Here is a 45,224-nt window from a genome sequence, read left to right on the forward strand (position 1 = left end):
TGACCCACTCGGCGGTTTGGGGCGAGATGGCCTTGCTCCCGGCGACGTGTCGCACGGTGACCTGCTGGCGGCAGGGCGTCCTGACGGGGTCGGGTGGCGCGGCCGGGGAGGAAGCGCCCCGACCGTTCGGCTCACGGTTTCGACCGTCCGGCGCGTGGTGGGTTTGGGCGCGGAGTGCGGTGGGGGCATGTAGGGGTGACGTTTCTCGGCCTCTTCCGGGGAGGAAGCAGCATGCTTTCCGCACTCGATCGTCGGCACACCGTCGCGCCGCCGGGGTACAGCCGTTGGCTGATTCCGCCGGCGGCGTTGGCGATCCATCTCTGCATCGGGCAGGTCTACGCGACGAGCGTGTACAAGACCTCGCTGATCGCTCATTTCGGGGCGAGCCAGACGGCGGTCGGGGTCATCTTCAGCATCGCGATCGTGATGCTGGGGTTGTCGGCGGCGGTGGCGGGCACGTGGGTGGAGGCGAGCGGGCCGCGGAAGGCGATGTTCGTGTCGGCGTGTTTCTGGGCGGCCGGGTTCCTGGTCGGTGCGTTGGGCATCGCGACGCGGCAGTTGTGGCTGCTGTATCTCGGGTACGGGGTGCTGGGTGGGATCGGTCTGGGGATCGGGTACATCTCCCCCGTCTCCACGTTGATCAAGTGGTTTCCGGACCGGCCGGGCCTGGCGACGGGGTTGGCGATCATGGGGTTCGGTGGTGGGGCGATGGTGGCCTCTCCCCTGTCCCGGCAGTTGCTGTCGTTCTACGACGCGGGGTACGACCCGGCGAACGCGGCCTCGACGGCGTCGGGGGCGGCGCTGGTGTGGTTGTTCGTGACGTTGGGCGTCGGCTACTTCGTGATCATGATGTTCGGGGTGTTCAACGTGCGGGTGCCGGCGGCGGGCTGGCGGCCGGCGGGGTTCGATCCGGCGCGGGTGGCGGCGAAGCCGCTGGTGACCACGGCGAGCGTGTCGGCGGCGAATGCGGTGAGGACCCGGTCGTTCTGGTTGCTGTGGGTGGTGTTGTTCTGCAACGTGACCGCTGGTATCGGGATCCTGGAGCAGGCCAGCCCGATGATCCAGGACTTCTTCCGCGACGGTGGGACGTCGTCGGTGTCGGTGGCGGCGGCCGGCGGGTTCGTGGGGCTGCTGTCGCTGTTCAACATGGGCGGCCGGTTCGTGTGGTCGTCGACGTCGGACGTGATCGGCCGTAAGCCGATCTATCTGGTGTATCTGGGTGTCGGGATGGTGCTGTATGTGCTGCTGGCCGTGGTCGGGCACGCGGCGACGGCGTTGTTCGTGCTGCTGGCGTGCGTGATCCTGTCGTTCTACGGGGGTGGGTTCGCGACGGTGCCGGCGTATCTGCGGGATCTGTTCGGCACGTTCCAGGTGGGGGCGATCCATGGCCGGCTGTTGACGGCGTGGTCGGCGGCGGGGGTCGCCGGGCCGCTGATCGTGAACGGGTTCCTGGACGCCCAGGGCAAGCCGGGGACGTTGACGGCGGCGGCGTATCGGCCGGCGTTGTTCACGATGGTCGGGGTGCTGGCGGTGGGGTTCGTGGCGAACCTGTTGATCCGGCCGGTGCCGGAGCGGTTCCACGAGCCGGCGGCGGGCCGGGACGTGGTCGAGGATGTGGTGGCGGAGAGGAGCGGTACGCGATGAGCGAGGGCAACCCGCGGGGGCAGCAGGCCCGGTTGGTGGTCTCCTGGCTGGTGGTGTCGGTGCTGCTGGGCTACGGGGTGGTGCAGACGGTGATCACCGCGGCGAAGCTGTTCACCAGCTGAGGCCTTAGGACGGGCGGCCCCGGGCAGCACGCCCCGGGCCGCGGGCGCGTGGGGTCAGAGGCCGCCGGCGATGCGCAGGACGGCGCCGGTGGTGTAGGAGGCGTCGGGGCCGAGGAGGAAGGCGATGGCGCCGGCGATCTCGTCGGGTTCGCCGGCGCGGCCGAGCGGGATGCGGCCGGCGGCGGTGTCGGGGCGGTCGGGTACGCCGGACAGGGCGTGGATGTCGGTGCGGATGATGCCGGGGGCGACGGCGTTGACCCGGATGCCGTGCGGGGCGAGTTCCTTGGCCAGGCCGACGGTGAGGGTGTCGGTGGCGGCCTTGACGGCGGCGTAGTGGATGTATTCGCCGGGGCTGCCGAGGGTGGCGGCGGCGGAGGAGACGTTGACGATGGCGCTGCCGCGGGTCATCCGGCGGGCGGCCTGCTGCGCGCACAGCACGTATCCGATGAGGTTGACGTCGACGACCCGGCGCAGGTCGTCGAGGCGCAGCTCGGTGAACGGGCCGATCGGGCTGGTGACGCCGGCGTTGTTGACCAGGCCGGTGAGGGGGCCGAGGTCGGCGGCGGCGTCGAAGAGGGCGGCGACCTGGTCGGGGTCGGTGGTGTCGGCGGGCACGGCGACGCCTTGGCGGCCTGCGGCGTGGATGTCGGCGAGGACAGCCGCGGCGGCGTCGTGGTCGCGGCGGTAGCCGATGGCGACGTGGTGCCCGGCGGCGGCGAGGCGGCGGGCGGTGGCGGCGCCGATGCCGCGGCTGCCGCCGGTGACGACGGTGACCGGATCCACTGTTGCCCCTCCCCTGCTGTGGCTGCTGGGCCGACGTTACCGTGGCCGGCCCTGGCCTGCGGCGGGGAAGATCACACGGGGGGCTGATCTTCCCCGTGTCGCAGCCGGCTGGTATCAAGGCTGCAATCAAACGTGTGTACGGAAGAGGGCGTGTGATGGCGGGCCAGGGTTTGTCCACTGACGAGGTGCAGGGGATTCGGGAGGCGTTGGCCGCGGGCCGTAAACCGAAGGTGGTGTTCACGGCGGCGGCGGGTCAGATGGCGGGTCAGGTCGGCCAGGTGGTGGAGCTGACCGATCCGGAGGTGTCCGAGGAGTTCGTGGTGGTGCGGTTCGGCCGCGACGAGCTGCCCTTCTCCCCCGCCGACGTGGCGATGGCGCCGCGCGGCGCGGGCCGCAAGCCGGCGGAGCCGAAGCCGGAGGTCGAGGAGCCGCCGGCGCCGGCGGAGCCGGAGTTCGTGCTGGACACGCCGCGGGTGCCGGCGCCGCGCCGGGAGGAGCCGAAGGTGGAGCAGCAGGTGGAGGCCAAGCCGGCGCGTCGGGCGGTGAAGGCGGCGAAGCCGAAGAGCCCGGCCGGGCTGACGGTCACCCTGGCGTACGCCGAGGGTGAGTGGACGGTGGCGGCGCAGCAGGGCGCGAAGGCCCTCGCCAAGCCGTACGTGGTGAAGCCGGCGGAGGCGTTGCGGATGGTGGCGCTGGTGGACGTGCCGGGGGTGCAGGAGGCGGTGGAGCAGATCCTGGCGGCGGAGCGGGCGGAGGCGGAGCAGCAGGCGGAGAAGCTGCGTGCGGAGCTGGCGGAGATCGAGGCCCGGCTGGCGGAGCTGCGCGAGGCGCACTAGGGGCCTCAGAGCGCGGCGGTCAGCCGTTCGACCACGGTGGCGGCTGGGCCGGTGCCGGCGTGCCGGTAGCCGGTGCCGGCCCATAGGTGCACCCGGTCGGGGTGGCCGGCGTCGGCGGCCGCCGCGCGCATGCCCCGGGTCAGGTGGTGCAGCTCGGGGTAGCCGAGCGGGGCGGTCGGCTCGTACCGGTCGATGAAGGTGTTGCGCAGGCCCCGCGCGGGTCGGCCGGTGAAGGCGCGGGTGAGCACGGTGCTGGTGCGGGCCGGGTCGGCCAGGGCGTCGCGGTGGGTGCGGCTGGCTCCGCTCTCGTCGGTGCGCAGCAGCAGCGTGCCGACGGCCACGGCGGCCGCGCCGGCGGCGAGTAGGTCGCGTACGTCGGTGGGGCCGGCGACGCCGCCGGCGGCCACCACGGGCAGCCCGGTGGCGGCGGCGACGTCGCGGACGAGTGCTCGGGTGGAGGTGGGCGGGGCGGGCCGGCGTGGGGTGTGGGTGCCGCTGTGCCCGCCCGCCTCGGTGCCCTGGGCGACCAGCCCGTCGACGCCGAGGTCGCGGGCGGCGAGGGCCTCGGCGACCGAGGTGACGGTGACCAGCACCCGGGAGCCGGCGCGGCGCAGCGCCGCGAGGGCCGCCGGGTCGGGCAGCCCGAAGGTGAAGCTGACCAGCGGCACCGGGTGCCGCACCAGCAGGTCGATCTTGTCGGGCCAGTGGTCGTCGTCGTGGACCAGCGGCGCGTCGGCCAGGTCGAGGTCGTACGGTTCGCCCTCGGCGGCGATCTGCCGGGCGTACCGGCGGAAGGTGGTGTCGTCGATCTCGGCGGGGCCGGGCACGAACAGGTTCACCCCGCACGGGGTGCCGGTGGCGGCCAGGTCGGCCAGGTCGGCGGCGACCGCGTCGGGGGTCTTGTAGCCGGCCGGGAGGAAGCCGAAGCCGCCGGCTGCGGTGACGGCGCGTACCAGGGCCGGGGTGGTGGCGCCGCCGCCCATCGGGGCGCCGACGAGCGGGGTCGCGCTGCCGGACAGGCGGGTCCACGGTGCGTCGGTCACTCGGCTCACTGTAGTGCGCGGGGCCGGGGTGACGGGTCGTCCCGGCCCCGCGTGCGGGCTCAGTGTTGTGGGATGTTGGCCACGCCGATGCGCTTGCGGAACACCCAGTACGTCCAGCCCTGGTAGGCCAGCACGATCGGGGTGAACACCACCGCCACCCAGGTCATGATCTTCAGGGTGTAGGGGGTGGAGGCGGCGTTGCTGGCGGTCAGGGTGCCGGTGGCGTCCAGGGTGGACGGCAGCACGTTGGGGAACAGTGCGGCGAACAGGGTCGCCACGGCCAGGCCGATCGCCACGGCGGTGCCGGTGAAGGCCCAGCCCTCCCGGCGTACCCGGGCGGCGGCGACACCGCCGAGCAGGGCGAGGGCGGCGCCGGCGGCGAGCACGACGGCGGCCGCGCTGGAGCGGATGGACAGGGTCCAGGCCAGGAAGGCCACCGCCACCAGGGCGGTGCCGGCGCCGAGTTTGACGGCGAGGGTGCCGGCGCGGGCGCGGATGTCGCCGGTGGTCTTCAGGGCGAGGAACATCGCGCCGTGGGTGAGGAACAGGCCCAGGGTGGTCACCCCGCCGAGCAGGGCGTACGGGTGCAGCAGGTCGAGCAGGCCGCCGACGTACTCGTGGTCGGCGGAAAGTGGCACGCCGCGCAGGATGTTGGCGAAGGCGACGCCCCAGAGGATCGCCGGCAGCAGCGAGCCGAAGAAGATGGCCTGGTCCCAGCGGCGCTTCCAGGACGCCTCGGGGCGCTTGTGCCGGTATTCGAAGGCGACCCCGCGGGCGATCAGGGCGAGCAGGATCAGCAGCAGCGGCAGGTAGAAGCCGGAGAAGAGGGTGGCGTACCACTCGGGGAAGGCGGCGAACATGGCGCCGCCGGCGGTGATCAGCCAGACCTCGTTGCCGTCCCAGACCGGGCCGATGGTGTTGATCAGGACGCGGCGTTCCCGGTCGTCGCGGCCGAGGACGGGCAGCAGCATGCCAACGCCGAAGTCGAAGCCTTCGAGGATGAAGTAGCCGGTGAAGAGCACGGCGACGAGGAGAAACCAGACGGTGGTCAGTTCCACGATGGGCTCCGGGGTCAGTAGGCGAACGCCAGCGGGCGCTCGGCGTCGTCGGTGTCGTCGTCGGCGGGTTGCGGGGTGAGGTCGGGTACGCCGGCCTTGGCGTAGCGGACCAGCAGCTTGAACTCGACCACGGCGAGGGTGGCGTAGATGAGGGTGAACGCGGTGAACGAGGTGAGCACCTCGGTCAGCGAGACGCTGCGGGACACGCCGTTGCGGGTGAGCATCTCGCCGAAGACGATCCACGGTTGGCGGCCCATCTCGGTGAAGATCCAGCCGAAGGAGTTGGCCAGCAGCGGCAGCAGCGGCATGACGAGGCCGGCGCGCAGCAGCCACCGGCTGGTCGGGGTGCGGCCCTTGCGTTGGGTCCAGAGCACGATCAGGGCGATCGCGGCGGCGGCCAGGCCGAGGGCGATCATGAAGCGGAAGCTCCAGTAGGTGACCGGGATGATCGGGGTGTAGCTGCCGGCGCCGTACTGGGCGGCGTACTGGGCCTGCAGGTCGTTGATGCCCTGCACGGTGCCGTTGGGGTCGCCGGTGCCGAGGAACGACAGCAGGTACGGGATCTTGAGGGCGAAGACCTCGCGGCTGCCGTCGAGGCTGCCGACGGTGAGTACGGAGAACGAGGCGGGGCTCTCGGTGGTGTAGAGGCCTTCGGCGGCGGCCATCTTCATCGGCTGCACCTCGGTCATGATCTTGCCTTGGATGTCGCCGGTGAACAGCACCGCCGCGGAGGCGACGAGCACCACCCAGGAGCCGAATTTGGTGGCGAAGCGGTAGGCGTCGGTGTCGGCGCTGCCGCGGTTGCGGATGAGGTGCCACAGGCCGACGGCGACGATCAGCGACCCGGCGACCAGGAACGCCCCGGCCAGGGTGTGCGGGAAGGTGATCAGGGCGACCTTGTTGGTGAGCACCGCGAAGAAGTCGGTCAGTTCGGCGCGGCCGGTGCTCGGGTTGACCCGGTATCCGACGGGGTTCTGCATGAAGGAGTTCGCGGCGAGGATGAAGTACGCGGACAGGTTGGTGCCGATCGCGGCGGCCCAGATGGCGGCCAGGTGCAGCCGCTTGGGCAGCCGGTCCCAGCCGAAGATCCACAGCCCGATGAAGGTCGACTCGAGGAAGAACGCGACGAGGGCCTCGATGGCCAGCGGCGCGCCGAAGATGTCGCCGACGAAGCGGGAGTAGTCCGACCAGTTCATGCCGAACTGGAACTCCTGCACGATGCCGGTGACCACGCCCATCGCGAAGTTGATGAGGAAGAGCTTGCCGTAGAACTTGGTGAGCTTGAGGTACCGCTCCTTGCCGGTGCGGTGCCACATGGTCTGGAGGATCGCCACCAGCACGGACAGGCCGATGGTCAACGGCACGAAGAGAAAGTGGTAGACGGTGGTGACACCGAACTGCCAGCGGGCGACGTCCAACGCGTCCACTGAAACCCCCAGCTGTGCGTACTACGGGACGTAGTAAATACTACTCGGCGTCGTAGACGAATCGGCAGGGCCGGCGGTCCCGAACCGGCCCGGGACCAATGACCTTGATCACCTGTGCCGCACGGCCCGGGATCGGGTCTCGCGCCCACCCCGACGCGTGCGACCATCCAGCACTGATGGAGACCCCGACCACCCCTTGGCGGGCGCCGCTGCTGTGGCGCGCCGCGCAGCTGCTCGCCCGCGTCGTCGTCGGCCTGCTCGGCCGCCTCGAGGTCACCGGCGAGGTGCCGGCCGGCCTGCGCCACGGGCCGCTGATCCTGGCCGCCAACCACATCAACCCCTTCGACCCCGTGGTCCTCGCCGCCGCCTGCCGGGCCCGGGGCGTCGCCCCGCGGATCATGGCCACCGGCGGGCTGTTCCGCGCCCCGGTGCTCGGCCCGCTGATGCGCCGCGCCGGGCACATCCGGGTCGACCGGGGCACCAGCGCCGTGCACCAGTCCCTGGAGGCCGCCGCGGCGGCCGTGGCCGGCGGTTCGGTGGTGCTGCTCTACCCGGAGGGGCGCATCGGGCTGGACCCCGGGATGTGGCCCGAACGCGGCAAGACCGGCGCCGCCCGGCTCGCGTTCGCCAGCGGCGCCCCCGTCGTGCCGGTCGCCCAGTGGGGCTCCCACGAGGTGCTGCCGTACCGGGCGCCCAAGGGCCTGCTGCGCGCCGTCGCCCGGGCGGTCGTGCGGCGACCGGTGATCCGGGTGCACTTCGGCACCCCGGTGGTCCTGAGCCACCTGAATCCCGGCACGCCCGGAGCCGCCCGGCGGGCCACCGACCGGATCATCGACGCGATCACCGACAACCTGGCGCGGCTGCGCCCCGACGAGCCGTACTGGCCCCGCCACGTGGACCCCGGCCGCCCGGCCGACACGGCTCGCGCCCACCGTCGCCGCCGGCCGGGCCGGTGACCGCGCGCGTGAGCGCCCGGGGCCGCAGGGGTCAGGTGGCGGCGGCCAGCCGGGCGTCGAGCGCGGCCAGGTCGGGCAGGAACCAGACGTGGTCGTGGCGGTTGGACTCGGCCACCAGCGCCCGCAGTGCCGCGCTGGCCGCGAGGTGCCGGGTGATGTCCCCGACCACGACCAGCCGCAGCCGGTAGTTCACGAACTTCTGCATGATCTCCCCGGCGAAGCGGGTGCCGAGGGAGAAGAAGCGCGGGTCGAGCCGGTCCGCCGGCACGGCCACCACCTCGGCGCCGCCGAAGGCCGCACCGCCGATCAGGTCGAGGGCCTCCTGCGTGGTGGTCACCGGCGGGCCCGCCGGGTCGCACACCAGCACCGCCACCCCGGCCCGTTCCTGCAGCACGTCAGGCATCCCGGACCTCCCCCGCGAGCAGGCCGTTGCCGCCCTGCAGGACCGCGTCGAGCAGGCGCAGCAGCTCGGCGGTGGCAGCGGCGTCGCCCAGCACAATGATCTTCATACGGTGGCGCTCCTCGTCGTGGACGGTCTGGACGCGCAGCGGGCGCGTCGGGTCGTGGCCGGTGTTGACGCCGGCGAGCACGAGCGTGGCGAGCCGGTCGGCGGCGGCCCGGTCGACGCCGTCGACCTGCACGATGCTCGACACCTCCAGCGCCGGCGTACCGGTGGGCGGCGCCGGCGCGGGCCGCCCGGTCAGCGCGTCGAGGTCGGCGCGGGAGATCCGGTACTGCTTGCCGATCCGCGCCGCACGCAGCCGGCCGGCGCGGATGTAGCCGCGCACGGTGCGTACGTGCAGCCCGAGCAGCTCGGCCACCTGCTCGACCGAGTACATGTCATTACTCATCGTGCCCCATCTTAGGCATGATGGGGAAGGATAGGGAAGTTCGTTGGGGCGACGTCGGCCGGTCACCGGGACGCCACCGAGGCCCGGCATACTTCCGGCGTGCAGCCCCGTCACGGCTACCTGGACGCCCCCGCACCGCTGGCCTTCGCCCACCGCGGCGGCGCGGCCGACGGCGACGAGAACACCGCCGCCGCGTTCGCCCGGGCCGTCGCCCTCGGCTACCGGTACGTGGAGACCGACGTGCACGCCACCGCCGACGGCGTGGCGGTGATCTTCCACGACCCCACCCTGCGCCGGGTCACCGGCGAACGGGGCCGCATCGCCGACCTGCGCTGGGCCGACCTCGCCTCGATACGCGTCGGCGGCGCCGCCCTCGTGCCCCGCCTCGACGAGGTGCTCGCCGCCTGGCCGGAGGTCCGGTTCAACATCGACGTCAAGGCCGACGGCGGCGTCGCACCGACCGTCGACACGGTCACCCGGGCCGGCGCCGGCGGCCGGGTGCTGCTCGCCTCGTTCAGCGACGCCCGGCTGACCCGGCTGCGTGCCCTCGCCGGGGCGAAGGTCGCCACCAGCCTCGGCATGCGCGGGGTGGCCCGGCTGCGGATGGCCTCCCTGCACGGGCGGTCGCTGCGGCTGCCCCCGTCCGTGGTCGCCGCCCAGGTGCCCGTCCGGTACGGGCGCATCCCCGTGGTCGACCGGCGGTTCCTCGCGTACTGCCACCGGATCGGGTTGCAGGTGCACGTCTGGACGATCGACGAACCTGCCGACATGCACGACTTACTTGATCTTGGTGTGGATGGCATCATGACCGATCACGTCGGCGTGCTGCGCGACGTCTACCGCAGCCGCGGCCACTGGGCCGCCTGAGACGAAGGACCCCGATGGCCGAAACGGTCACCCCCGCCGTCGCCGAGCCCGCCCAGCCGGGCAGCACCCGCCGCGAGCGCACCGGCTGGTACTTCTACGACTGGGCGAACTCCGCCTTCCAGACCACCGTGATCACGGTGTTCCTCGGGCCGTTCCTCACCACCGTCACCGAGCTGGCCGCCGGCTGCGAGCTGGGCGCCGACAGCTGCCACGGGTACGTGCACCCGCTGGGCATCCGGGTCGCCGCCGGCTCCTACTACCCGTACCTGATCTCGCTGTCGGTGTTCCTCACCGTGTTCGTGCTGCCGGTGATCGGGGCGATCGCCGACCGGTCGGCGCACAAGAAGCAGCTGCTGGCCGCCGCGGCGTTCACCGGAGCCGGGGCGACCATCGCGTTCGCCTTCGTCACCGGCGAGCGGTACCTGCTCGGCGGGGCGCTGTTCCTGATCGCCAACATCTCCTTCGGCGCGGCCGTCGTCGTCTACAACTCGTTCCTGCCGCAGCTCGGCGGCCCCGACGACCGCGACGCCATCTCCAGCCGCGGCTGGGCCATCGGCTACCTCGGCGGCGGGCTGCTGCTCGCGCTGAACCTGGTCGCGGTCAGCATGCTCAGCGAGGAGGGCAACCCGCAGCGCACCCTGGACCTGGCCCGCTGGTCGATCGTCTCGGCCGGCGTGTGGTGGGCCGCGTTCACCCTGCTGCCGCTGCGCTGGCTGCGCGAACACCCCACCGCCGCGGCGCTGCACGCCGGCGGCAACGTGCTGACCGACGGGTTCAAGCAGCTCGGCCGCACCCTGCGGGAGATCAAGGCGTACCCGCTGACGCTGTTCTTCCTGCTCGCCTTCCTGGTCTACAACGACGGCATCCAGACCGTCATCACCCTGGCCAGCCAGTACGGCACCGAGGAGTTGAAGCTGGAGCAGGGCACCCTGATCGTGACGATCCTGCTGGTGCAGTTCCTCGCCTTCGGCGGCGCGCTCGCCCTCGGCGCCCTCGCGCGGCGCATCGGCGCCTGGAAGACCGTGCTGCTGTCCCTGGTGCTGTGGACCGCCGTGATCATCGCCGCGTTCCGGCTGCCCGCCGAGGCGCCGCTGCCGTTCATGGTGCTCGGCGGCTGCATCGGGTTGGTGCTCGGCGGCAGCCAGGCGCTGAGCCGGTCGCTGTTCAGCCAGCTCATCCCCGCCGGCAAGGAAGGCGAGTACTACGGCTTCTACGAGATCAGCGACAAGGGCACCAGCTGGCTCGGGCCGCTCGCCTTCGGGCTGGTGTTCCAGCTCACCGCCTCGTACCGGGTGGGCCTGGTCTCCCTGCTGATCTTCTTCGTGCTCGGGTTCGCGCTGCTCGCCGCGGTGCCGATCCGCCGGGCCATCGTCGCCGCCGGCAACACCCCGCCCCGGGTGCTGTAGCCCGGGCCGGACGCGCGGGCCGGGCACGACATCCCGGCCCGCGCACCAGCAAGATCCTCTCGCGTCGATGGACTAGGCTGCCCCGACGTGACCGACAACGCCGCCGCCCCGATCTGCCTGGCCCGGCCCCTCTCCGGCCCCGGCACCGACCGTGCCGGTGGCTGCGCCGCCGCCCGTGGCGGCGACGGGCGGCCGCTGCACGCCGCCGCGCTGAAGTTCTTCTGGGGGCCGATGGACTGCGGCAAGTCCACGATGGCCCTGCAGATGAACTACAACCACGCCCGGCAGGGCCGCCGCGGCCTGGTCACCACCCGCATCGACCGGTCACTCGGCCCGCAGGTCACCACCCGCATCGGCCTGGCGCACGCCGCCATCGAGGTCACCGACGAGCTCGACCTGCGCGATCTGGTCCGCGACGCGCTCGCCGACGGGGTACGCGTCGACTACCTGATCTGCGACGAGGCCTCCTTCTACAACCTGGAGCATGTCGAGCAGATGGCCGAGCTGGTCGACGAGTACGACGTCGACGTGTACGCGTTCGGCCTGGCCACCGACTTCCGCTCCTGCCTCTTCCCGGCCGCGCAGCGGCTGTTCGAACTCGCCGACGAGGTGGCCCGGATCCAGGTCGAGGTGCTCTGCTGGTGCGGCCGGGAAGGGCTGCTCAACGCCCGGGTCGTGCACGGGCGGGTGGTCCGCGAGGGCGAGCAGGTCGTCATCGGCGACACCGTGGACGACGCCGACGTGCGCTACCAGGTGCTCTGCCGCCGGCACTACCGCTCCGGGGACCTCGGCCCGCGCGCCTGAGCGCTCGGCCGTCACTCCGTCGGCACGTCCACGCCCGACACGGCGTCGACGAGGTAGACCTGCTGTCCCGCCCGCGGGTCGCGAGCGTGGAGGGTGTGGCACATCGGCGAGAACGGGCCGCCGAGGTCGACGACCGACGCGCCGGCGCCCGTGACGGCCCGCTCCAGCCGCGGCGGGGCGGTGAGGTCGATGCGGGTGACCACGCCGGGTGTGACCCACACCGGAATGCCGTCCAACGACCCGGACAGCTGCAGGTGGTAGTGCCCGCAGAGAACTGCCCGCACGTCGCCACCGGCAACGGCCGCGGCGAACTGCTCGGCGTTGCGCAGGTTGACCGAGCCCATCAGCGGCGACGAGTGCAGCGCGATCGGCGGGTGGTGCAGCACGACGACCGTGCCCGCCTCGGCGGGCCGGGCCAGCACTGACCGCAGCCAGCGCAATTGCTCGGCACCGACCACGCCGTGCACCGCCCCGGGCACCAGGCTGTCCAGCGTGATCACCCGCAGCCCGCGGATCACGCTCACGGCCGCCCGCTCGTCGGACCCCAGGTCGGCTGGCTCACCCATGTCGGTGCCGTCCGCGGCCAGGTGACCGGTGCCCAGCACCTTCGCGAACGACTCGCGGGTGTCGTGGTTGCCGGGGCAGTAGACGTGCGGGATCCCCCTGTCCCGTGCGAAGTGGCCGACCCTCGCCCGCACGGCGGCACAGCCGGCGACGGACCCGTCGTCGGCGATGTCCCCGCTCACGACCACCAGGTCGATGCCTGGCACGAAACGCGCGTCGTGGAGGATGCGATCGAGGGCGGCCAGGGCATCCACGCCGTCCTCGTCGACGCCGCTCGCCGTGACGTGGGTGTCAGACAGGTGCAGGATCCGATGACGACCGGCCGAGGCGATGGGCATGTGCTTCCTCATCTCGTTGATGAGGGCACCCAGGCGGTCGACGCCCCCGATCCGCACTCCCCGGTGGTGACCCACCTTCGCCAGTCGTGGTGCCGACACCATAGGGCACCGCCGCCCACCGTGTCGTCCCCGGCTGCGGCGTCAGAACGGGTCCCCGCACACCCGCCACTTGCCGTCCTCCTGCACCACCCGCAGGCTGCGCTCCTCGCTGGCGCCGCCGTCGCGGGTCAGCCGCGCCTTCACCGTGGCGCGCGGGATGCCGCGTTCGGTGGCCACCGACACGTCGGTGATCTCGTAGCCGCTGATCTGCGGCGGGGTGCGCACCCAGCTGCCGAAGCCGACCGCGCTCCACCGGCTACGCGCGTCCCGGCACAGCTTCTGGTAAGCCTTGTCGGTGTCTCCCGACGCCACCTCCCGCAGGAACGCGTCGGCGGTGTCCCGGACCGGGCCGTTGGCCTGCAGCATCATCTGCACGTTCCAGACGCCCAGACCGGCCACGCCGATCAGGCACAGGCCCAGTCCGAGGCCGGCCAGCACCAGACCGCTGCGGACCGGCCGGCGGGGCCGGGCCGGCCGGCTCCACGCCTGCTCCTTGCCCATCGGGATCGACCGTATGTGCCCGTTACGTCACCGCGCAGCCACATTGACCCTGTCGCGTCGGTGGCGGCATCGTCTACCGTCGGCCCACACCCCTCGAAGGAGTGAGCATGACCCGCTACGTGCAGCCGGCACCGACCCCCGACGACCCGTACAGCGGGGACCCGCTGCTGCGGTCCTGGCTGGAGCGGCACCTCGGCCCGGCCGGGCACGCCGCCGCGAAGGGCCGGCTGGCCGACCTGGCCGCCGACGTTGTTGGGCCGCTGCGGGCCGCGCACGCCGACGCCGAGGCGCACCCGCCCACCCTGGTCCGGTACGACCCCTGGGGCGCCCGCGTCGACCGGATCGACACCTCGACCGGCTGGCAGGCCCAGCGCGCCGCCGCCGCCCGGCACGCCGTGGTCGCGCTGCCCTATCTGGAGTCCGCGCGGGGCACCTGGGGGGCCGCCGCCCGCGTCGTCCAGCACGCCCTGCTGCACCTGTACGCCCCGGAGTCGGCCACCTTCTCCTGCCCGGTCGCCATGGCCGACGGCGCCGCCGCGCTGCTCAGCCTCCCCGAGGTCGACGGGGCTGTGCGGGAGGCCTGGCTGCCCCGGCTCATCTCCACCGACCCGGACACCGCGATCGTCAGCGGGCAGTGGATGACCGAGTCGCAGGGCGGCTCCGACCTGTCCCGGTCCAGCACCATCGGCCGGCCCGCCGCGGACGGGTCGTGGCGACTGACCGGGGAGAAATGGTTCTGCTCCGCCGCCGACTCGCCGATGGCGGTGGCTCTGGCCCGGCCCGACGGCGCCGGCCGGGGCAGCCGGGTCCTCGCGCCGTTCCTGGTGCCCCGCTACGCCGCCGACTCGCCGCTGGCCGGCGCCTCCGCCGCCCCCGACGCGCCGGCGCCCGGGGTGGCCGTGCACCGGCTCAAGGACAAGCTCGGCACCTGGGCGCTGCCCACCGCCGAGATCGGGCTGCGCGACGCGTACGCGCTGCCCCTCGGCGACCCGGCCGTGCCCGGGCTGGTCCGGGCGATGACCCTGGTCGTGGTGACCCGGGTGCACAACGCCTCCGCCGCCGCCTCCGGCATGCGCCGCGGCCTGGCGTACGCCCGGGCGTACGCCGAGGGCCGGCAGGTGACCGGCGGACGGCTCATCGAGTCGCCGCTGCACCGGGCCACCCTCGGCGCCCTCGCCGTGGACGCGGCCGGCGCGTTCGTCCTCGCCGGGCACGCGTTCGCGCTGCTCGGGCGGGTCGAGGTCGGCGGCGACCCGGACGCGGCCGCCGAGCTGCGGGTGGTCGCGCCGCTGGCCAAGCTCGCCACCGGGCGGCTCGCCGTGGCCTCCGCCAGCGAGTACGTCGAGGCGTTCGGCGGGGCCGGCTACGTCGAGGACACCGGGGTGCCGCGGCTGCTGCGCGACGCGCAGGTGCTGCCGATCTGGGAGGGCACCACCAACGTGCTCGCCCTGGACGTGCTGCGCGCGGTCGCCCGGGAGGACGCCGGCGCGCCGCTGCTGCGCCGGCTGGCCGCCGCCGTCGACCTGGCCCGCCCGCTCTCCCCCGCCCTGGCCGACACCCTGGCGGCGGTCACCGAGGAGCTGCGTACCCGGCTCGCCGAGGTGACCGCCGACCCGGCCGCCGTCGAGGTGGTCGCCGGGGCGCGCGGGCTGGCGCTGCGCACCGCGTACGCGCTCACCGCCGCGCTGCTGGTCGAGCACGCCGCGTGGGGCGACGAGCAGGCCGAGACGGCGGCCTGGCTCTGGGCCCGGCGCCGGCTGCGGCACGAGGACATCGCCGCCGACGCCCACCGGCACCTGGAGCTGCTCTGCTGAAAGAGTCGACCGGTACCTGCCAGAGGATGTCAGGATCTGCCGACAGGATGGCCGGCATGACAGTGCACGCCGACCTCGCGATGGTCAACCTCGACAGCTCCGACCCGGCCGCCCACGCCGGGTTCTACTCCCGCGTCCTGGGCTGGGAGGTCACCCACAGCCAGGCCGAATACGCCATGATCAGCAAGGATGGGACGTCGATCGGCTTCGGCCTGGTCGACGGATACACGCCGCCGGCCTGGCCGGACGAAACCGCCGGCAAGCGCTACCACCTGGACGTGTACGTCGACGACCTGACCGTCGCCGAGAAGGAGTTCGTGGCGGCCGGCGCGACCAGGCCGGAGTTCCAGCCGGGCGGCGAGCGGTGGACCGTGCTGATCGACCCGATCGGCCAGCCGTTCTGCATCTGCCCGCGCCCGCAGGGCTGAGCCGTGGGCCGGCCGGCTCGTCGGGCGACCACCGCCCGGCGAGCCGGTGGGCCGGTCACCGGAAGGCGGCCACGTGTCGCGCCGCCCAGTCGGCGAAGGTACGCGGCGCCCGGCCGAGCAACCGCTCGACGTCGGGGCTGACCCGCTGCTCGGCCGGCGTGGGGGCGCCCAGGATGCCCAGCGTGGCGGTCACGGCCGGCTCGGGCATGAACTGCAGCATCTGCGCGCGGGCCTGCGCCGGGCTCAGCTCGGCGAACCGCACCGGCTCACCAAGCGCGTCGCCGATCGCCGCCGCCTGCCGGCGGGGCGTGACCAGCTCCGGGCCGGTCAGCTCGTACGTGGCCCCGCCGTGGCCGTCGTGCCGCAGGGTCACCGCGGCGACCTCGGCGACGTCGGCCGGGTCCACGAACGGCAGACCGACGTCACCGAAGGGCGCGGTGACGGCCCGGGTGCCGCGCACCGTCTCCGCCCAGGCAAAGGCGTTGGTGTGGTAGCCGCTGGGCCGCAGCACCGTCCACTCCAGGCCGGACGCCGTCACCGCCTCCTCGATCTGCGGCGGGTAGCGGTGGCTGCCCACCCCCTGGGAGGAGAGCAGGACCACCCGGCGTGCCCCGGCGTCGCGGGCGGCGGCGAGGATCTCGCTCGGGTCGGCCGCCAGCAACTCCCCGGTGAGCAGCAGAAACAGCGCCTCCGCGCCGTGCAGCGCCGGCTTCAGGTCGGCCGGCGTGGCCAGGTCAGCGGGCACGGCCCGTACGCCGGCCGGCAGGTCGGCCGCCGTGACCTGCCGCGACACCGCCGTCACCGGCTCCCCGGCCGCGGCCAACGCCTGCACCAGCGGCCGCCCGACGTTCCCCGTCGCTCCCGTCACCACGATCATGACTGCTTCCTTTCGGTGTGCTCTCTGGACACCTCAGGACGCTAGTTGCCTGGATATAGTAGGTACCTAGAGGAAAGTAATGGCCGGGGAGGCGATTGTGAGCAGCAGCACCACGCCGGTGTCCCCGGTGGCGCTCGACCCCGAGCAGGCCTGCCCGATCGCGCCGGTGGTCGACATCGTGTTCAGCCGCTGGACCACCCCGATCCTCTGGGCGCTGCACGAGTACGGGCGGCAACGGTTTGTGGAACTGGAACGCCGCCTGACCACCATCACCCCGAAGGTGCTCACCCAGCGGTTGCGGCAGTTAGAGCGCGACGGCCTGGTCGTACGCACCTACCACCCCGAGGTCCCGCCGCGCGTCGAATACGAGATCAGTGAGCTGGGGCGCAGCCTCGCGCCGCTGTTCGCCACCCTCGCCGAGTGGTCGGCCGTCAACCTCGACCAGGTCGACCAGGCCCGCCGCGACTACGACGCCCGGCAGCGAGGCACCGGCCGGCGCTGACCGCCGGGCGCACAGGTCGCGCCCGCCCGTTCCCGGGTGCGCCGGGGCGCTCTGGACGGGTACGTCGACGGTTCCCGTCCGGCGGCCGCCGCGAGGTGCGTCATCGGCCCACCATCTGCAGGTAGTGCTCGTTGTACATGACGCCGAAGATGTTGCCGAACGGGTCGACCACAGAGGCGGTGACGAAGCCGGGACCGCGCTGGACCGGCTTCTCGTACGCCGTGGCGCCCAGCGACAGCAGCCGCTCGAATGCGGTCTCGACGTCGTCCACGTGCCAGTAGATCACCGCGCCGCTGGCCTCCTGCGGGCGCGGGCGAGGGGCGAAACGGCGGTCGATGATGCCGAGCTCGTGCTGCTGGTCGCCGATGCGGAACTCGACGTAGCCGGGCGCTCCCTGGACCGGACGGGTGAAGTACGGCTCGAGGTCCGCCTGACGGACATCGCCCGACACCTCGCCGGCTGGGGCACGCTGATCGAAGTCATCGCGCCTCGCTCCGTCCAGGACGAACTCGCCCGCATCGGCGCCGAGCTCGTCAGCCGATACCCGGGCGGGCACACCGAGCGCACGGCCGCCGCGATCGGGACCGGACCCTGCGGTGCCGAGCACGGGAGGCCAGCTGGCGGGGGGTGACCTGGCCTTTAGGCGGTGGTGTCACTCACCGCGGGCCGCCGGGTTGGCCACCCCCACTACGCCGGGGACATCACCTCGTAGAGGTTGCCGGAGTCGTCGCGGAAGAACAGCCCTCGGGCGCACAGTGGATGGTCGGTCCGTCCGTTGTCGGGTGCGCCGGGCTCGCTGCCGTACGGCACCCCGCCGTCGCGTAGCCGGGCCAGGATCGCGTCGAAGGTGTCCGGGTCCACGTCGAACGCCAGGTGGTGGCCCTCCGGCGCGGGCACGCTCAGGAAGTCCAGGGTGAGCTGATCGTTGACCCGTACCGGGGCGAAGTGGCCGTTGCGCCCGGCCGGCGCAAGCACCGGCAGCCCCATGATGTCGGCGAAGAACCGGGCCGCCGCCCGGTGGTCCCGAGCCGGGACGATCGTGTGGTTGAGGGTGACGCTCATCGGTCCTTCTCCGCTTCGGCCGGCGCCAGCGCGCCGTGCAGGAACAGGTCGACCAGTTCGGCCGGGGTCGGCGTTGCGCCGGCCAGCGGGGTGCGGCTGGGCACCAGGACGGCCAGGAACAGCGCGGCGAGTTGGTCGGCGGGCAGCCGCAGCCGGTCCCCCTCGGGCGCGAGCAGCGCGGCGACGGCGGCCCGGACCGCGTCGGCCGACTCCTCCCGGGCCGATGCGCGGTCGCGGACCGGCGGAACGTCGCGCTGCCCGCGGCCTGGGCGGCCGGCGGCGTGGGCGGCGACGAGCACCGCGCCGATCCGGTCGAGGTGCGCGCGCAGGGCCGTGGCGGCGGCGGTGAGCCGGTCGCTGAGAGGCTGATCGAGCGGGATCGCGGCCACCTCGCTGAGGGCCGTGTCGGGGCGCAGCGCCTCGGCGACGCAGGCGTCGAGCAGGGCGTCCTTGTCGGGGAAGGCGCGGAAGACGGTCGCCTCGCCGATGCCGGCGGCGCGGGCGACCTGGGCGGTGGTGACCGTGGCGCCGTGCGTGGCGAGCAGCGGCAACGCGGCCCGCACGATCATGGCACGACGCTGGTCGGGGCTCAGTCCCGGCGCGCGGCGCCGGGGTGTCTCAGGGTCCGTCATGGCACTCAGCATGCGGAGTGAGTACTCACTCCGTCAACGGTTTATCCCCGCCGTCGGGACCGGGCGGCCCAGATGACGTACGCGGGATCCCGGTCCAGGTTGTGCCGGTCCCGGTCGTAGCGGCGGGTGGTGCGCGGGTCGGCGTGCCCCATGGCGTCCTGCACGTCCTCCAGCGGCACCCCCTCCGCGCGGGCGGTGGTGGCGAACGCGTGCCGCAGCGAGTGCGGGGACAGCTTCGCCCAGGCGGGGATCCCGGCGGCCCGGGCGAGCCGGCGCACCAGCCGGAACACCGAGTGCCGGTCCAGCCGGGCGCCGCTGGCGGTGACCAGCAGCGGCCCGGTCAGCTCGGGCACGGTCACCCCCTGCGCCGCGGCCCGGGCGGACAGGTAGGCGTCCACCGCGTACGCGGTGCCGGGGGTGAGCGCGCGGCGGCGGACCTTGCCGCCCTTGCCGACGAACCGGAGGCTGCGGTGCCCGCGCTCCGCGCCCAGGTCGGTCAGGTCCAGCGAGATCAGCTCACCGACTCGCAGGCCCAGGTCGGCCAGCAGGGCGATGGCGGCCCGGTTGCGAGCGGCGGTCGGGCCGGTGTCCGCCTCGGCGGCCGTGAGCAGCGCGTCGACCTCCTCCGGGGTCAGGCCGACCGTGGCGGAGTGGTCCCGGTCGACCCGGGGGCGGTCGGCGGCGGCGACCGGGTTGGCGTCGACCGCGCGCAGCTTGACCAGGAAGTCGTACCAGCTGGACAGCGCGGACAGGCGGCGGGCGACGGTGGCCGGGGTGAGCGGCCGGCCGCTGCGCACGCCCAGCGTGGCCTCCAACTCCCGGCCGTAGGCGTTGACGTCGAGGAAGCTGGCCCGCAGCGGGTCGAGGCCCCGGCCGGCGCACCAGCTCAGCCAGCCGGCCACGTCGCGCCGGTACGCGTCCCGGGTGTGCTCCGACAGGCGCCGGTTTCGCAGCCACGCCTCGGTGAAGTCGGCCGGCCCGCCGGTCAGGGCGGGCAGCACCGACCCGCGGGGCAGCACCTCGGGACGCAGCATGCGAGAAAGGTTCTCAGTCGGCGGGCGGAATCGCGACGAGGCGCGCCCGACCGGAATCCGACGAAGATCACACCGTTCCGCCACCTGCCGGCCGCCTGGGCGGGCCACCAGCGGTTTTCCGGTCCGGGATACCGTCACCGGGTGCGTGCCAGCCGCCTGGTGTCCCTGCTGCTGCTCCTGCAGACCCGCGGGCGGATGACCGCCCAGGAGCTCGCCGACGCCCTGGAGGTCTCCGTCCGGACCGTCTACCGCGACGTCGAGTCGCTCGGCGCCGCCGGCGTCCCGGTGTACGCCGACCGCGGCCCGGCCGGCGGGTACCGGCTGCTGGAGGGCTACCGGACCCGGCTGACCGGGCTGACCGCGCCGGAGGCGGAGGCGCTGTTCCTGGCCGGGATGCCCGGCCCGGCCGCCGAGCTGGGCCTCGGTCAAGTGGTGGCCGCGGCCGAGCTGAAAGTGCTCGCCGCGCTCCCCGACGAGCTGGCCGACCGGAGCGGTCAGGTGCGGCAGCGGTTCCACCTGGACGCGCCGGGCTGGTTCCGCCAGCCCGAGCCCACCCCGCATTTGGCCACGCTGGCCCGGGCGGTGTGGGAGGACCGGCTGGTGGAGATCCGTTACCGGCGCTGGCGGGCCCCGCGCGAGGTGACCCGGGTGGTGGCCCCGCTGGGCGTGGTGCTCAAGGCGGGCCGCTGGTATCTGGTGGCCCGGTGCGGCGAGCAGCTGCGCACCTACCGGGTCGGCGCGGTGCTCGACCTGGTGGTGCGCGACGAGCGGTACGCGCGGCCGGCCGACTTCGACCTGGCCGGGTACTGGCAGGAGTGGACCAGGCGGTACGAACGGGACGTCTACCGCGGGCAGGCCCGGGTGCGGATGACGGTGGCCGCGCTGGAGTTCGCGCAGTACGTCTTCCCGCCCGAGATGAGCCGGGCGGCCCGGGCGGCGGCCGGCGAGCCGGACGAGCACGGCTGGCTGGAGACCAGCGTGCCGATCGAGTCGGTGAAGCACGGCCACACCGAACTGCTCAAGCTGGGCGCGGAGGTGGAGGTGCTGGCGCCGGCCGAGCTGCGGGAGCGGCTGGCCGCCACCGCCCACGCCCTGGCCCGGCTCTATCCGTCGGCGACGGCAGCGGGGGCGCCCGGGACGGACACCCCCGCGATCGAGCGCTGATCCTGGCGGCGCCGTCAGGCGCTGATCTGCCTGCGACCGTTTCCGCTGGCGGTCGCGGTGATGCTGATCCGCCGCGGCTTGGCCCGCTCGGCGACCGGGATGCGCAGGGTCAGCACCCCGTTCTCGTAGCCGGCCTCCAGCTTGTCGGCGTCGAGGCTGTCGCCGAGGAAGAGCTGCCGCGTGAAGGTCCCCATCGGTCGCTCGGCCGCGACGAGCTCGACATTGTCCCCGGTGGCCCGGCGCCGCTCGGCGCGGACCGTCAGCACGTTGCGCTCGACTGTGCAGTCGATGCTGTCCGGGTCGACGCCGGGCAGGTCGAATGCGGCGTAGAAGAAGTCGCCGTCGCGGTACGCGTCGAGGTGCATGACCGCCGGCCGGGCGGTGGTGCCGAAGAACTGCTCGGCGAGCCGGTCGATCTCACGGAACGGGTCGGTACGCATCAACATGGCCGTGCCTCCTCGGTTCTCCTGGCCGAAGATGTTTAAGTTGAGCCGAGTTGGCTCAAGTCCTCGATTTCTTGTTTAGCGTGGAGCGGCGGCCTCGTCAACCCGGGCAGCAGCTTCTCGAACCAGTGCTGGGCGTACGGGCCGTCGTTGAACGCGGGGATCTCGCGGTAGCCGTGGCGGGCGTACAGGGCGCGGGCCTCGACCAGGTCGGCGCGGGTGTCCAGCCGGAGCCGGTCCGCCCCGCTCGACCGGGCGTACGCCTCGACGGCGGCCAGCAGGGCGGCCCCGCCGCCGGTGCCGCGGTGCGCGGGGCGGACGTAGACCCGGGTGAGTTCCGCCCAGCGGGGACGCCAGCGCAGGCCGGCGCAGCCGGCGAGCTGCCCGTCGTGGCGGGCCAGCACGAGCAGCCCGGTGGGCGGCGCGAGGTCGTCGCTGGGCATCTCGGCCAGCGCCTCGGTCACCTCCGCCGGCCGTTCCGGCCGGCGGTGCCAGCGGCGGACCATCTCCGCCATGTACTCGCGCAGCAGGATCGCCGCTTCGGGGGCGTGGGGTGGGGTGGGACTGGTCGTCCAGGTCGTCACCGCTTGATCCTCACCGCACCGTCAAACGGCTTTCGCCCGCCGGTCAGGGGTGAGCCGGCGGGTGCTCGGCGGCGAGGGCGACCCGGCGCAGCAGGTCCGACAGCAGCCGCCGCTCCTGCGGGGTGAGCGCGCCGAGTACCCGGTGCTCCTCGTCGCCGACCACCCCGAGCGCGCGGCGCCAGGCCGTCCGGCCGGCCTCGGTCAGTTCGACGTCGATGCGCCGCCGGTCCACCGGCGAGGGGATCCGCCGGACGAACCCGCGGCGGACCAGCGCGTCCACCCGGGCGGTGATCGAGGCGGGCGCCATGCGTAGGTCACCGGCGATCTCCGAGGGGGCGGCCCGGCCACCGCGTCCGGCCAGGGCGTGCAGGGTGCCGTACTCCTTCTCCTGGAGGTCCAGGTCGGCGAGGGCCCGGTCCTTCACCTCGCGCAGGTGCCGGGTGAGGACCGACATCCGGGTGACCGCGCCCTCCACGTCGGGGTCGATGTCGGGCAGGACGGGCAGCCAGCGCGCCACGTGCTGGTCGGTGCGGTCGCGGTCGGTCACCCGTCCCACGGTACGCCGTCGCCGAAATATTCGTTGTCGAAATGTTCGACGCCGAAGTATCCTGCCGGGGTGACACACCCCCTCCGGCTCCGCGCCTTCCGCCTGCTCTTCCTCGGCCGTACCGTCTCCGCCCTCGGCGACGCCGTCGTCCCCACCGCCCTCGCCCTGGCCGTGCTCCGCGCCACCGGCTCGACCAGCGCCCTCGCGGTGGTGCTGGGCTGCGCCATGGTGCCGCGGCTGCTGCTGCTCCCCCTCGGCGGCGTGGTCGCCGACCGGTTCGACGCCCGCCGGGTGGCCCTCGTGACCGACCTGGTGCGCTGCGCCGCCCAACTGGTCGTCGGTGTCGAACTGCTCGGCGACGCCCCCGCGCTGCTCCACCTCGCGGTCGCCTCCGCCGTCGGCGGCGCGGCCTCGGCCTTCGCCATGCCCACCGCGTCCCCGCTCGTCGCCGGCACCGTCGACGCCGACGGGCGGCAGCGGGCCAACGCGCTGATGGGCGTCACCGCCAACGCCAGCCGGCTCGCCGGCCCCGCCCTGGCCGGCCTGCTGGTCTGGACCGCCGGCCCGGGCTGGGCGTTCGTGCTGGACGCCGCCTCGTTCGCGGTCAGCGCCGCCCTGCTGTCGGTCATCCGGGTCCGGCACGTCGCCGTCCCACACCGGTCGCTCCGCGCCGACCTGGCGCTCGGCTGGCGGGAGGTCCGCGCCCGCGACTGGTACTGGAGCAGCCTGCTCGCGCACGGCGTGTGGAACGGCGCCGCGGCGGTGCTGCTCACCGTCGGCCCGGTGGTCGCCGTGGACCGCCTCGGCGGGGAGGGTGTCTGGGTGCTGCTGCAGCAGGGCGGCGCGGTCGGCCTGCTGCTCGGGTCGCTGCTCGCCGCCCGGGTACGCCCCGCCCGGCCGGTGCTGCTCGGCAACCTGGCCCTGGCCACGTACGCGGCGCCGCTGCTCCTGCTCGCCGTCGCCGCGCCCGCCCCGGTGAGCATCGCCGCGTACTGCCTCGCGCTGGTCGCGCTCGGCTTCCTCAACCCGGTCTGGGAGACCGTGGTGCAGGGCCAGTTCCGGCCCGACGTGCTGGCCCGGGTCACCTCGTACGACTGGCTGATGTCGCTGGGCGCCATGCCGATCGGATACGCCCTCGCCCCGCTCGCCGCCCGCGCCTGGGGGCCGTCGACGCCCCTCGCCGTGGCCGGCGTGCTGGTGCTGCTCGCCTGCGCCGGCACCGCCGCCGTCCCCGGCGTACGCCGGATGCGCTGGCCGGTCGACGCCCCGCCCGCGCCCGTGGCGCAGGTGCCGGCGGGGCGCTGACCGGACCGGTCAGAGCCGATGCCCCGTGGTCGCGTCCACGTGGTCGGGCACCTCGCCGTGCCGGTCCCCCACGCTGGACGTCCCGGACGGCTCGAACATGAGGATCGACGCGCCGTCCGGCGCGGACGGCCGGTGCTCCACCCCGCGCGGCACCACGAACACCGCGCCACGCGGCAGCACCACCTCCCGCTCGGCGCCGTCCCGGCCGTCGCGCAGGGCGATCCGCAACTCCCCGTCGAGCACCAGGAAGAACTCGTCGGTGTGCTCGTGGGAATGCCAGACGTGCTCGCCGGCCACCTTCGCGATCCGGACGTCGTAGTCGTTGACGGTGGTCACGATGCGCGGACTCCACAGCTGGTCGAAGCGCCCCAGGGCGGCTGCCAGCTCGATCGGCTCAGCTTCCATCCACCCATCGTCGCCCACGATCACAGGGGACGGTGCATCACGTGCAACCCGACCCGGCCCAGGGTCGGATGCGCGAACGCCTCCGGCACCGTGCCGATCACCGTGAAGCCGAGCCGCCGGTACAGCTCAACGGCCGGCACGTTGCTCTCCACCACGGCGTTGAACTGCATCGCGGCGTAGCCCCGGTGGCGGGCCCAGGCCAGGGCGTACTCGGTCAGGGCCCGGCCGACGCCACGGCCCCGGGCGTGCGCGGCCACCATGAAACTGGCGGTGGCCACGTGCGCGCCGGGGCCGGGCCGGTTGGTGCCCATCTTCGCGGTGCCCAGCACCGTGCCGTCCACCTCGGCGACCACCGTGTGACCGGGCGGCCGCTCCACCCACACGTCGTAGGCGACCTCTGCGGGCCACGCCGGGTCGTACGGGAAGGTCTCCCCGGCGGTGATGACGTCCTCGACGATCGGCCAGACCTGCGCCCAGTCGGGCTCGGTGAACTCCCGGATCCGCATCCCGGGCACCCTAGTCAGCCGGCCCGCCGCGGAGCGAACCGGTTTCCGGCCTCCGTACCCGAACCGTGACCTGCCGGCCGTGGCACGGGACCCCGCGCGGGGCGGGCCTCGCCCATCATGGGACGCATGGTCGAACCCGCCACCGACCTGGACAGTCGCGAGGCGCCGCCCGAGGTGGCCGCACCACCGCCGGCCGGTCCCCGCACCGTCGGGCCGTGGCTGGTCGGCGGTGCGGTCAGTGCCGTGCTGCTGCTGCTCGCCGGCCGGTACGGCTACCACCGCGACGAGCTGTACTTCCTGCTCTGCGGCCGGCACCTCGACTGGGGGTACGTCGACCAGGGTCCGCTGGTGCCGGCCCTGGCCCGGCTGCTGGACACCCTCGCGCCCGGCAACCTGGTGGTGCTGCGTACGCCGTCGGCGCTGATCGCCGGCGCGGCGGTCGTGGTGGTCGCGGCGATCGCCCGGGAGTTCGGCGGCGGCCGGGGCGGGCAGCTGTTCGCCGCGTTCCTCGCCGCGGTGGCGGGCATCGTGCTCGCCCCCGGGCATCTGCTCAGCACCACCACCGTCGACCTGCTGGTCTGGCTCGTCGCCGCCTGGTGCGCGGTGCGGATGCTGCGCACCGGCGACACCCGCTGGGCCCTCTGCCTCGGCCTGGCGCTCGGCGTCGGCATGCTGAACAAGCTGCTGCCCGCCCTGCTCGCCGTGGGCCTGCTGGCCGGGGTGGCGATCGGCGGGCCACGCCGGCTGCTGCGCGACCGATGGGTGTACGCCGCCGCCGGCATCGTCGCCGTGCTCGCCGCGCCCTACCTGCTCTGGCAGGCCGCGCACGGCTTCCCCCAGCTGTCCGTGGCCTCCTCGATCGCCGGCGGCGACAGCTCCTACAGCGGCCGGCTGGACGCGCTGCAGCTGCAACTGGTCATCATCAGCCCGTACGCGGTGCCGATCTGGGTCGCCGGGCTGGTGGCGCTGCTGCGCCGGCCGGCCTGGCGGGCGTACCGGGCGATCGGCTGGGCCTGGCTGGTGGTGTTCGCGATCGTGCTGCTCGCCGGTGGCAAGGGCTACTATGACGCCCCGCTGCTGTTGGTGGTCACCGCCGCCGGCGCGGTCGTCACCGCCGAGTGGGCCGGTCGGGGCGCGGTGCTCGCCCGGCGGGCGCTGCTCGCCGCCGGCGCGGCCGTGGCGGTGGCCGGCAGCGCCGTCCTGCTGCTGCCCACCCTGCCGGCCGACCGGCTGCCCGGCTTCGTGGTCGACGTCAACTACGACGCCGGCGAGACCATCGGCTGGCCGGCGTTCGCCGACTCGCTCGCCGCCGTGCACCGCGGCCTGCCGCCGGAGCAGCGGACCCGCGCGGTGATCCTCACCGGCAACTACGGCGAGGCGGGCGCGGTGGCCCGCTACGGGCCGCAACGGGGCCTGCCGCGGGCGTACTCCGGGCACAACAGCATGGCCGGATTCGGCCGCCCGCCCGAGGACGCCGACGTGGTGATCGCGGTCGGCTGGGCCGGCCCCGACCAGCTGCGGGGCTGGTTCACCGAGGTCACCGAGGCCGGCCGGATCAACCAGCGGGTCGACGTCGACAACGACGAGAACGGCCTGCCCGTCTACGTCTGCCGGGGGCTGCGGCGACCGTGGTCGCAGCTCTGGGACACCGAGGTACGCCACGCCGGCTGAGCATGCCCGGGCACCGTGAATACTTGTCGGCATGCTCTGGGGCGTCAGTGGTCCGATCTTCCTCCTCGACTACGTCGCGGGGGTGGCCGGGGCCCTCGCGATAGCCCTGTCCGTGCGGGCGCTGGTCGGATGGCGGACGCGGGGCGAGCCGCTGTCGACCGTCGAGCTGGCGTACCTCACCGATCGGGCCGGACTGGCCTGCCAGGTGGGTATGGCCGCGCTGCGCCGGGCCGGGGTGGTGCAGCTCGGTGAGCTGGCCACCCTGTCGGTGGACGGGCCACCGCCGCCCGGGTCCGCCCCACTGGTGCGCGCCCTGCACGCCGCGCTGCGCCGGCCGCAGACCTGGGCCGCCGTGCTCGCCGATCCCGGTGTGGGCCGCGCGCTGCGCCGGCTGGTGGGCCGGCTGGTCCGCGACGGCTGGCTGCTCACCCCGGGCCAGCGGCGCCGCCTGGCCTTGGGCACCCTGCCGCTGTTCGCGGTCGCCGCGGTCGGGGTGACCCGGCTGGTGGACAGCGCGGTCGAGGGACGCACGGCCGGCGGCCCGGCGTCCGTGGTGGGGCTGCTGCTGTGCTGCCTGGCCACCGTGCTCGGCGGCTGGTGGCTGTGCGAGGTGCCGGAGACCGGTGCGGCCGCTCGGCGGCTGCTGCGCCGGCAGCGCCGCACGTACGCGGAGCTGGCGCCGGAGCGGCGGCCCGCGTGGAGCGAGCGGGGCACCGACGAGCTGCTGACCGCGATGGCGGTGTTCGGGCCGCGCCCGCTGCTCGCCGTCGACCCGCGCTTCGCCGAGCTGGTCGGGGTCGACGCCGAGCGCACCCGGCCGCGGGCGTACGCGAAGACCGCGCGTTGACCCTGACCGCGGCAGGACGCGCGTGGCGCGCCTTCCGGCTCGCCCGCGCGGCAGTATGATCCGAGTATGACGAAGCGGGTGACGGTCAGCCTGCCAGACGACGTAGCGGCCTACCTGGAGCGGGAGGAGAACGCCTCGGCGGCGGTCGCCGACGCGCTGCGCGCCCGCATGGACCGGGCCGCCGCGACAGCCGCGATGCTGCGTGCCGTCGGCATCGACGTGACGGACGACGGCGTGGCCCGGGTACGCGGCAAACTGCCTCCCCTCACCGCCGAGCAGCGGGCGGAGAACGCGCGACGCCGCGACATGCTCCGGGACGGCACCTGGCCGGAGGCCGGCTCCGCGGCTGCTGCCTGATGCCCACCGACGACATCGAGATCCGGGCGATCCTGGACGCCTCCGCCATACTGTCCTATTCCCGCGGCCACGTGCACGTCGGTGAGCTGCTGGTCGACATCGCCGACGAGGGTGCCTACCTGGGCCTGCCCACCGTCGCGCTGCTCGAGGCGTACGCGCAGACCAGTGACCGACCGGCGGCCGCCCGGCTCGGCGTGCTGGCCACCCTGCCCGGCGTGGCGGTGCTGCCGCTGTCCGCTCCCGATGCGGCCCAGGCCAGCCACCACGGTGCGCCTGACCAAGGGCGACCTGGCCCGTGCCCACGCCGTGTGGGCGGCACTGCGGCACGACGCATACCTCCTGACCTGCGAGCCGCACCTGGTTCCGGCGGTGATCGCTCCCGAACTGATCCATCACATCCCCGTGGACGACGCCTGACCGTGGCGGGCACGGGGATGTGATGGGGGATCAGCGGATCTTCTCAGCGAGCCGGATCACCCGCGCCAACTCATCCACCTCCGGGTCCTCGCTGGCGGCGGCCGCCCGCTCCGCGATCGTCGCCAGGTCGCCCAGGCGCACCTCCCGGCCGTAGGGGCCGCCCTGCAGCGACTGCGCGAAATAGGCCGCCGCGTAGCAGGTCCGCAGCTGTGGCGACGCTTTGCCGAACGCCCGGTTCAGGTCGCTGACGGTCACCGACTCGTACGCCTCGGCGGGCGCCCGGTTCGTCGGGTCGGTCCAGCGCACCTGCACGCGGGCGACCCGGGCCGACGGGGGCGGCCCGTCGGCCAGCCGGACGGCGTAGAGCGCCGTGACGCTGTGCCCGGGACCGACCTCGCCGCCGTCGACGCGGTCGTCGCGGAAGTCCTCGTCGCTGATCGCCCGGTTGTCGTACCCGATGAGCCGGTAGGACCGCACGGCGGCCGGTTCGAAGCTGACCTGCACCTTGGCGTCGAGCGCCCGGACGCTCAACGTCGCCGGCAACTGCCGGACGAACACCTTCCGGGCCTGGTCGCGCTCACTGGCGTACACCACGAAGCCGTCGCCCTTGTCGGCGAGTTGCTCCATCAACTCGTCGCCGTACTCGCTGCCGACCCCCACGCCGAGCAGGGCGATCTCCTTCTCGGCCTCGTCGCGTACCCGGCGCAGGATCGGCTCCGCCTCGGTCCGGCCGACGTTAGCGAGCCCGTCGGAGAGCACGATCACCCGGTTCGTCGCGCCGGGTCGGAATCCGTCACGGGCCACCCGGTAGCCGAGCACCAGGCCGGCTTCGAGGTTCGTGCTGTCCTGGGTACGCAGCGATCCGATGGCGTCGTGCAGTTCGTCGGCGTCGGACAGCCGGGTCATCTCCCGCACCACCCGGGCCTCGTCGCTGAACGCCACGACGGCGATCGAGTCGGTACGGCGCAACTGGTCCACCAGGGTGTGCAGCGCGTCCTTCACCAGATCGAGCCGACCGGGCTCGCGCATCGATCCGGAGACGTCGACGACGAAGGTGAGGGCGGCGTCGGGACGGCTCTCCGCGTCCTCCGCGCGGGTCTGCAGGCCGACCCGCATCAACCGGACCTCCCCGGCCGCCTCGTGGGACTCCGGCAGCCGCGCGCCGTCGACGTGTACGGCGAAGCCGTCGCCGGCCGGCTCGGGGTAGTCCTGCCGGAACGAGTTCACGAACTCCTCAGGCCGCACCGCGGTCCGCTCGGGCAGCTGCCCGTCCATGATGAGCCGGCGGGCGTAGCCGTACGAGGCGGTGTCGACGTCGACGCCGAAGGTGGAGCGCGGGTCGTCCTCCGTCGCTGTTTCGGCCCCACCCGACCGGGGTGTGCCGTCGTGCTGGCGGACCGGCCCGTGCGCCGCGTCGCTGCGCTGTGCGCCACCGGCGGAGCAGGCGGTGACCGTCATGGTGAGGGCGAGCGCCGTCAGCAGCAGCGACCATCGTATGTGGACCATCGGTTCCTCCCGGGCAGGCTGGGGCGGGCGATCCGGCGCAGCGCGTCGGATCCGTCCCGGTCATTGACGCAGCTGGACAGTCCGGCGGATCCCGCCGTAGCCGAGCCGATACGCAAGCGTGAACGTCGTGACCGTCCCGTATGCAAGACGTGACCTGCCGCGGCCAACCGCGCCCGATGCCGACGGGCGGGACGGCGCAGGGCCGGGGTACGCCAAGCTCGGCGTCGACTCCCGCACCGCGGCGGTGCACGCCGCCGTGGAGCGGAAGCTGATCCGGCTGTGAAACGCTGCGCCCTGCTCACCCTCACCGTGGCCGCCGGCGGTTGCCCGCGGCCCGACCCGATCCGACCCTGGGAGGACCCCATGAGCACCCCCGCCGACAAGGCTCTGCTCGCTGCGGCGAGCGCCGGCGACGCGGCCGGCGTACGCGCCGCGCTGGCGGCCGGCGCGGACCGCGAGGCCCGCGACGCGCGGCAGCGTACGGCGCTGCTGCTGGCCGCCGCGAACGACCACGTCGAAGCCGCCCGCGTGCTCGTCGACGCGGGCGCGGACCCGAACGCGCTCGACGACCAGCACGACACCCCGTGGCTGGTGACGGGCGTGACCGGCAGCGTGCCGATGCTCGAGGTCCTGCTGCCCGCGGGGCCGGACTTCACGATCGTGAACCGGTACGGCGGCATCTCGATCATCCCGGCGAGCGAGCGTGGCCACGTCGACTACGTCCGCCGCGTCGTCGATACCGGCATCAACGTCAACCACGTCAACAACCTCGGGTGGACCGCCCTGCTGGAATGCGTCCTCCTCGGCGACGGGACGAAGCCCTACCAGCAGATCGCGGAGATCCTCGTGGCCGCTGGCGCGGACGTCCACCTGCCCGACAAGGACGGCGTCGACGCGCTGCGGCACGCCCGCGACTGCGGGTACGACCGGATCGTCGCCGTCCTGTCACGCTGAGCATCGTGCGGGCGGCCGCCACCACGACGACCGCCCGCTGCGGTCCGGCGGCGCATGCGGCACAGTGACACCGGCGGCCGGCGTGCGGCTGGAGCCAGAAGGGCGGTGGCCGGTGGAGGGCCCGACCGGGGTGGTGTTCCCCCAGAACGACGGCACCCGCAGCACCACGGCGCTCGGCCGCGCGGTCGTCGCCGACGCGCTGCGCGCGGTCGACCCGGTCGGCGCGCGTTCGGCCGAACACGAGACCAACTGGCGGCACGGCTATCTGGTCCACTTCCGCCGGCTCGTCGAGGCCGGCCTGCTCTCCCGCGACGCCGCGGTCACCATCGCCCGCGACGGCCTGGCCGCCCTGCACGCCCGGATGCGGGTCGTCGCGGAGGGCGGCACGGAATTCCCGCTGGACGAGGTGTTCGCCGCCGGCGCCGGGCAGCCGCCGCTGGCCACCGCCACGGTCACCGGCACCGGCGAGCCCGAGCGGGAACTGTCGCTGCCGTACCGCGGGCAGCGGCTGCGCGGCGATCAGCTGCACCGCCGGCTCGACGCCTGGGTCGCCGCCGGCGTGATCGAGCCGTCCTGCGCCGAGGCGGTCCGCGTGGTCATCGCCAACCCGGACTGGCTCGACCTGCGCGACCAGCGGATCGTGGTGCTCGGCGCCGGCGCCGAGATGGGTCCCCTGCCGTCGGTGCTGCGCTGGGGCGGCGACGTCGTCGCGGTCGACCTGCCGCGGCCGGACATCTGGCGGCGGCTGCTGCGCACCGCCCACCGGTACGGCGGCCGGCTGCACCTGCCGGTGCGCCCCGGCACCGGCGACGACGACGAGGCCCTCGCCGCGGCCGCCGGCGCGGACCTGCTGCATCGGCTGCCGCAGGCCGCGCAGTGGCTGCTCGGCGTGGACGGCCCGCTCGTTCTCGGCAACTACGTCTACGCCGACGGCGCCACCAACGTGCGGGTCGCCATGGCCGTCGACGCGCTCACCCGGCACCTGCAGCAGCGCCGCGACGACCTGGCGCTGGCCTTCCTCGCCACCCCCACCGACGTGTACGCCGTCCCCGCCGAGGCGGTCGCGCACGCCGAGCGGGGGTACGCGGCCCGCGGCCTGGCCCGCCGGTCACTGCGGGTGCTCTCCGGCGGGCGACTGCTGCACCGCAACTACCCGCCCGACGCCGACCCGGGCATCAACGACAGCCTCGTGCCGCAGCAGGGCCCGAACTACGCCCTCGCGAAGCGGCTGCAACGGTGGCGGGCGGCGGTGGCACGCGACGCCGGGGCGACGGTGTCGTTCACGGTGGCGCCGCCGACGCGTACCCGCTCGGTGCTGCGCAACCGGGCGCTCGCCGCCGCGTACGCGGGCGCGCACCGGTTCGGCATCGAGGTGTTCGACCCGGCCACCAGCAACACCCTGATGGCCGCGCTGCTCGTGCACGACCTGCGCACCGGCGGCGGCCCGGCCCAGGACCACCCGTGGCGGGACGAGGCGTACGGGGCGGCGCACGGCGGGCTCTGGCGGGTGCCGTACGCCCCGCGCAGCGCCCTCGGGCTGGCCGTCCTGCTCGGCCTCGGCGCCGCCCGGGGCTGAGCCGGGGCTGGCCGGCGGCTACCTGGCCAGGACGTCGACGGCGAGTTCCTTCACCACCGACTCGTCGACGTCCACGCCGAGCCCCGGCCCGGTCGGCACCTGGGCGACGCCGTCGCGCACCTGCACGGTCGCCCCGGTGGCGTACGACGACTCCAGGAACTGCCGCCCGTTGAGGTCCACCGGCGTGTCGATGCCGTACGCCGCGAACAGGTGCACCGAGGCGGCCAGGCCCAGGTCGGAGTCGGTGAGCCCGGAGCCCATCAGCCGCACACCGGAGTCCTCGGCCAGGGCGCACAGCCGCCGCGACAGCGTCAACCCGCCGCTGCGCTGCACCTTGGCGATGGCCACGTCCACCGCGTCGAGCTTCACGAAGGTGGCCAGGTCGCTGGGGTGGCGCAGGCTCTCGTCGAGCGCCACCGGCACCGGCGAGGCCTCCCGCAGCCGGCGCAGCCCGGCGACGTCGTTGGCCGGCAGCGGCTGCTCGAACGCGGTGACGTCGAGGTCGGCCAGCCGGCGGGCCATCCGCAGCGCCGCGTCCACCGTGTACGCCTGGTTGGCGTCCACCCACAGCGCGGCCTCGGGCGCGGCCTCGCGGACCGCCCGCACCACGGCGGCGTCCTCGGCCTCGCGGTGCAGGCCGACCTTCACCTTGAACGCCCGGTAGCCGAGAGCGTGTCCCTCCGCCACCGCGTCGGCCACCTCGCCGGCGGTCTGCCCGGAGACGATCCAGCCCAGCTCGATGCTCTCCCGGCGGCGCTGCCCCCACAGCACCCCGACCGACACGCCGAGCGCTCGGCCGAGCAGGTCGTGCAGCGCGACGTCGACGGCGCACTTGGCCAGCGGCGCGCCGATGGTGAAGCCCCGGTTGACGGCCCGGTCGAACGCGGCGGTCACCCCGTCGAGGTCCCAGGCCGGGCGGCCGAGCACCGCCGGGGCGAGATACCGGTCGATGGTGGTGACGATGGATTCGGCGGTCTCATAGGTCCAGGCCGGGATCGGGGTGGCCTCGCCCCAGCCGGCGACACCGTCGGCGCTGACCTTGACCAGGACGCGGATGCTGGGCCTGCCGGCGACGGCGACCGACCCGCCGGACACCCCGAACGAGCGCACGGTGGGCAGCGCGACGGCGTACGTCTCGACGGAGTCGATGGTCAGTCCGGCCAGGGCAGTGGCAAGAGGGGTCACGGGTGGGCCTTTCGTACGCGTGGGATCAGGTCAGCTTGGCGGTGCTGGCCCGGACGACCACCTCGCCGCCCATCCGCAGGATCCGCCGGCGTCGTCCGGTGTTCTCGGTCAGCGCCAGTTCCATCGCCTTCTCTCCGAGCTGCTGCAGCGGCAGCGCGACGGTGGTCAGCGGCGGGGTGAGGTCGCGGACGATCGGGATGTCGTCGAATCCGGCGACGGAGACGTCGTCCGGCACGGACAGGCCGTGGTCGCGCAGGGCCGCGCAGGCGCCGATGGCCATCACGTCGGTCAGCGCGAACACGCAGGTGGCGGTCGACCGGCGGGCCAGCAGTTCGGTCATGGCGCCGTACCCGCCGTCGCGGGTGAACGGGCCTTCCACGATGTCGGCCGGGTCCAGCGACACGCCGGCCTTCTTCAGCTCGTCGCGGAAGCCGCCCAGCCGGTCGGCGACCGTGGTCAGCGCCGGCGGCCCGGCGAGCACCGCGAACCGGCGGTGCCCCAGGTCGAGCAGGGCACGGGCCATGGCGGCCGCACCGGCCCGGTTCTCCGGCAGGACACTGTCGACCTTCAGGCTGCGGTGCCGGCTGACCACGGCGACCCGCCCGCCACCCTCCAGGTAAGGCTTGAGCTCGGCGTCCAGGGCCCGCTCCCAGCGGGAGTCCTCGAACCCGGAACCGATGAGCAGGATGGCCGGCGCCCGCTCAGCGCGCAGCATCGACACGTACGCGATCTCCCGTTCCGGGTCCCGGAACGTGCTGGCCAGCATCACCAGCAGGTCGTTGTTGCCGGCGATGCGCATGACGCCGCCGGCGACCGCGGCGAAGTAGGGGTCGCTGACGTCGTGGCAGATCACGCCGACCGTGCGGTGGGAGGCGCCGGCCAGGGCGCGGGCGTGCGCGTTCGGCGTGTATGCCAACTGCTCCGCCGCCGCCAGCACCCGGTCCCGCAGTTGCGGGGTCACCCGCATGCCGTTGAGTGCCCGGGAGGCCGTGGCCAGCGAGACGTCGGCGGCTCTGGCCACGTCTTCCAGGGTCACGTGCGTCCGTGGCTGCATGGACTTTCCCCCTGCGGAAGTTCTTGACCGGATTATTTCGGCGTGGTTACCGTAGCACCCTGAAAGCGCTTACTGAAAGCGCATTCAGGGCCGAGACCTGGAGTTTCCGGACGTCCTCGGCCCTACCGACGGCACGCGCCTACCCAGCGGCTGAGTACCCGGAACCGCCGGACAGCCAGGGAGAACGGAGGGTCATGGCCGCGCAGAGCACCATCGAGCAACGGGAGCCGACCGCTCCCGCCCGCACCCCCGCGCGGGCCGCCCGCCGCCGGGGTCGGGCCGGCGGCGGCCTGCTCCGGTTCGTCCAGAGCACCTGGCGCCCCGCCGCGGTCCTCGCGGCCATCTTCGTCGCCTGGTGGGCGGTCACCGCGGCGGACCTGGTCAAGCCGTACCTGGTCCCCGCGCCGGGCACCACGCTGGACGTCGTCCTCGCCCAGACCGGCTACTTCGCCCACCACACCTGGATCACCACCTACGAGACGATCCTCGGCTTCGCCATCGCCATCGTGGTCGGCGTGCTGTCCGCCGTCGTGATGGTGTACTCCCCGACGGTCGAGAAGAGCCTCTACCCGCTGCTGCTGTTCGCCCAGGTCATCCCGAAGATCGCGATCGCGCCGCTGTTCATCGTGTGGCTCGGCTTCGGGCTCACTCCGAAGGTCGTCGTCGCGGTCCTGATGGCCTTCTTCCCGATCGTCATCTCCACGGTCACCGGCCTCAAGTCGATCGACCCGGAGATGCTGCAACTGTCGGCGACCATGGGCGCAGGCCCCGGCCAGACCTTCCGGAAGATCCGCTTCCCGGCCGCCCTGCCGCACCTGTTCTCCGGCCTCAAGGTCGCCGCCACGATGGCCGTCACCGGCGCCGTGGTGGGCGAGTTCGTCGGCGCCAACGAGGGCCTCGGCTACGTGATCCTGCAGGCCAACGGCAACCTCGACACCCCGACGCTGTTCGCCGGGCTGCTCATCATGTCGCTGCTCGGCGTGGTCCTGTTCGTGGTCGTGGAACTGCTCGAGTACTTCGTCCTTCCATGGCACGCCAGCCGCCGTACCGACGCCGCTACGACGTCGCTCTGAATAGGAGACCCGTCCCATGAAGTTGCGCACCCTCGCCGCCACGCTCGTGCCGGCCCTCATACTGGCCGCCACCGCCGGCTGCGGCTCGTCCTCCGACGAGCAGGCCAAGACCGCCCAGGGCCACGACAAGGTCACCCTGACCCTCAACTGGTACCCGTACGGCGAGCACGCCCCGTTCTACTACGGTCAGAAGCAGGGCATCTTCGCCAAGCACGGCATCGACCTGACCATCCAGGCCGGCCAGGGCTCGCAGAAGACCGTCCAGGCCACCGCCGCCGGGCAGACCGACTTCGGTTGGGCCGACACCCCCGCCCTGCTCTCCGCGGTGGGCCAGGGGATGGACGTCAAGAGCGTCGGCGTCTTCCTGCAGACCACCCCGTCGTCGGTGCAGTTCTTCAGCGACAAGAACATCAGTTCCCCCGCCGACCTCAAGGGCAAGACCATCGCCTCCACCGCCGGTGACGCGCTGAGCAAGACCTTCCCGGCCTTCCTCAAGGCCAACGGCCTGGCCCCCTCCGACGTGACCCTGCAGAACACCGACCCGGCCGGCAAGATGGCCGCCGTCATGTCGGGCAAGACCGACGCGCTGCTCGGCTTCGCCACCGACCAGGGCCCGACCATGCAGGAGAAGGCCGGCAAGCCGGTCTCCTACCTCAAGTTCGCCGAGAACGGCCTGACCTTCTACAGCAACGGCCTGATCGCCTCCACCGACACCATCAAGAACAAGCAGGACCTGGTCAAGCGGATGGTCGCGGCCAGCAGCGAGGCCTGGGCCGCCGCCGAGAAGGACGCCGCCGGCGCCGTCGCGGCCATGGCCGGCGCCTCCCAGCAGCTGCCGTCGGAGAAGGTGCTCACCGACCAGTTCAACGCCACCCTGCAGCTGCTGCACACCGACGCCACCAAGGGCCAGGCGCCCGGCATCAACGACGAAGCCGACTGGACGAAGACGATCAACGTGTTCGCCGACGCCGGCGTGATCAACAAGGCCGAGTCCCCGGCGACCTACTGGGACGCGAGCTTCGCGCCGAAGGGATGAACCCGAGATGACGGTCGGCAACACCACCACGCAGCGGCCCGCTGACGCCACGGCGACCGGCGCCGCGGTCGAGATCGACCAGGTCGCGGTCCGCTTCCGTACCAAGAAGAAGGACGTCACCGCGCTGCGCGACGTCTCGCTGCGGATCGAGCCCGGCGAGTTCGTCTCGATCGTCGGCGCCTCCGGCTGCGGCAAGTCGACGCTGCTGAAGCTGGTGTCCGGCCTGCTGCGGCCCTCGTCCGGCCAGGTCCGCCTGCACGGCGAGGACGTGCGGGGGCCGCGGCGCGACATCGGGTACGTCTTCCAGCGCGCCGCCCTGCTGGAGTGGCGTACGGCCCGGAAGAACATCCTGCTCCAGGCCGAGATGCGGCGCCTGCCCAAGGCGCAGGTACGCCAGCGCGTCGACGAGCTGATCGCGATGACCGGCCTGACCGGCTTCGAGGACGCGTACCCGAACGAACTGTCCGGCGGGATGCAGCAGCGGGTGGCCCTGTGCCGCGCGCTGCTGCACCGCCCCCCGGTCCTGCTCATGGACGAGCCCTTCGGGGCGCTGGACGCCCTCACCCGCGAGCAGATGAACGTCGAGCTGCGGCGCATCTGGCGGGAGACCGGCACCACCGTCCTGCTCGTCACCCACTCCATCGCCGAGGCGGTCTACCTGGGCAACCGGGTGATCGTCATGACCCCTCGACCCGGCACCGTCGCCGAGGTCATCGACGTCGACCTCCCCGTGGAGCGCGACTACGGCCAGACGATGTCGGAGCCGGAGTTCGCGCGCGCCACGGGACGCATCCGGGACCTCCTGGGTGCGACGACGACCGCCGAATAACCACCGGACCTGGGAAGGAAACACAGTGGAGCGCACGTCTATCGGGATCATCCTCAACGGCGTGACCGGACGGATGGGCTACCGCCAACATCTCGTCCGATCCCTGCTCGCCATCCGCGAGCAGGGCGGACTGCCGGCCCGCGACGGCAGCCGCATCTGGCCGGAGCTGACCCTGGTGGGCCGAAACGAGGCCAAGCTCGCCGAGATCGCCGCCCGGCACGGGCTGACGTCGTACACGACGGACCTGGACGCCGCGCTCGCCGACGACTCCCACCAGATCTACTTCGACGCGCAGGTCACCGCCCAGCGGGAGAAGGCCATCCGGGCGGCGATCGACGCGGGCAAGCACGTCTACACCGAGAAGCCGCTCGCCGAGGGGCTGACCGGTTCCCTGGAACTGGCCCGGCTCGCCGCCGCCAAGGGCATCAAGAACGGCGTCGTGCAGGACAAGCTGTTCCTGCCCGGCCTGCGCAAGCTCAAGCGGCTCGTCGACGGCGGATTCTTCGGCCGGATCCTGTCGGTACGCGGCGAGTTCGGCTACTGGGTGTTCGAGGGCGACTGGCAGGACGCCCAGCGGCCGAGCTGGAACTACCGGGCCGAGGACGGCGGCGGCATCGTCGTCGACATGTTCCCGCACTGGCACTACGTGCTGGAGCAGATCTTCGCCCCGGTGACCGCGGTGACCGCGCACATCGCCACCCACATCCCCGAGCGGGTCGACGAGACCGGCCAGACCTACCGGGCCACCGCCGACGACGCCGCGTACGGCATCTTCGAGCTGGCCGGCGGCATCACCGCCCAGATCAACTCCTCCTGGGCCGTACGGGTCTACCGCGACGAGCTGGTCGAGTTCCAGGTCGACGGCACCCACGGCAGCGCCGTGGCCGGGCTGCGCGAGTGCCGCATCCAGCACCGGGGCGCCACCCCCATGCCGGTGTGGAACCCGGACCTGCCGGTCACCGAGAACTTCCGCGGCCAGTGGCAGACCGTCCCCGACAACGAGGACTTCGACAACGGGTTCAAGGTCCAGTGGGAGGCGTTCCTGCGCCACGTCGTCGACGACGAGCCGTTCCCGTGGGACTTCCTGGCCGGCGCCCGCGGCGTGCAGCTCGCCGAAGCCGGCCTGCGGTCGGCGCGCGAGGGCCGCCGGGTGGAGATCGAGGAGATCACCCGGTGACCGCCCGGATCACCCTGCCCATCCCCGGCGGCGGCACCGAGGCCCTCACCTTGCGCGAACCGGCCGGCTGGCAGCGGCCGGCCGGCCCCCCGGCCAGCCGGATCGCGTACGCCGCGGCACACGTGGTCGCCGACCCGTACGCCGACAACGCCCCCGGCCAGCCCGCCCGGCTGGACTGGAACGCCACCCTGGGCGTACGGCGCAACCTGTGGTCCTGGGGACTCGGCGTCGCCGAGGCGATGGACACCGCCCAGCGCGGCATGGGCCTCGACTGGGCCGCCACCCAGGAACTGATCCGCCGCAGCGCTGCCGAGGCCGCCGCCTGCGGCGGACGCATCGTCGCCGGCGCGGCCACCGACCAACTGACCGGCTTGCCCGACACCCTCGACGACGTCGTCACCGCGTACGCCGAGCAGGTCGCCTTCGTCCAGGAGTGCGGCGCGACCGCGGTCGTCATGGCCAGCCGGCAGCTCGCCGCGCTGGCCACCGGCCCCGACGACTACCTGCGCGTCTACGACCAGGTGCTGGCCGGCACAACGGCGCCGGTCGTGCTGCACTGGCTCGGCGACATGTTCGACCCGGCCCTCGCCGGCTACTGGGGCTCGACCGACCTCGACGAGGCGACCAAGACGTTCGTGTCGCTGGTGCAGGCCCACGCCGACGTCATCGACGGGGTGAAGGTGTCGCTGCTCGACGCCGAGCGGGAGGTCCGGCTACGCGAACTGCTGCCGCCGACCGTCCGGGTCTACACCGGCGACGACTACCACTACCCCGAGCTGGTCGCCGGCGACGGCCGGCAGTTCAGCCACGCCCTGCTCGGCGCGTTCGCGGCCATCGCCCCCGCCGCGTCGGCGGCGCTGCAGCGCCTCGACACCGGCGACACCGCCGGCTTCCGGGAGATCCTCGACCCGACCGTGCCGCTGTCCCGGCACGTCTTCGCCCCGCCCACCCAGTACTACAAGACCGGCATCGCGTTCCTGTCCTGGCTCAACGGCTTCCAGCCCGGCTTCACCATGGTCGGCGGGCTGCACAGCGGGCGCAGCGTGCCGCACCTGGTGCAGGCGTTCCGCCTCGCCGACACCGCAGGCCTGCTGCTCGACCCGGACCTGGCGGTCGAGCGGATGCGCCGGTACCTGTCGGTCGCCGGGGTGAGCGCGTGAGCGCCGTCGACCCGCGCCTGGCGCGGCTGTCGCTCAACCAGCGCACCACCGAGTCGTGGTCGGTCCGCGAGGCCGTCGAGGGCTGCGTCCGGGCCGGCATCCCGGCGATCGGCCTGTGGCGCGAGCCGGTGGCCGAGATCGGCGTGGCCGCCGCCGCGAAACTCGTCGCCGACGCCGGACTGCGGGTGTCGTCGCTGTGCCGCGGTGGCTTCCTCACCGCAGACGGCGACGCCGGCCGCGCCGCGCTGGCGGACAACCGGCGCGCCATCGACGAGGCCGCCGGCCTGGGCACCGACTGCCTGGTCATGGTGGTCGGCGGCCTGCCGCCCGGCTCCCGCGACCTGCGCGGCGCCCGGCAGCGGGTCGCCGACGCGCTCGCCGAGCTGGCCCCGTACGCGGGCGAACGCGGCGTCCGGCTGGCGCTGGAGCCGCTGCACCCGATGTACTGCGCCGACCGGGCCGTCCTGTCCACCCTCGGGCAGGCGCTCGACCTCGCCGAACCGTTCCCGGTCGAGCAGGTCGGCGTCGTGGTCGACACCTTCCACATCTGGTGGGACCCGGACGTGTGGCGGCAGATCGCCCGGGCCGGCGCGCGCATCGCCAGCTTCCAGGTCTGCGACTTCCTCACGCCGCTGCCGGCCGACGTGCTGCTCGGCCGGGGCATGATGGGCGACGGCCACATCGACTTCCCGCCGTTCCGGCGGGCGGTCGAGCAGGCCGGCTACACCGGCGACACCGAGGTGGAGATCTTCAACGCCGAGGTGTGGGCGACCGACCCGGACGAGGTCCTCGCGACCATGAAGGACCGCTACCTGCGGCTCGTGCTGGCCGACTGATGCGCCTCGTCGTCGCACCCGACTCGTTCAAGGGCAGCCTGGGCGCCGACGCCGCCGCCCGGGCCCTCGCCAGCGGCTGGCTCGCCCGCCGGCCCGGTGACGAGACACGGCTGCTGCCCCTGGCCGACGGCGGCGAAGGCACCGTGGACGCCTTCGCCGCCGCGCTGCCCGACGCCGAACGCCGCACGGTGGCCGTGCCCGGGCCGGACGGCCGGGCGGTGACCGCCGCCTGGCTGCTGCTGCCCGACGGGGCGGCCGTGCTGGAACTCGCCCAGTCCAGCGGGCTGCCGCTGATGGCCGCCCCGGACCCGCTGCACGCACACACGTACGGGCTCGGCGCGGTCGCCCGGGCCGCCCTCGACGCCGGGGCCACCCGCCTCGTCATCGGCCTGGGTGGCTCGGCGTCCACCGACGGCGGCACCGGCGCGCTGCGCGCCCTGGGGCTGCGGCTGCGCGATGCCCAGGGCCGGGACCTGCCGCTCGGCAGCGCCGCCCTGGCCGACCTGGACCACGTCGACACCACCGAACTGCTGCCCGCGCCGCCCGGCGGGGTGCAGTTGCTGGTGGACGTGACCGCGCCGCTGACCGGCCCGGCCGGCGCCGCCGCCGTGTACGGGCCGCAGAAAGGCGCGGAACCGGCCGACGTGACGCTGCTGGACGCGGCGCTGCGCCGGCTCGCCGAGCAGGCCGGCGGCCACCCCGACGAGCCGGGAGCCGGGGCGGCGGGCGGCACCGCGTACGGCCTCGCGGCGCTGTGGGGGGCCAGGATCGTGCCGGGCGCGACGATGATCGGGGAACTGGTCGGGCTGACGGACGCGCTCGCCGGCGCGGACGTGGTGCTCACCGGTGAGGGACGGTTCGACGAGACCTCGCTGACCGGCAAGGTGGTCGGCTCGCTGCTGGCGGCAGCCGCGTCCGCCGCCGTGCCCGTGGGGGTGGCCGCGGGGCAGGTCGGCGGGCCGGTGCCCGGGTCGGTGTCGGCGGCGGTGTCCCTGGTGGAGCTCGCCGGCTCAGTCGACGCGGCGCTGGGTGACCCGGCGCGCTGGCTGGTCCAGGCCGGTGGCGTGCTGGCCGACCGGCTCGGCGCACTCTGACGCCGAGACACCCGGGAAATGCGCCGGGCGGTGGCTGCGGCTATTCCAATCGGGCCCGTCGGGTTCGTCTCCGGCGCCACAGCAGGAACGCGGCGCCGAGGACGACGACGCCGACGACGGCGTTCAGGACCATCGGCCAGGGGCCGCGGTGTGGGCGACCGGCGTGCCGCACCGTCAGGTCGGTCAGCAGTCCGGTGGCCAGGTGCAGGTCGAAGACCTGACATCCCTGGGTGCCGAGTTCGCAGGTGCTACCGGTGTCGAAGCGGGACAGGGTCCGGCGGGTGCCGGCGCCGAGGTGCACCTCGACCAGCGCCACCTGGCCCGCGGCGTTGATGGTCGCGACGACCACGCTGCCCACCGAGCGCCAACCGAGCAGCTGCACCACGTCCGGGACGGGCGCGGGTGCCGTGCCGCCACCGGAGACGGGCACGAACTCGACGTCACCGGCCTTCCACAGGAAGGTGCCGTGGCTGGTGTTGCCGCCGGAGGTGCCGTTGAACGGTCCGTCCGTGAGCCACGGCACGGTGGCGAGGAACGTGCCGTCCGGCGACCAGCCGACGTCGGCGGCCAGCTCGCGTCCACGCGGGATCGGGACGCTGCCGTACTCGCGGCCGTCGACGTCGACGAGGTGGGCCGTCTGGCCGACCTGCACGGCGAGCCGGCGGCTGTCCGGCGCGAACGCCGCCGTCCACGCCGGCTTGATCGCCGGCAGCTCCGTGCTGCGCCCGGTCGACAGGTCGAGCAGCCGCAGCGTGCCGGTGCGGGCCACCTGGGCCTCGACGACGTTGACGGTGCCGAACTCGTCCGTGCGGATGACGGGCGCGGCGCTGTACGCTACGTGACGGCCGTCGGGCGACCAGGCCAGCAGCCGCACGCCGACCGGGTCGCCGAGCGGGATCGACCGGCGCTTGCCGGTGGTCAGGTCGACGAGGATCAGGTCGGCGGTCGCGCCGCGTTCGTCGCCGAGCAGCACGCGGGTGCCGTCCGGGTCGAGCAGCGCCGACGGGCGGTCCCGCTCCTCCATGGCGTCGACCTGCCGGTAGGTGTCCCCGTCGGCCCCGACGACCAACGACTGGAACATGTTGAACGCCTCGCCGTTGCCGTAGCCGTAGAGGGCGATCGCGCGGCCGGGCGGAGCCGACGCGACGGTGCTGGTGAGGATCGAGTACCCGGCGAAGCGGTCCGGCAGGCTCGGCTTCGTCGACGGGGCTGCTGGCTGGACGGGGAGCGGGACGCCGGGCACCACCAGGACGGCCAGGAGGAGCACGACGATCGCCCAGGCAGCGGCGACGCCGATCCGCTGGCGCCGGACCGAGCGGCGGCCCCGGGCGAGCACGGTGTCCAGGTAGCCGGGCGGCAGCGGCGGCGGATCATCCGGCAGGGTGGCGAACTGGTCTCTCATGGTGTGTCCGACCCTCCCGGCACGTAGTTCGGCAGCAGGCGGCGCAGCGCCGCGATGGCGTACGAGGTCTGGCTCTTGACGGTCCCGGCCGAGCAGCCCAGCACGGCGGCGGTCTGCGCGACGTCCAGGTCCTCCCAGTACCGCAGGACCAGCACCGCGCGCTGCCCCCGGGACAGCTTGGTGAGTGCGGCCAGCAGGTCGACGCGGTGGTCGGCACCGGCCAGCGGTGCCGTCGCGGGCGCGATCACGTCGGCCACCGGCCGGACCCGGCGGGTCCAGGACCGTTCCCGCTCGGCCAGGTACGCGTGGACGAGCATCGCCCGGACGTACGCGTCGAGCGAGTCCGCCGCCGTCGCCTTCCGCCAGTGCCGGTACAGCGCGACGAGGCACTCCTGCACCAGGTCGTCGGCGGCCGACCACTGCCCGCACAGCCGGTACGCCAGCCGGCGCAGCCACAACATGCGTGCCTGGACGTACTCGACGTACTCTCGTTCACTCCGCAACCCGGCCTCCCACCACACTAAGAGGGGCCCCGGACCCGGTTCGGTTGTGGCGCCGCTGGACGAGGTTCGGTCCAGGATGACTCGGTGCCTGTCACGATTGGCGACCGACCGGACATGGGGTGAAGGTGAGCTCCGGGACCGAGCACGAGGACCACTTCCGACTCGTCTACGCGGCCAACTTCGAGCGGCTGCTGGCGTACGCCCTGCGGCGCGTCGAGCACCCCGAGGACGCCGCCGACGTGGTCGCGGAGGCCTTCCTGGTGGCCTGGCGCCGCCGACGTGACCTACCCGCCGAGGATGAGGCCCGGCTCTGGCTGTACGGCGTGGCCCGACGCGTACTCGCCAATCACCACCGCGGCGGCGTCCGCCGGCAGCGGCTGGGTGAGCGGCTACGGCAACGGATCACGGCGGCGATGCCCGCCGACCCGGGCAGTGAGGTGCCCGAACGGCTCGCCGTCCAGGCCGCGCTGGCCCGGCTGAACCCGCTGGACCGGGAGTTGCTGATGCTCACCGTCTGGGAGGGCCTGGCGCCGCGCGAGGCGGCCGCGGTCCTTCGGCTGGACCCGGCCGTAGTCCGCACCCGCCTGTCACGGGCGCGAGCCAGGCTGCGCGATCTCGTCGGTGACGACCTCGGCCCACCGGGACATGTACTCGATGTCCTGACCGCGTCCACCCCGAAGGAGGGCAGATGACCGAGGAGCACTTCGACCGGATCGTTCGGGATGCCGACCCCTACCCGCCCGATGTCATCGGGCACCTCGCCGGGGCGAAGCAGGCCCTCCTGGAGGAGATCATGTCCGAGCCGACGTTCCACCGCGTCGTCGCACCACCGCAACCACCCTCCCCGGCGAACCGCGGCATCGTCCGCCGCTTCGCGGGCGCGCTGACCGCCGCCGCGGTTCTCATCGGCATCGTCGCCGTGTCCACCGTGCTTCGCCAGCATCCCGATGATCAGCAGGCGGCCCCGACCGGCATCCCCGGTGCCGGAACCCCCGTCGTCTACTCGCCGGTGGCGATGAAGGCCGCCGAGGAGAACCCGCGGCTGCTCATCGACCAGCCCGGTTGGCAGGTGACCACCGTCTACGGGTTCGCCGAGCAGCAGGGGACCGTCGACTTCAGCAACGGCGGGCGGCAGTTGGAAATGAACTGGTACCCCGCAGGCCAGTACGACGGCTACCGCACCGACCGGCTCCACGTCAGCGCGCCGGAACCGGTGACGGTCGACAGCTGGCCGGGTGACCTCTTCCGCTACAGCGCGGACGACTTCGCGGTCATGCTGCGCCCCCGCGACGGTGTCTTCGTCGAACTCCGTACCGGAGGCCACTGGACCCGGGACACGTTCGACCAGGTCCTCACCGACGTGGTGCGCGTCGACGTGCGCACCTGGCTGGCGGCGCTTCCGCCGGAGATCGTCACGCCGGCCCGCGTGGAAGCCCAGGCGGCCAAGGTGCTCGCCGACGTGCCGCTGCCGCCGAACTTCGACGTCGCTGCGCTCAATGACGTCGGCACCAACGATTCCTACCAGTTCGGTGCCCAGGTGACTTCCCGCGTCGGCTGCGCATGGATCGCGGAATGGCTGCGCGCGAGGCGGGCCGGCGACGACGCCGCACTCCAGCGCGCCGCCGATGCGTTGCGCAGCAGCCACAAATGGCGGGTGCTGCACGAGATGAACGACAAGGGTGACTGGCCGGAGGTGTTCTGGGAGATCGCCGACAAGGTCGCCGCCGGACACCCGCCGGCCGGGTACACCCAGGGGCTGGGCTGCGACTGACCGGTCGTCGCAGGTCGTGCCGGCGAAAGCGGCCGCCTGGTGGCGGAATTCCGGAGGTACGCACGGCCCGTGCTCCTGCGCCCTGAGACGCGGGGGGGGGGCGGGGGGGGCGGGCCCCCCCCCCCCCGCAGGGGGGGTGTGTCACCCCCCCGCCACACCAGGACCCGGCCCGCC

51 protein-coding genes and 1 riboswitch are annotated in these 45,224 nt (G+C 73.7%); of the genes, 28 read left to right on the forward strand and 23 right to left on the reverse strand.

The window, feature by feature from the left end:
* Positions 1 to 231 precede the first annotated feature (231 nt).
* Together ABZ783_RS16740 and ABZ783_RS16745 are read left to right on the forward strand one after the other, a co-directional pair.
* Positions 232 to 1,644, forward strand: coding sequence for an OFA family MFS transporter (locus ABZ783_RS16740; protein ID WP_357438656.1), 1,413 nt, complete (start codon positions 232 to 234; stop codon positions 1,642 to 1,644).
* A complete protein-coding gene (locus ABZ783_RS16745; RefSeq protein ID WP_274534520.1) occupies positions 1,641 to 1,766 on the forward strand; it encodes a hypothetical protein in 126 nt (41 codons plus the stop codon). The genes ABZ783_RS16740 and ABZ783_RS16745 overlap by 4 nt, the downstream gene beginning before the upstream one ends.
* A 54-nt stretch (positions 1,767 to 1,820) precedes the next feature.
* Here the strand turns inward: ABZ783_RS16745 and ABZ783_RS16750 are convergent, their stop codons facing one another.
* Complete coding sequence (locus ABZ783_RS16750; RefSeq protein ID WP_357438659.1) at positions 1,821 to 2,549, reverse strand: SDR family oxidoreductase; 729 nt, start codon at positions 2,547 to 2,549, stop codon at positions 1,821 to 1,823.
* Between the two features lie 155 nt (positions 2,550 to 2,704).
* Between ABZ783_RS16750 and ABZ783_RS16755 the strand changes: the two genes are divergently transcribed.
* Positions 2,705 to 3,385, forward strand: a complete 681-nt coding sequence (locus ABZ783_RS16755; protein ID WP_357438662.1) for a hypothetical protein — start codon at positions 2,705 to 2,707, stop codon at positions 3,383 to 3,385.
* 5 nt (positions 3,386 to 3,390) lie between these two features.
* Here the strand turns inward: ABZ783_RS16755 and ABZ783_RS16760 are convergent, their stop codons facing one another.
* The 3 genes from ABZ783_RS16760 to ABZ783_RS16770 are packed head-to-tail and all read right to left on the reverse strand — an operon-like array spanning position 3,391 to position 6,913.
* Positions 3,391 to 4,428: a nitronate monooxygenase gene (locus ABZ783_RS16760; RefSeq protein WP_357438665.1), complete on the reverse strand. Its 1,038-nt coding sequence runs from the start codon at positions 4,426 to 4,428 to the stop codon at positions 3,391 to 3,393.
* A 59-nt stretch (positions 4,429 to 4,487) separates the two neighbouring features.
* Positions 4,488 to 5,486 (reverse strand): cytochrome d ubiquinol oxidase subunit II, encoded by a 999-nt coding sequence (gene cydB / locus ABZ783_RS16765; RefSeq protein ID WP_357438668.1) that lies wholly within the window; start codon positions 5,484 to 5,486, stop codon positions 4,488 to 4,490.
* Between the two features lie 14 nt (positions 5,487 to 5,500).
* Positions 5,501 to 6,913 (reverse strand): cytochrome ubiquinol oxidase subunit I, encoded by a 1,413-nt coding sequence (locus ABZ783_RS16770; protein WP_357438671.1) that lies wholly within the window; start codon positions 6,911 to 6,913, stop codon positions 5,501 to 5,503.
* 176 nt (positions 6,914 to 7,089) lie between these two features.
* Between ABZ783_RS16770 and ABZ783_RS16775 the strand changes: the two genes are divergently transcribed.
* Entirely contained in the window at positions 7,090 to 7,869 is a 780-nt protein-coding gene (locus ABZ783_RS16775) for a lysophospholipid acyltransferase family protein (protein WP_357438674.1), read from the forward strand.
* 31 nt (positions 7,870 to 7,900) lie between these two features.
* Here ABZ783_RS16775 and ABZ783_RS16780 read toward each other — a convergent pair whose 3' ends face one another.
* On the reverse strand, positions 7,901 to 8,272 hold the full coding sequence (locus tag ABZ783_RS16780) for a DUF4180 domain-containing protein (protein ID WP_357438677.1): 372 nt from the start codon (positions 8,270 to 8,272) through the stop codon (positions 7,901 to 7,903).
* Entirely contained in the window at positions 8,265 to 8,720 is a 456-nt protein-coding gene (locus ABZ783_RS16785; RefSeq protein ID WP_357438680.1) for a helix-turn-helix domain-containing protein, read from the reverse strand. The genes ABZ783_RS16780 and ABZ783_RS16785 overlap by 8 nt, the downstream gene beginning before the upstream one ends.
* A 99-nt stretch (positions 8,721 to 8,819) precedes the next feature.
* Here ABZ783_RS16785 and ABZ783_RS16790 point away from each other — a divergent pair, with 99 nt between their 5' ends.
* The 3 genes from ABZ783_RS16790 to ABZ783_RS16800 all read left to right on the forward strand — a co-directional run bounded on the left by ABZ783_RS16790 (position 8,820) and on the right by ABZ783_RS16800 (position 11,797).
* The gene (locus ABZ783_RS16790) at positions 8,820 to 9,587 is read left to right on the forward strand and encodes a glycerophosphodiester phosphodiesterase family protein (RefSeq protein WP_357438683.1); all 768 of its coding nucleotides are present in this window, start codon (positions 8,820 to 8,822) and stop codon (positions 9,585 to 9,587) included.
* A 14-nt stretch (positions 9,588 to 9,601) separates the two neighbouring features.
* Complete coding sequence (locus tag ABZ783_RS16795; RefSeq protein WP_357438686.1) at positions 9,602 to 10,993, forward strand: MFS transporter; 1,392 nt, start codon at positions 9,602 to 9,604, stop codon at positions 10,991 to 10,993.
* A gap of 87 nt (positions 10,994 to 11,080) precedes the next feature.
* On the forward strand, positions 11,081 to 11,797 hold the full coding sequence (locus ABZ783_RS16800) for a thymidine kinase (RefSeq protein ID WP_357438688.1): 717 nt from the start codon (positions 11,081 to 11,083) through the stop codon (positions 11,795 to 11,797).
* Between the two features lie 11 nt (positions 11,798 to 11,808).
* On the opposite strand, the gene ABZ783_RS16805 is transcribed toward ABZ783_RS16800, so the two are convergent.
* Positions 11,809 to 12,699, reverse strand: a complete 891-nt coding sequence (locus ABZ783_RS16805) for a metallophosphoesterase (RefSeq protein ID WP_357438690.1) — start codon at positions 12,697 to 12,699, stop codon at positions 11,809 to 11,811.
* Between the two features lie 20 nt (positions 12,700 to 12,719).
* A riboswitch (ZMP/ZTP riboswitch) is annotated at positions 12,720 to 12,797 on the reverse strand.
* Between the two features lie 43 nt (positions 12,798 to 12,840).
* A complete protein-coding gene (locus ABZ783_RS16810; RefSeq protein ID WP_357438693.1) occupies positions 12,841 to 13,299 on the reverse strand; it encodes a hypothetical protein in 459 nt (152 codons plus the stop codon).
* Between the two features lie 107 nt (positions 13,300 to 13,406).
* Between ABZ783_RS16810 and ABZ783_RS16815 the strand changes: the two genes are divergently transcribed.
* Both ABZ783_RS16815 and ABZ783_RS16820 read left to right on the forward strand, forming a co-directional pair.
* Positions 13,407 to 15,113: an acyl-CoA dehydrogenase family protein gene (locus ABZ783_RS16815; protein WP_357438696.1), complete on the forward strand. Its 1,707-nt coding sequence runs from the start codon at positions 13,407 to 13,409 to the stop codon at positions 15,111 to 15,113.
* Between the two features lie 56 nt (positions 15,114 to 15,169).
* The gene (locus ABZ783_RS16820; RefSeq protein ID WP_357438699.1) at positions 15,170 to 15,541 is read left to right on the forward strand and encodes a VOC family protein; all 372 of its coding nucleotides are present in this window, start codon (positions 15,170 to 15,172) and stop codon (positions 15,539 to 15,541) included.
* 55 nt (positions 15,542 to 15,596) lie between these two features.
* On the opposite strand, the gene ABZ783_RS16825 is transcribed toward ABZ783_RS16820, so the two are convergent.
* On the reverse strand, positions 15,597 to 16,418 hold the full coding sequence (locus ABZ783_RS16825; protein WP_357438702.1) for an NAD(P)H-binding protein: 822 nt from the start codon (positions 16,416 to 16,418) through the stop codon (positions 15,597 to 15,599).
* 97 nt (positions 16,419 to 16,515) lie between these two features.
* Between ABZ783_RS16825 and ABZ783_RS16830 the strand changes: the two genes are divergently transcribed.
* On the forward strand, positions 16,516 to 16,920 hold the full coding sequence (locus ABZ783_RS16830) for a helix-turn-helix domain-containing protein (protein WP_357438704.1): 405 nt from the start codon (positions 16,516 to 16,518) through the stop codon (positions 16,918 to 16,920).
* 100 nt (positions 16,921 to 17,020) lie between these two features.
* On the opposite strand, the gene ABZ783_RS16835 is transcribed toward ABZ783_RS16830, so the two are convergent.
* From ABZ783_RS16835 to ABZ783_RS16850, 4 genes are all read right to left on the reverse strand, one after another.
* Positions 17,021 to 17,527, reverse strand: a complete 507-nt coding sequence (locus tag ABZ783_RS16835) for a VOC family protein (RefSeq protein WP_357438707.1) — start codon at positions 17,525 to 17,527, stop codon at positions 17,021 to 17,023.
* An 80-nt stretch (positions 17,528 to 17,607) separates the two neighbouring features.
* A complete protein-coding gene (locus ABZ783_RS16840; protein WP_357438710.1) occupies positions 17,608 to 17,982 on the reverse strand; it encodes a VOC family protein in 375 nt (124 codons plus the stop codon).
* A complete protein-coding gene (locus ABZ783_RS16845; protein WP_357438713.1) occupies positions 17,979 to 18,614 on the reverse strand; it encodes a helix-turn-helix domain-containing protein in 636 nt (211 codons plus the stop codon). Before ABZ783_RS16845 ends, ABZ783_RS16840 begins: the two co-directional genes overlap by 4 nt.
* A 41-nt stretch (positions 18,615 to 18,655) precedes the next feature.
* Positions 18,656 to 19,648 carry a tyrosine-type recombinase/integrase gene (locus ABZ783_RS16850; RefSeq protein WP_357438715.1) on the reverse strand — a complete coding sequence of 331 codons (993 nt, stop codon included), beginning with the start codon at positions 19,646 to 19,648 and terminating at the stop codon, positions 18,656 to 18,658.
* Positions 19,649 to 19,789: 141 nt separating this feature from the next.
* Here ABZ783_RS16850 and ABZ783_RS16855 point away from each other — a divergent pair, with 141 nt between their 5' ends.
* Entirely contained in the window at positions 19,790 to 20,812 is a 1,023-nt protein-coding gene (locus tag ABZ783_RS16855; RefSeq protein WP_357438717.1) for a YafY family protein, read from the forward strand.
* Between the two features lie 14 nt (positions 20,813 to 20,826).
* Here the strand turns inward: ABZ783_RS16855 and ABZ783_RS16860 are convergent, their stop codons facing one another.
* From ABZ783_RS16860 to ABZ783_RS16870, 3 genes are read right to left on the reverse strand one after another with little or no spacing between them, the layout of a single operon-like run.
* Entirely contained in the window at positions 20,827 to 21,258 is a 432-nt protein-coding gene (locus ABZ783_RS16860; protein ID WP_357438719.1) for an Hsp20/alpha crystallin family protein, read from the reverse strand.
* Between the two features lie 35 nt (positions 21,259 to 21,293).
* Entirely contained in the window at positions 21,294 to 21,839 is a 546-nt protein-coding gene (locus tag ABZ783_RS16865) for a GNAT family N-acetyltransferase (protein ID WP_357438722.1), read from the reverse strand.
* Between the two features lie 43 nt (positions 21,840 to 21,882).
* A complete protein-coding gene (locus tag ABZ783_RS16870) occupies positions 21,883 to 22,386 on the reverse strand; it encodes a MarR family transcriptional regulator (RefSeq protein WP_357438725.1) in 504 nt (167 codons plus the stop codon).
* A 69-nt stretch (positions 22,387 to 22,455) separates the two neighbouring features.
* Here ABZ783_RS16870 and ABZ783_RS16875 point away from each other — a divergent pair, with 69 nt between their 5' ends.
* The gene (locus ABZ783_RS16875; RefSeq protein WP_357438728.1) at positions 22,456 to 23,691 is read left to right on the forward strand and encodes an MFS transporter; all 1,236 of its coding nucleotides are present in this window, start codon (positions 22,456 to 22,458) and stop codon (positions 23,689 to 23,691) included.
* Between the two features lie 9 nt (positions 23,692 to 23,700).
* Here ABZ783_RS16875 and ABZ783_RS16880 read toward each other — a convergent pair whose 3' ends face one another.
* Both ABZ783_RS16880 and ABZ783_RS16885 read right to left on the reverse strand, forming a co-directional pair.
* Complete coding sequence (locus ABZ783_RS16880) at positions 23,701 to 24,096, reverse strand: cupin domain-containing protein (protein ID WP_357438731.1); 396 nt, start codon at positions 24,094 to 24,096, stop codon at positions 23,701 to 23,703.
* Between the two features lie 20 nt (positions 24,097 to 24,116).
* Entirely contained in the window at positions 24,117 to 24,602 is a 486-nt protein-coding gene (locus ABZ783_RS16885) for a GNAT family N-acetyltransferase (RefSeq protein WP_357438733.1), read from the reverse strand.
* Between the two features lie 126 nt (positions 24,603 to 24,728).
* On the opposite strand from ABZ783_RS16885, the gene ABZ783_RS16890 reads away from it, so the two are divergent.
* From ABZ783_RS16890 to ABZ783_RS16905, 4 genes are all read left to right on the forward strand, one after another.
* Positions 24,729 to 26,273 carry a glycosyltransferase family 39 protein gene (locus ABZ783_RS16890; RefSeq protein WP_357438736.1) on the forward strand — a complete coding sequence of 515 codons (1,545 nt, stop codon included), beginning with the start codon at positions 24,729 to 24,731 and terminating at the stop codon, positions 26,271 to 26,273.
* Between the two features lie 31 nt (positions 26,274 to 26,304).
* Entirely contained in the window at positions 26,305 to 27,120 is an 816-nt protein-coding gene (locus tag ABZ783_RS16895) for a TIGR04222 domain-containing membrane protein (RefSeq protein WP_357438739.1), read from the forward strand.
* A gap of 66 nt (positions 27,121 to 27,186) precedes the next feature.
* Positions 27,187 to 27,477: a hypothetical protein gene (locus ABZ783_RS16900; RefSeq protein ID WP_357438740.1), complete on the forward strand. Its 291-nt coding sequence runs from the start codon at positions 27,187 to 27,189 to the stop codon at positions 27,475 to 27,477.
* Complete coding sequence (locus ABZ783_RS16905) at positions 27,477 to 27,917, forward strand: hypothetical protein (protein WP_357438743.1); 441 nt, start codon at positions 27,477 to 27,479, stop codon at positions 27,915 to 27,917. The genes ABZ783_RS16900 and ABZ783_RS16905 overlap by 1 nt, the downstream gene beginning before the upstream one ends.
* 7 nt (positions 27,918 to 27,924) lie before the next feature.
* Here the strand turns inward: ABZ783_RS16905 and ABZ783_RS16910 are convergent, their stop codons facing one another.
* Positions 27,925 to 29,400, reverse strand: a complete 1,476-nt coding sequence (locus ABZ783_RS16910) for a von Willebrand factor type A domain-containing protein (RefSeq protein WP_357438745.1) — start codon at positions 29,398 to 29,400, stop codon at positions 27,925 to 27,927.
* 127 nt (positions 29,401 to 29,527) lie between these two features.
* Between ABZ783_RS16910 and ABZ783_RS16915 the strand changes: the two genes are divergently transcribed.
* The 3 genes from ABZ783_RS16915 to ABZ783_RS16925 all read left to right on the forward strand — a co-directional run bounded on the left by ABZ783_RS16915 (position 29,528) and on the right by ABZ783_RS16925 (position 31,930).
* Entirely contained in the window at positions 29,528 to 29,683 is a 156-nt protein-coding gene (locus tag ABZ783_RS16915) for a hypothetical protein (protein ID WP_357438748.1), read from the forward strand.
* Between the two features lie 80 nt (positions 29,684 to 29,763).
* On the forward strand, positions 29,764 to 30,354 hold the full coding sequence (locus ABZ783_RS16920; protein ID WP_357438750.1) for an ankyrin repeat domain-containing protein: 591 nt from the start codon (positions 29,764 to 29,766) through the stop codon (positions 30,352 to 30,354).
* A gap of 112 nt (positions 30,355 to 30,466) precedes the next feature.
* Entirely contained in the window at positions 30,467 to 31,930 is a 1,464-nt protein-coding gene (locus ABZ783_RS16925) for a hypothetical protein (RefSeq protein ID WP_357438753.1), read from the forward strand.
* An 18-nt stretch (positions 31,931 to 31,948) separates the two neighbouring features.
* Here the strand turns inward: ABZ783_RS16925 and ABZ783_RS16930 are convergent, their stop codons facing one another.
* Positions 31,949 to 33,115, reverse strand: coding sequence for an enolase C-terminal domain-like protein (locus tag ABZ783_RS16930; protein ID WP_357438756.1), 1,167 nt, complete (start codon positions 33,113 to 33,115; stop codon positions 31,949 to 31,951).
* 25 nt (positions 33,116 to 33,140) lie between these two features.
* Entirely contained in the window at positions 33,141 to 34,169 is a 1,029-nt protein-coding gene (locus ABZ783_RS16935; RefSeq protein ID WP_357438757.1) for a LacI family DNA-binding transcriptional regulator, read from the reverse strand.
* 194 nt (positions 34,170 to 34,363) lie between these two features.
* Between ABZ783_RS16935 and ABZ783_RS16940 the strand changes: the two genes are divergently transcribed.
* Genes ABZ783_RS16940 through ABZ783_RS16970 form a run of 7 tightly spaced genes read left to right on the forward strand, consistent with a single transcriptional unit; the run spans position 34,364 to position 41,374 of the window.
* Positions 34,364 to 35,242, forward strand: a complete 879-nt coding sequence (locus ABZ783_RS16940; protein WP_357438759.1) for an ABC transporter permease — start codon at positions 34,364 to 34,366, stop codon at positions 35,240 to 35,242.
* A gap of 16 nt (positions 35,243 to 35,258) precedes the next feature.
* A complete protein-coding gene (locus ABZ783_RS16945; protein ID WP_357438762.1) occupies positions 35,259 to 36,278 on the forward strand; it encodes an ABC transporter substrate-binding protein in 1,020 nt (339 codons plus the stop codon).
* A 7-nt stretch (positions 36,279 to 36,285) separates the two neighbouring features.
* Positions 36,286 to 37,107: an ABC transporter ATP-binding protein gene (locus tag ABZ783_RS16950; RefSeq protein WP_357438764.1), complete on the forward strand. Its 822-nt coding sequence runs from the start codon at positions 36,286 to 36,288 to the stop codon at positions 37,105 to 37,107.
* A gap of 25 nt (positions 37,108 to 37,132) precedes the next feature.
* A complete protein-coding gene (locus tag ABZ783_RS16955; protein WP_357438767.1) occupies positions 37,133 to 38,284 on the forward strand; it encodes a Gfo/Idh/MocA family oxidoreductase in 1,152 nt (383 codons plus the stop codon).
* A complete protein-coding gene (locus ABZ783_RS16960) occupies positions 38,281 to 39,444 on the forward strand; it encodes a dihydrodipicolinate synthase family protein (RefSeq protein ID WP_357438770.1) in 1,164 nt (387 codons plus the stop codon). Before ABZ783_RS16955 ends, ABZ783_RS16960 begins: the two co-directional genes overlap by 4 nt.
* Positions 39,441 to 40,280, forward strand: a complete 840-nt coding sequence (locus ABZ783_RS16965; RefSeq protein ID WP_357438774.1) for a sugar phosphate isomerase/epimerase family protein — start codon at positions 39,441 to 39,443, stop codon at positions 40,278 to 40,280. The genes ABZ783_RS16960 and ABZ783_RS16965 overlap by 4 nt, the downstream gene beginning before the upstream one ends.
* Positions 40,280 to 41,374, forward strand: a complete 1,095-nt coding sequence (locus ABZ783_RS16970) for a glycerate kinase (protein WP_357438777.1) — start codon at positions 40,280 to 40,282, stop codon at positions 41,372 to 41,374. Before ABZ783_RS16965 ends, ABZ783_RS16970 begins: the two co-directional genes overlap by 1 nt.
* A 40-nt stretch (positions 41,375 to 41,414) precedes the next feature.
* On the opposite strand, the gene ABZ783_RS16975 is transcribed toward ABZ783_RS16970, so the two are convergent.
* Both ABZ783_RS16975 and ABZ783_RS16980 read right to left on the reverse strand, forming a co-directional pair.
* The gene (locus tag ABZ783_RS16975; RefSeq protein WP_357438780.1) at positions 41,415 to 42,776 is read right to left on the reverse strand and encodes a hypothetical protein; all 1,362 of its coding nucleotides are present in this window, start codon (positions 42,774 to 42,776) and stop codon (positions 41,415 to 41,417) included.
* Complete coding sequence (locus ABZ783_RS16980; RefSeq protein ID WP_357438783.1) at positions 42,773 to 43,279, reverse strand: SigE family RNA polymerase sigma factor; 507 nt, start codon at positions 43,277 to 43,279, stop codon at positions 42,773 to 42,775. The genes ABZ783_RS16975 and ABZ783_RS16980 overlap by 4 nt, the downstream gene beginning before the upstream one ends.
* A 125-nt stretch (positions 43,280 to 43,404) precedes the next feature.
* Here ABZ783_RS16980 and ABZ783_RS16985 point away from each other — a divergent pair, with 125 nt between their 5' ends.
* Positions 43,405 to 43,971: an RNA polymerase sigma factor gene (locus tag ABZ783_RS16985; RefSeq protein ID WP_357438786.1), complete on the forward strand. Its 567-nt coding sequence runs from the start codon at positions 43,405 to 43,407 to the stop codon at positions 43,969 to 43,971.
* Complete coding sequence (locus ABZ783_RS16990; protein WP_357438790.1) at positions 43,968 to 45,050, forward strand: hypothetical protein; 1,083 nt, start codon at positions 43,968 to 43,970, stop codon at positions 45,048 to 45,050. The genes ABZ783_RS16985 and ABZ783_RS16990 overlap by 4 nt, the downstream gene beginning before the upstream one ends.
* Positions 45,051 to 45,224: the final 174 nt, after the last annotated feature.

The organism is Micromonospora sp. NPDC047738, from assembly GCF_040642675.1.
Taxonomy (GTDB): domain Bacteria; phylum Actinomycetota; class Actinomycetes; order Mycobacteriales; family Micromonosporaceae; genus Micromonospora.

Excerpts from the sequence above, each read along its gene's own strand:
- ABZ783_RS16740 (WP_357438656.1), top strand. The coding sequence starts at position 232 with ATGCTTTCCGCACTCGATCGTCGGCACACCGTCGCGCCGCCGGGGTAC.
- ABZ783_RS16745 (WP_274534520.1), top strand. The coding sequence starts at position 1,641 with ATGAGCGAGGGCAACCCGCGGGGGCAGCAGGCCCGGTTGGTGGTCTCC.
- ABZ783_RS16755 (WP_357438662.1), top strand. The coding sequence starts at position 2,705 with ATGGCGGGCCAGGGTTTGTCCACTGACGAGGTGCAGGGGATTCGGGAG.
- ABZ783_RS16775 (WP_357438674.1), top strand. The coding sequence starts at position 7,090 with ATGGAGACCCCGACCACCCCTTGGCGGGCGCCGCTGCTGTGGCGCGCC.
- ABZ783_RS16780 (WP_357438677.1), bottom strand. The coding sequence starts at position 8,272 with ATGCCTGACGTGCTGCAGGAACGGGCCGGGGTGGCGGTGCTGGTGTGC.
- ABZ783_RS16785 (WP_357438680.1), bottom strand. The coding sequence starts at position 8,720 with ATGAGTAATGACATGTACTCGGTCGAGCAGGTGGCCGAGCTGCTCGGG.
- ABZ783_RS16795 (WP_357438686.1), top strand. The coding sequence starts at position 9,602 with ATGGCCGAAACGGTCACCCCCGCCGTCGCCGAGCCCGCCCAGCCGGGC.
- ABZ783_RS16805 (WP_357438690.1), bottom strand. The coding sequence starts at position 12,699 with ATGCCCATCGCCTCGGCCGGTCGTCATCGGATCCTGCACCTGTCTGAC.
- ABZ783_RS16810 (WP_357438693.1), bottom strand. The coding sequence starts at position 13,299 with ATGGGCAAGGAGCAGGCGTGGAGCCGGCCGGCCCGGCCCCGCCGGCCG.
- ABZ783_RS16815 (WP_357438696.1), top strand. The coding sequence starts at position 13,407 with ATGACCCGCTACGTGCAGCCGGCACCGACCCCCGACGACCCGTACAGC.
- ABZ783_RS16820 (WP_357438699.1), top strand. The coding sequence starts at position 15,170 with ATGACAGTGCACGCCGACCTCGCGATGGTCAACCTCGACAGCTCCGAC.
- ABZ783_RS16825 (WP_357438702.1), bottom strand. The coding sequence starts at position 16,418 with ATGATCGTGGTGACGGGAGCGACGGGGAACGTCGGGCGGCCGCTGGTG.
- ABZ783_RS16840 (WP_357438710.1), bottom strand. The coding sequence starts at position 17,982 with ATGAGCGTCACCCTCAACCACACGATCGTCCCGGCTCGGGACCACCGG.
- ABZ783_RS16845 (WP_357438713.1), bottom strand. The coding sequence starts at position 18,614 with ATGACGGACCCTGAGACACCCCGGCGCCGCGCGCCGGGACTGAGCCCC.
- ABZ783_RS16850 (WP_357438715.1), bottom strand. The coding sequence starts at position 19,648 with ATGCTGCGTCCCGAGGTGCTGCCCCGCGGGTCGGTGCTGCCCGCCCTG.
- ABZ783_RS16860 (WP_357438719.1), bottom strand. The coding sequence starts at position 21,258 with ATGTTGATGCGTACCGACCCGTTCCGTGAGATCGACCGGCTCGCCGAG.
- ABZ783_RS16880 (WP_357438731.1), bottom strand. The coding sequence starts at position 24,096 with ATGGAAGCTGAGCCGATCGAGCTGGCAGCCGCCCTGGGGCGCTTCGAC.
- ABZ783_RS16885 (WP_357438733.1), bottom strand. The coding sequence starts at position 24,602 with ATGCGGATCCGGGAGTTCACCGAGCCCGACTGGGCGCAGGTCTGGCCG.
- ABZ783_RS16890 (WP_357438736.1), top strand. The coding sequence starts at position 24,729 with ATGGTCGAACCCGCCACCGACCTGGACAGTCGCGAGGCGCCGCCCGAG.
- ABZ783_RS16895 (WP_357438739.1), top strand. The coding sequence starts at position 26,305 with ATGCTCTGGGGCGTCAGTGGTCCGATCTTCCTCCTCGACTACGTCGCG.
- ABZ783_RS16900 (WP_357438740.1), top strand. The coding sequence starts at position 27,187 with ATGACGAAGCGGGTGACGGTCAGCCTGCCAGACGACGTAGCGGCCTAC.
- ABZ783_RS16905 (WP_357438743.1), top strand. The coding sequence starts at position 27,477 with ATGCCCACCGACGACATCGAGATCCGGGCGATCCTGGACGCCTCCGCC.
- ABZ783_RS16910 (WP_357438745.1), bottom strand. The coding sequence starts at position 29,400 with ATGGTCCACATACGATGGTCGCTGCTGCTGACGGCGCTCGCCCTCACC.
- ABZ783_RS16920 (WP_357438750.1), top strand. The coding sequence starts at position 29,764 with ATGAGCACCCCCGCCGACAAGGCTCTGCTCGCTGCGGCGAGCGCCGGC.
- ABZ783_RS16935 (WP_357438757.1), bottom strand. The coding sequence starts at position 34,169 with ATGCAGCCACGGACGCACGTGACCCTGGAAGACGTGGCCAGAGCCGCC.
- ABZ783_RS16940 (WP_357438759.1), top strand. The coding sequence starts at position 34,364 with ATGGCCGCGCAGAGCACCATCGAGCAACGGGAGCCGACCGCTCCCGCC.
- ABZ783_RS16945 (WP_357438762.1), top strand. The coding sequence starts at position 35,259 with ATGAAGTTGCGCACCCTCGCCGCCACGCTCGTGCCGGCCCTCATACTG.
- ABZ783_RS16950 (WP_357438764.1), top strand. The coding sequence starts at position 36,286 with ATGACGGTCGGCAACACCACCACGCAGCGGCCCGCTGACGCCACGGCG.
- ABZ783_RS16970 (WP_357438777.1), top strand. The coding sequence starts at position 40,280 with ATGCGCCTCGTCGTCGCACCCGACTCGTTCAAGGGCAGCCTGGGCGCC.
- ABZ783_RS16975 (WP_357438780.1), bottom strand. The coding sequence starts at position 42,776 with ATGAGAGACCAGTTCGCCACCCTGCCGGATGATCCGCCGCCGCTGCCG.
- ABZ783_RS16990 (WP_357438790.1), top strand. The coding sequence starts at position 43,968 with ATGACCGAGGAGCACTTCGACCGGATCGTTCGGGATGCCGACCCCTAC.